This window comes from Kribbella sp. NPDC049584 (assembly GCF_040675555.1).
In the GTDB taxonomy this organism is placed as follows: domain Bacteria; phylum Actinomycetota; class Actinomycetes; order Propionibacteriales; family Kribbellaceae; genus Kribbella.
Genome location: NZ_JBFAPF010000011.1, coordinates 203447 through 259996, shown reverse-complemented (window position 1 = coordinate 259996; position 56550 = coordinate 203447). Strand labels below are relative to the sequence as shown.

Annotated in this window: 51 protein-coding genes and 1 pseudogene (1 of these 52 running past the window's edge); 22 read left to right on the top strand and 30 right to left on the bottom strand. The window is 68.5% G+C overall.

Annotation, left to right across the window (positions count from 1 at the left end; all coding sequences use genetic code 11):
• The 3 genes from AB0J62_RS32150 to AB0J62_RS32140 form a co-directional block, all read right to left on the bottom strand.
• A protein-coding gene (locus tag AB0J62_RS32150) for a S8 family peptidase (RefSeq protein ID WP_363879035.1) crosses the window boundary here: on the bottom strand, window positions 1-2185 show its 5' portion. Its footprint begins 1502 nt before the window's first position; the window shows 2185 of its 3687 coding nt (coding positions 1-2185); the start codon lies at window positions 2183-2185; its stop codon lies beyond the left edge, outside the window.
• A 176-nt stretch (window positions 2186-2361) separates the two neighbouring features.
• Window positions 2362-3324 (bottom strand): LLM class F420-dependent oxidoreductase, encoded by a 963-nt coding sequence (locus AB0J62_RS32145; protein ID WP_363879032.1) that lies wholly within the window; start codon window positions 3322-3324, stop codon window positions 2362-2364.
• A gap of 122 nt (window positions 3325-3446) precedes the next feature.
• Window positions 3447-5288: a hypothetical protein gene (locus tag AB0J62_RS32140; protein ID WP_363879029.1), complete on the bottom strand. Its 1842-nt coding sequence runs from the start codon at window positions 5286-5288 to the stop codon at window positions 3447-3449.
• A 527-nt stretch (window positions 5289-5815) separates the two neighbouring features.
• Here AB0J62_RS32140 and AB0J62_RS32135 point away from each other — a divergent pair.
• A complete protein-coding gene (locus AB0J62_RS32135) occupies window positions 5816-8956 on the top strand; it encodes a glycoside hydrolase family 3 N-terminal domain-containing protein (protein ID WP_363879026.1) in 3141 nt (1046 codons plus the stop codon).
• A gap of 72 nt (window positions 8957-9028) precedes the next feature.
• On the opposite strand, the gene AB0J62_RS32130 is transcribed toward AB0J62_RS32135, so the two are convergent.
• Entirely contained in the window at window positions 9029-9946 is a 918-nt protein-coding gene (locus tag AB0J62_RS32130) for a DJ-1/PfpI family protein (RefSeq protein WP_363879022.1), read from the bottom strand.
• A gap of 4 nt (window positions 9947-9950) precedes the next feature.
• Window positions 9951-10550 (bottom strand): isochorismatase family protein, encoded by a 600-nt coding sequence (locus AB0J62_RS32125; protein ID WP_363879019.1) that lies wholly within the window; start codon window positions 10548-10550, stop codon window positions 9951-9953.
• A 191-nt stretch (window positions 10551-10741) separates the two neighbouring features.
• On the opposite strand from AB0J62_RS32125, the gene AB0J62_RS32120 reads away from it, so the two are divergent.
• Together AB0J62_RS32120 and AB0J62_RS32115 are read left to right on the top strand one after the other, a co-directional pair.
• Window positions 10742-11965, top strand: coding sequence for an aldose epimerase family protein (locus AB0J62_RS32120; RefSeq protein ID WP_363879016.1), 1224 nt, complete (start codon window positions 10742-10744; stop codon window positions 11963-11965).
• A 96-nt stretch (window positions 11966-12061) separates the two neighbouring features.
• Window positions 12062-13255 carry a cytochrome P450 gene (locus AB0J62_RS32115; protein WP_363879013.1) on the top strand — a complete coding sequence of 398 codons (1194 nt, stop codon included), beginning with the start codon at window positions 12062-12064 and terminating at the stop codon, window positions 13253-13255.
• Between the two features lie 18 nt (window positions 13256-13273).
• Here the strand turns inward: AB0J62_RS32115 and AB0J62_RS32110 are convergent, their stop codons facing one another.
• Entirely contained in the window at window positions 13274-14653 is a 1380-nt protein-coding gene (locus tag AB0J62_RS32110) for a hypothetical protein (protein ID WP_363879010.1), read from the bottom strand.
• Between the two features lie 181 nt (window positions 14654-14834).
• Here AB0J62_RS32110 and AB0J62_RS32105 point away from each other — a divergent pair, with 181 nt between their 5' ends.
• Window positions 14835-15476, top strand: coding sequence for a phosphotransferase (locus AB0J62_RS32105; RefSeq protein ID WP_363879007.1), 642 nt, complete (start codon window positions 14835-14837; stop codon window positions 15474-15476).
• Between the two features lie 63 nt (window positions 15477-15539).
• Window positions 15540-16946, top strand: a complete 1407-nt coding sequence (locus tag AB0J62_RS32100; protein ID WP_363879004.1) for a HAMP domain-containing sensor histidine kinase — start codon at window positions 15540-15542, stop codon at window positions 16944-16946.
• Window positions 16947-16968: 22 nt separating this feature from the next.
• Here the strand turns inward: AB0J62_RS32100 and AB0J62_RS32095 are convergent, their stop codons facing one another.
• From AB0J62_RS32095 to AB0J62_RS32080, 4 genes are read right to left on the bottom strand one after another with little or no spacing between them, the layout of a single operon-like run.
• Entirely contained in the window at window positions 16969-18081 is a 1113-nt protein-coding gene (locus AB0J62_RS32095) for a Gfo/Idh/MocA family oxidoreductase (protein WP_363879001.1), read from the bottom strand.
• A 25-nt stretch (window positions 18082-18106) separates the two neighbouring features.
• Complete coding sequence (locus tag AB0J62_RS32090) at window positions 18107-19417, bottom strand: sugar ABC transporter substrate-binding protein (protein WP_363878998.1); 1311 nt, start codon at window positions 19415-19417, stop codon at window positions 18107-18109.
• 19 nt (window positions 19418-19436) lie between these two features.
• Window positions 19437-20321: a carbohydrate ABC transporter permease gene (locus AB0J62_RS32085; RefSeq protein ID WP_134109664.1), complete on the bottom strand. Its 885-nt coding sequence runs from the start codon at window positions 20319-20321 to the stop codon at window positions 19437-19439.
• The gene (locus tag AB0J62_RS32080; RefSeq protein ID WP_363878994.1) at window positions 20311-21234 is read right to left on the bottom strand and encodes a sugar ABC transporter permease; all 924 of its coding nucleotides are present in this window, start codon (window positions 21232-21234) and stop codon (window positions 20311-20313) included. The genes AB0J62_RS32085 and AB0J62_RS32080 overlap by 11 nt, the downstream gene beginning before the upstream one ends.
• 206 nt (window positions 21235-21440) lie before the next feature.
• Here AB0J62_RS32080 and AB0J62_RS32075 point away from each other — a divergent pair, with 206 nt between their 5' ends.
• The 4 genes from AB0J62_RS32075 (at window position 21441) to AB0J62_RS32060 (ending at window position 26466) form a co-directional block, all read left to right on the top strand.
• The gene (locus AB0J62_RS32075; RefSeq protein WP_363878991.1) at window positions 21441-23186 is read left to right on the top strand and encodes a hypothetical protein; all 1746 of its coding nucleotides are present in this window, start codon (window positions 21441-21443) and stop codon (window positions 23184-23186) included.
• A gap of 61 nt (window positions 23187-23247) precedes the next feature.
• Complete coding sequence (locus tag AB0J62_RS32070) at window positions 23248-24336, top strand: LacI family DNA-binding transcriptional regulator (protein WP_363878988.1); 1089 nt, start codon at window positions 23248-23250, stop codon at window positions 24334-24336.
• On the top strand, window positions 24337-25932 hold the full coding sequence (locus AB0J62_RS32065) for an FAD-dependent oxidoreductase (protein WP_363878985.1): 1596 nt from the start codon (window positions 24337-24339) through the stop codon (window positions 25930-25932).
• Window positions 25933-25941: 9 nt separating this feature from the next.
• On the top strand, window positions 25942-26466 hold the full coding sequence (locus tag AB0J62_RS32060; protein WP_363878982.1) for a dihydrofolate reductase family protein: 525 nt from the start codon (window positions 25942-25944) through the stop codon (window positions 26464-26466).
• A gap of 34 nt (window positions 26467-26500) precedes the next feature.
• On the opposite strand, the gene hemB is transcribed toward AB0J62_RS32060, so the two are convergent.
• The 7 genes from hemB to AB0J62_RS32025 form a co-directional block, all read right to left on the bottom strand.
• Window positions 26501-27487, bottom strand: a complete 987-nt coding sequence (gene hemB, locus AB0J62_RS32055) for a porphobilinogen synthase (protein ID WP_363878979.1) — start codon at window positions 27485-27487, stop codon at window positions 26501-26503.
• Between the two features lie 5 nt (window positions 27488-27492).
• Window positions 27493-29220: a uroporphyrinogen-III synthase gene (locus AB0J62_RS32050; protein ID WP_363878976.1), complete on the bottom strand. Its 1728-nt coding sequence runs from the start codon at window positions 29218-29220 to the stop codon at window positions 27493-27495.
• Window positions 29217-30098 (bottom strand): hydroxymethylbilane synthase, encoded by an 882-nt coding sequence (gene hemC, locus AB0J62_RS32045; RefSeq protein ID WP_363878973.1) that lies wholly within the window; start codon window positions 30096-30098, stop codon window positions 29217-29219. The genes AB0J62_RS32050 and hemC overlap by 4 nt, the downstream gene beginning before the upstream one ends.
• A complete protein-coding gene (locus AB0J62_RS32040; RefSeq protein WP_363878970.1) occupies window positions 30095-31417 on the bottom strand; it encodes a glutamyl-tRNA reductase in 1323 nt (440 codons plus the stop codon). Before AB0J62_RS32040 ends, hemC begins: the two co-directional genes overlap by 4 nt.
• The gene (locus AB0J62_RS32035; protein WP_130441960.1) at window positions 31414-32169 is read right to left on the bottom strand and encodes a redox-sensing transcriptional repressor Rex; all 756 of its coding nucleotides are present in this window, start codon (window positions 32167-32169) and stop codon (window positions 31414-31416) included. The genes AB0J62_RS32040 and AB0J62_RS32035 overlap by 4 nt, the downstream gene beginning before the upstream one ends.
• Window positions 32170-32282: 113 nt before the next feature.
• Window positions 32283-32519 (bottom strand): glutaredoxin family protein, encoded by a 237-nt coding sequence (locus tag AB0J62_RS32030; RefSeq protein WP_363878966.1) that lies wholly within the window; start codon window positions 32517-32519, stop codon window positions 32283-32285.
• Window positions 32516-33964 carry an AMP-binding protein gene (locus tag AB0J62_RS32025; protein WP_363878963.1) on the bottom strand — a complete coding sequence of 483 codons (1449 nt, stop codon included), beginning with the start codon at window positions 33962-33964 and terminating at the stop codon, window positions 32516-32518. The genes AB0J62_RS32030 and AB0J62_RS32025 overlap by 4 nt, the downstream gene beginning before the upstream one ends.
• Before the next feature lie 393 nt (window positions 33965-34357).
• Between AB0J62_RS32025 and AB0J62_RS32020 the strand changes: the two genes are divergently transcribed.
• Together AB0J62_RS32020 and AB0J62_RS32015 are read left to right on the top strand one after the other, a co-directional pair.
• Window positions 34358-34900, top strand: a complete 543-nt coding sequence (locus AB0J62_RS32020) for a sigma-70 family RNA polymerase sigma factor (protein WP_130384882.1) — start codon at window positions 34358-34360, stop codon at window positions 34898-34900.
• A 106-nt stretch (window positions 34901-35006) separates the two neighbouring features.
• Window positions 35007-36215 (top strand): DUF5667 domain-containing protein, encoded by a 1209-nt coding sequence (locus tag AB0J62_RS32015; protein ID WP_363878960.1) that lies wholly within the window; start codon window positions 35007-35009, stop codon window positions 36213-36215.
• 71 nt (window positions 36216-36286) lie between these two features.
• On the opposite strand, the gene AB0J62_RS32010 is transcribed toward AB0J62_RS32015, so the two are convergent.
• The 3 genes from AB0J62_RS32010 to AB0J62_RS32000 are packed head-to-tail and all read right to left on the bottom strand — an operon-like array spanning window position 36287 to window position 38612.
• A complete protein-coding gene (locus tag AB0J62_RS32010; RefSeq protein WP_363878957.1) occupies window positions 36287-37465 on the bottom strand; it encodes a lysophospholipid acyltransferase family protein in 1179 nt (392 codons plus the stop codon).
• Window positions 37458-38465 (bottom strand): NAD-dependent epimerase/dehydratase family protein, encoded by a 1008-nt coding sequence (locus AB0J62_RS32005; RefSeq protein WP_363878954.1) that lies wholly within the window; start codon window positions 38463-38465, stop codon window positions 37458-37460. Before AB0J62_RS32005 ends, AB0J62_RS32010 begins: the two co-directional genes overlap by 8 nt.
• Window positions 38466-38510: 45 nt before the next feature.
• A complete protein-coding gene (locus tag AB0J62_RS32000) occupies window positions 38511-38612 on the bottom strand; it encodes an AURKAIP1/COX24 domain-containing protein (RefSeq protein ID WP_008356322.1) in 102 nt (33 codons plus the stop codon).
• 110 nt (window positions 38613-38722) lie between these two features.
• Here AB0J62_RS32000 and AB0J62_RS31995 point away from each other — a divergent pair, with 110 nt between their 5' ends.
• The gene (locus AB0J62_RS31995) at window positions 38723-39385 is read left to right on the top strand and encodes a class I SAM-dependent methyltransferase (protein ID WP_363878951.1); all 663 of its coding nucleotides are present in this window, start codon (window positions 38723-38725) and stop codon (window positions 39383-39385) included.
• Window positions 39386-39449: 64 nt separating this feature from the next.
• Entirely contained in the window at window positions 39450-39665 is a 216-nt protein-coding gene (locus AB0J62_RS31990) for a hypothetical protein (RefSeq protein ID WP_363878948.1), read from the top strand.
• On the opposite strand, the gene AB0J62_RS31985 is transcribed toward AB0J62_RS31990, so the two are convergent.
• The gene (locus tag AB0J62_RS31985) at window positions 39662-41458 is read right to left on the bottom strand and encodes a BTAD domain-containing putative transcriptional regulator (RefSeq protein WP_363878945.1); all 1797 of its coding nucleotides are present in this window, start codon (window positions 41456-41458) and stop codon (window positions 39662-39664) included. The two genes, AB0J62_RS31990 and AB0J62_RS31985, sit on opposite strands and share 4 nt — an antisense overlap.
• 56 nt (window positions 41459-41514) lie before the next feature.
• Between AB0J62_RS31985 and AB0J62_RS31980 the strand changes: the two genes are divergently transcribed.
• Entirely contained in the window at window positions 41515-42366 is an 852-nt protein-coding gene (locus tag AB0J62_RS31980; RefSeq protein WP_363878942.1) for an alpha/beta hydrolase, read from the top strand.
• A 76-nt stretch (window positions 42367-42442) separates the two neighbouring features.
• Here the strand turns inward: AB0J62_RS31980 and AB0J62_RS31975 are convergent, their stop codons facing one another.
• Window positions 42443-42658 (bottom strand): helix-turn-helix domain-containing protein, encoded by a 216-nt coding sequence (locus tag AB0J62_RS31975; protein ID WP_012923942.1) that lies wholly within the window; start codon window positions 42656-42658, stop codon window positions 42443-42445.
• Between the two features lie 118 nt (window positions 42659-42776).
• The gene (locus AB0J62_RS31970; protein WP_363878939.1) at window positions 42777-43952 is read right to left on the bottom strand and encodes an acetoin utilization protein AcuC; all 1176 of its coding nucleotides are present in this window, start codon (window positions 43950-43952) and stop codon (window positions 42777-42779) included.
• Between the two features lie 301 nt (window positions 43953-44253).
• Here AB0J62_RS31970 and AB0J62_RS31965 point away from each other — a divergent pair, with 301 nt between their 5' ends.
• The 3 genes from AB0J62_RS31965 to AB0J62_RS31955 all read left to right on the top strand — a co-directional run bounded on the left by AB0J62_RS31965 (window position 44254) and on the right by AB0J62_RS31955 (window position 46880).
• A complete protein-coding gene (locus AB0J62_RS31965) occupies window positions 44254-45015 on the top strand; it encodes a hypothetical protein (RefSeq protein ID WP_363878936.1) in 762 nt (253 codons plus the stop codon).
• A 156-nt stretch (window positions 45016-45171) separates the two neighbouring features.
• A complete protein-coding gene (gene trpS, locus AB0J62_RS31960) occupies window positions 45172-46137 on the top strand; it encodes a tryptophan--tRNA ligase (protein WP_363878933.1) in 966 nt (321 codons plus the stop codon).
• Window positions 46134-46880 carry an endonuclease/exonuclease/phosphatase family protein gene (locus AB0J62_RS31955; protein WP_363878930.1) on the top strand — a complete coding sequence of 249 codons (747 nt, stop codon included), beginning with the start codon at window positions 46134-46136 and terminating at the stop codon, window positions 46878-46880. Before trpS ends, AB0J62_RS31955 begins: the two co-directional genes overlap by 4 nt.
• Here AB0J62_RS31955 and AB0J62_RS31950 read toward each other — a convergent pair.
• Together AB0J62_RS31950 and AB0J62_RS31945 are read right to left on the bottom strand one after the other, a co-directional pair.
• Window positions 46866-47768: a TIGR03560 family F420-dependent LLM class oxidoreductase gene (locus AB0J62_RS31950; RefSeq protein ID WP_363878927.1), complete on the bottom strand. Its 903-nt coding sequence runs from the start codon at window positions 47766-47768 to the stop codon at window positions 46866-46868. The genes AB0J62_RS31955 and AB0J62_RS31950 overlap by 15 nt on opposite strands.
• Before the next feature lie 4 nt (window positions 47769-47772).
• Window positions 47773-48129 carry a helix-turn-helix domain-containing protein gene (locus AB0J62_RS31945; RefSeq protein WP_363878924.1) on the bottom strand — a complete coding sequence of 119 codons (357 nt, stop codon included), beginning with the start codon at window positions 48127-48129 and terminating at the stop codon, window positions 47773-47775.
• A gap of 51 nt (window positions 48130-48180) precedes the next feature.
• Between AB0J62_RS31945 and AB0J62_RS31940 the strand changes: the two genes are divergently transcribed.
• Window positions 48181-48615, top strand: coding sequence for a TIGR03618 family F420-dependent PPOX class oxidoreductase (locus AB0J62_RS31940; protein ID WP_363878921.1), 435 nt, complete (start codon window positions 48181-48183; stop codon window positions 48613-48615).
• Here AB0J62_RS31940 and AB0J62_RS31935 read toward each other — a convergent pair.
• The 3 genes from AB0J62_RS31935 to AB0J62_RS31925 form a co-directional block, all read right to left on the bottom strand.
• Complete coding sequence (locus AB0J62_RS31935; RefSeq protein WP_363878918.1) at window positions 48608-49195, bottom strand: hypothetical protein; 588 nt, start codon at window positions 49193-49195, stop codon at window positions 48608-48610. The two genes, AB0J62_RS31940 and AB0J62_RS31935, sit on opposite strands and share 8 nt — an antisense overlap.
• Before the next feature lie 91 nt (window positions 49196-49286).
• Window positions 49287-50090: a pyrroline-5-carboxylate reductase gene (gene proC, locus AB0J62_RS31930; RefSeq protein WP_363878915.1), complete on the bottom strand. Its 804-nt coding sequence runs from the start codon at window positions 50088-50090 to the stop codon at window positions 49287-49289.
• 29 nt (window positions 50091-50119) lie between these two features.
• Window positions 50120-51049, bottom strand: coding sequence for a proline dehydrogenase family protein (locus tag AB0J62_RS31925; protein ID WP_363878912.1), 930 nt, complete (start codon window positions 51047-51049; stop codon window positions 50120-50122).
• A 125-nt stretch (window positions 51050-51174) separates the two neighbouring features.
• On the opposite strand from AB0J62_RS31925, the gene AB0J62_RS31920 reads away from it, so the two are divergent.
• Window positions 51175-52209 carry a DUF695 domain-containing protein gene (locus AB0J62_RS31920; RefSeq protein WP_363878909.1) on the top strand — a complete coding sequence of 345 codons (1035 nt, stop codon included), beginning with the start codon at window positions 51175-51177 and terminating at the stop codon, window positions 52207-52209.
• A gap of 5 nt (window positions 52210-52214) precedes the next feature.
• Here the strand turns inward: AB0J62_RS31920 and AB0J62_RS31915 are convergent, their stop codons facing one another.
• On the bottom strand, window positions 52215-52580 hold the full coding sequence (locus AB0J62_RS31915; RefSeq protein ID WP_363878906.1) for a DUF2255 family protein: 366 nt from the start codon (window positions 52578-52580) through the stop codon (window positions 52215-52217).
• 122 nt (window positions 52581-52702) lie between these two features.
• Here AB0J62_RS31915 and AB0J62_RS31910 point away from each other — a divergent pair, with 122 nt between their 5' ends.
• The 3 genes from AB0J62_RS31910 (at window position 52703) to AB0J62_RS31900 (ending at window position 55248) form a co-directional block, all read left to right on the top strand.
• The gene (locus AB0J62_RS31910) at window positions 52703-53209 is read left to right on the top strand and encodes a SigE family RNA polymerase sigma factor (protein WP_363878903.1); all 507 of its coding nucleotides are present in this window, start codon (window positions 52703-52705) and stop codon (window positions 53207-53209) included.
• 11 nt (window positions 53210-53220) lie between these two features.
• Entirely contained in the window at window positions 53221-54240 is a 1020-nt protein-coding gene (locus AB0J62_RS31905; protein ID WP_363878900.1) for a hypothetical protein, read from the top strand.
• A gap of 69 nt (window positions 54241-54309) precedes the next feature.
• Window positions 54310-55248 carry a hypothetical protein gene (locus tag AB0J62_RS31900; RefSeq protein WP_363878897.1) on the top strand — a complete coding sequence of 313 codons (939 nt, stop codon included), beginning with the start codon at window positions 54310-54312 and terminating at the stop codon, window positions 55246-55248.
• Between the two features lie 240 nt (window positions 55249-55488).
• Here the strand turns inward: AB0J62_RS31900 and AB0J62_RS31895 are convergent.
• Window positions 55489-56550: pseudogene (locus AB0J62_RS31895) on the bottom strand (hypothetical protein); the annotation flags it as partial.

Genomic DNA, 56550 nt, shown 5'->3' with positions numbered 1-56550 from the left:
CGATTCCGATGCTGTGCGCGTCGGCCGGCCGCGGCGTCTTGATCGTCACCTTGTGCGCGGTCCGGGCGTCGAACGTGAACGTGCGGTCGCTGCCGATCCACTCGTCCGGATCGCCGAGCAACGTGATCGAGTTCGCCCAGTTCGCCTCGTCGCCGCCCACGGCGTACGCCATCACGCTGTAACGCCCGGTCGGTACGTCGAGGGTGCGGCTGCCGTTCTCGTCGAAGGCGATCGCATTGACGTCACCGGTGTCCTGGTTCCACAACTGCACGCCGCTCGCGCCGGCCTCGGTGGTGGCGGGCTTGCCGTTGCGGCCGATCGCCTTCACGGTCACCTGGTTCAACCGACCGCCGGCGGCAAAGCCGAGCCCGGTCCGGACGACGCTGCTTCCGCTGCGCGCGGTCAGTACGCCGGCGTACTTCGCGGGCTTGGTCTTCGCGAGATCAAGCGTGACGGTCGCGGACGCCGTACCACCGGCGGGGATGGTCAGCCGGGCTGGGCTCACCGTCAGCCCGGCCTTCACCCCCGCCGGAGACTGTGCATCGACCGACAGGGCGAGCGTCACCGGCCGGGTCGAGCTGTTGCGGTAGGCAACCTTCCGTCCGACCGGCGCGGGCGCGACCGGGCCGGTCCAGGAGAGGTCGCCGAAGAACAGGTTGGCGGAGTCCGGGAGGACCTTCGGGTCGAGTGCGTTCGGGATGCCGATCTCGCCGAGGCCTTGCTCGTCGGTGCGGGCGCCGGCGGACGGGACCGCGGTCGAGGCCAGCGCGGCCTTCAGCTGCGGACCGGTCCAGTCGGGGTGGCGCTGGGCCAGGATCGCGGCGGCGCCGGCCACGTGCGGCGTCGCCATCGACGTACCGCTCATCGCGGTGTAGTACTGGCCGAGGATGTGGCCCTGCGCGGTACCGGCGGCCCGTGCCGCGGCGATTTCCACGCCCGGTGCGGTCACCTCGGGCTTCAGCGCACCGTCGCCGAGGCGCGGACCACGGCTGGAGAAGCTCGCGAGGCTGTCATCGCGGTCGACCGCACCGACGGTCAGGGCCTCGGAAGCCGCGCCCGGAGAACCGACGGTTTCCTCGGCGCCGGAGTTGCCGGCCGCGATGACGAACAGGGTCCCGCTGGACTTCGACAGCCGGTCGACGGCCTCGCTCATCGGGTCGGTACCGTCCGACGGTAGGCCGCCGAGGCTCATGCTGACGACCTTCGCGCCCTGCTGGACGGCCCACTCCATACCGGCGATCGCCTCGGAGTCGTAGCCGCCGCCGGTGTTGTCGAGCACCTTGCCGATCAGCAGCTCCGCGCCGGGCGCAACGCCCTTCCGCTTGCCGTCGGACGCAGTACCGAGGCCGGCGACGATCGATGCGGTGTGCGTGCCGTGGCCATGCAGGTCCTGGACCGCCTCGTCCGGGACGAAGCTCTCCGACGCAACGACCTGCTTGGCCAGGTCTGGGTGTCCGGCGTCGTACCCGGTGTCGAGAACGGCCACCTTGACGCCGTGGCCGTCGTACCCCTGTTTCCAGGCGGTCGGCGCGCCGATCTGCTGGTTCGACTGGTCGTCCGTGGCGTGGGTGCGGCCGTCGAGCCAGATCTTGGTAACCTGCCCGGTCTTGAAGGTGGTCGGCCCGCTGATCCCGTCCCAGAACGCCTTGGCGTCGGACTTCCGCACGGTGACCGCGCTGCTTCCGACGCTGGTGAGGGTACGCCGAAGGGTCGCGGCCGTCGGTGTGGTTGGCGGTGTGGTTGGCGCGCTGCGCAGGGCGGCCGGCGCGGTCAGGAGGAGGGGTAGCTGATCGCTGCTCGCGTCGTCGTACCCCTGCGCGGCGAGTTCGGTGAGGTTGAAGAGGCGCTTGTCCAGGCGGCCCGCGGTGAGCAGCGGGTAGGCCTCGGACGGGATCAGGCTGAGCTCACCGTCGAACGTGCCGAAGTAGTACGGCTCGTCGTCGGTCAGCCGGGCCGATACCTGCCCGTTGGCGCTCGTGGTCAGCTCGGCGACATCGCCGGTGACGAGCGTGATCCGCTTGACCGACGCGCCCGGCGTCGGGTTGACGGCGCCGGCCGGCTGGGCGGCACCGGGCGGGGCGGGGTGCGCCGGAGTGGTCGTCAGCAGCAGGGAACTGACGACCACCGCGGCGAGCAGGCCGGACGCGGACCGGAACGATCGGCCGAGTGACATCGAGTACGGCACGGCGGGACACCTCCCGATGCCCCGACCCACGCGAGGCCATCAGCGGGAGCCTCACAGTTGCCCCGGGCCCCAGTCCACCGGTCCCGCTGACGAACACCCGCCATGACCGATTCCAGCCACCTTGAGCACGCACCAACCACACCACCCGCGGACAGGTGGTTGGCGGGTGCCCAAGGTCAGGCGAAGCGCTTGGCGACGTTCTCGACGCGCTCGAGGAGGTCCAGGTCGTAGGCGACGCCGGGGACGTAGAAGATCACGTAGTCGGCGCCGGCCTCGAGGACCGCCTCGACCTTGTTCGCGATCTCGTCCTCGGTGGCGATGAAGTTGTCGTTGTCGAACTTCTCCCGGTTCATCGGGCCGAGCGCCTTGGCGGTCGCCTTGGTCGGGTCGTCGCCCTTGTCGATCGGGAACACGTTGAAGTTCGTCGACTTGATGATCTCGTCGTAGTCCCGGCCGACCTTCTGGCAGTGGCCGCGGAGGATCTCGGCCTTCTCCTTGAAGGCCTCCGGGTTGCCGCCGCCGATGTTCGCGGCGTCGGCGTACTGCGCGACCAGCTTCAGCGTGACCTTCGGGCCGCCGCCGCCGATCCAGAAGCTCGGGTGCGGCTTGCGGACACCCTTCGGCTCGTTGATCGGCGCGTCGATCGAGTAGTACTTGCCGTTGTAGACCGGCTTGTCCTCGGTCCACATCTTGTAGATGATCTCGGTCGCCTCGCGGAACGCGGCCATCCGCTGCGGGATGTCGGTCCACTCGTAGCCGTAGGCCTTCCACTCGTGCTCGTACCAGCCCGCGCCGATACCGGCGTACAGGCGGCCGTGGCTGGCGACGTCGACGGTGGACGCGATCTTCGCGTACAGCGACGGGTTGCGGTACCCGTTGCAGCCGACCATCTGGCCGATGTTCACCCGCTTGGTGTCGCGGGCCAGCGCCGCGGTCGCGCTCCAGCACTCGAACGTGGTGTTGTCACTGGGCTCCGGCACCGTGTGGAAGTGGTCGAAGAGCCAGATCGAGTCCCACGACTGCTCGTCGGCGCGCTTGGCGACGTCCGTCATCGCCTCCCACTGCTCGATCGGATCGGCGATCTCGGCCAGATCCATCTTCCAGCCTTGCGGGACGAATACCCCGAAACGTGTAGTCATGCCGCCATCCTTTCCGGGGATGGCGGCATGGGTCCATCACTATGAGTACTGAATTTGTACTCAATCGGACCACTACAGCTTCTTAATCCACTCTGCGATCGCCGGGGGATTCACCCCGCGACTCACCGGGCGCTCAGGACCCCCGCTCCGACGCCAGGGCCGGAGCGGTGGACCGCCCGTGCGGCGAGGATCGCGTTCAGGGCGATCGGTGCGACTCGTCCGCCGAACTCCTGCCGGGTCAACGCTGCGACACCGGCTGCGGTCGGCGCGGAGGCCGACGTACCGAAGAAGCGGCAGTTGCCGGTGACCGTCGTCGGACAGGTGCCGGAGCCGAAGCCGCCGGCGCCGCTGACCGAGACACCGTCAGCCGCGAGCCAGTACGGCGCCGGGAAGCTGATCGATCCGGGGCCGGCGATGCCGCGGCACGGACCGGGCTTGCCGCCCGGGCAGCGCGTCGTGGTGAGGAGCTGCGTCGGACCGGCTGCGCTGTACGACTCGAGCGGCGCGGTCACCGGGTCGGTGGACACGCTGGCGTTGACGGCGCCCGCGCTGGTGGCGAAGCCGATGTAGTTCGAGTCCGGGTTCATCGAGCCGGCGCGCTCCGGCGGGTCGAGGGTCTGCACGCCGGCCGAGAGGGCACGCCACCGCAGGTCGAGCGTCGGTGCCTTCCGCGCGGACGAGGTGCCCTGTACGTCGACCACGAGCTTGACGGCCTGCGGTGCGTTCGTCAGGTTGTCGTACTCGAACTGCTCGATCGTGTCGCCGACGCCGTTCGCCTGGACGCCGGTGCTCGACGCGAGGCACTTCGTACCCGTGCTGTCCATCAGGTACAGGTTCAGGTCGGTGAAGCCGCCCTGGCCCGCGGTCGGGTAGATCGCCCGCGGCTCGCTCCACTGCAGCGTCGGCAGGACCGCTGCGCCAGGCAGGAGGTTCAGGTCGTACGTCGTGTCGTCGCCGCGCAGCTTCACCACGTTGTCGGGGGCATCCGGGCAGCCGGTGAACGGGCCGGTGACGCCGTCCGGGCCCTTACCCGTGCCGACGGCCGCGACGCGCGGGGCGTGCCGGGCACCGAGGTTGCCGGCCGACGAGCTGACCCAGATCCCGCGCTTGGCGAGCGCCTCCGCGGTGGCAGCGCCGAGGCCCTGCTGGAACGCGGGCTCGTCGTCCAGCGCGATGTCTTCGGCGATCATCGTCACGCCGGCGTTGGCCAGGATGTGGAAGGCCTCGAAGTAGTCGGCGTTGGTCACACCCGTGCTGGCGAACGCGAGCCGCGCGTCCGGCGCCATGTCGTGGATGATCTCCATCATCGCCGTACCCTCGTCGTCCGTGTACTCCGCAGCTTGTCTGAGGACCTGGACGTTCGAGGGCAGCTCACCAGCGGCGACCGCGTCGGCGAGGTGGTCGACGTCGCCGGAGATCACGCCGACCTTCTGGCCTTTGCCGGTGAGACCGCGCGCCTGCGCCGCGTCCGCCTTGTGCAGCTGAACGCCTTCGGCGGTGACCGGGCCGACGTCGACGGCCGGTCGGAGCGCGGGTCGCAGAGCGGTCACCCAGTCGAGCGCGGCGACCGCGTCGAGCTTGTCGTACGGGACCGATGCGGACACGAGGCCGGTGTTCGGGAGGCCGGCGACGGACGTGAAGTCGGCGGAGTTCTTCTCGACCGTGACACCGAGTGCGGTGAGCGCTGCCTCCTGCGCGGCGGTCACGGGCGCGGCGGCGTACACCTGAACGCCGAGGCGACCAGGCCTCTCCACGCTCATTGCCCGCGGCTGGACGCCGGCCGTCTTACCCTTCGCCGCCGCGGCCGCGCTCTTCGCAGCGTCCCGCAGCATGCTCGGCACCTTCGCCGACGCTGCCGACGCTGCCGGGTCCTGCGATGACGCCGCGGACGCGGGTGACACCACCGCAACCACAGCCATCGGAACGATCAGCGCCACGCTGCTCAGCACATAACGGAGCTTCATGGGATCCCCTCCCCCTCGTCGCCGGGACCACAGTCACCCACCCACCAACCAACTGTCCAGACTTCGCGTCCTAACCCGCACCGACTCAAGGGAGAACTCTCATCGACAAGTTCGAGCAGTTGTTCACGACAGCCGCACCACAAATTGCGCAAGGCACCCATCAGCGCGAACAACCACCCAAGGACGGCGGCCGCTGGCCCCTCAGCGTCGTACTGCGCCCTCCACAGGGCTGCGCCCTCGCACACGCCCTGGACGCCCTGACAACCGATGCAGCAGCCCTGGCCGGTCCAGACCACTGGCAAACCGGCCAACTCAACTCGGCCCACCTGGCCGTCGGTGCGACCGCCATTGGTGCGCCGGAGCTTGTTCGGGCCGACTATCAGGGCGGGCCGCGGCCGCATATGCGGCTGGAGGGTGTGAGAGCGCTCTAGTTCCGGAACCGGTGAGGTCTTGACCGGTGGGGTGGGAGGGCTGAGAGTCGGGGCCGAACGCGGGTGTGAGGCCTGCGCTGAGGTGGGGAGTCGCCCATGCGTGGTTTTCGGCGGATTGCTCTGGTTGCGGCGGCGGCTCTGGTTGCTGGGCTGTTGCCGTTGGATGCAGTGGCTGATGATCCGACACCGATCACGCTGGCGGCGTTCGAAGGCGGTGAGCCGTTCGCCTCGCCGCCGAACGCGGGGATCTTCGGCTGGGGCAGCGACGCGGACGACCCGCCCACGATGGAGCTGCAGACCCGGGCCGACGCGCCCGCCGGCGAGAAGGTCCTGCACGGCACCTACAACATCAGCGGGTACGGCGGCTTCAGCCACGACATCACGTACGACGTGAACCCCGCGGACTGGTCGGCGTACAAGGGGATCCGGTTCTGGTGGTACGGGCAGAACACCGCACCGCTCCCACCCGGCTCCGGGAAGCGGATCTTCTTCGAGATCAAGGACGGCGGCGCGAACGCCGAGGCCTCCGAGCTGTGGAACACCAACTTCACCGACGACTGGCAGGGCTGGCACCAGGTCGAGATCCCGTTCAGCCAGCTCGTGTACCGCGGTGACTACCAGCCCGTCGGCGGCATCGACCAGATCCTCAACCTGACCCACATGTGGGGCTATGCGTTCACGATGCCGGTCGGCTCGCCCGGCGAGTTCGCGATCGACCAGGTCGAGGTCTACGGCAAGGCCGACCCGGCGTTGAAGGCGAGTGTCACCACCGACGCCGGCGTGTACCCGGTCAAGGAGGGCGGCACCGCGCAGGTGAAGGTGTCCGTCGCCACCACTGGCGGTACGCCGCTCGAAGAACCGGTCACCGTCGACTACAAGACCGGCACGGGCAGCGCCGACGCCAGCGACTACACCCCCGTCGCAGGCACGCTCACCTTCCCGGCGGGTACTGCGTCAGGCACCAGCCAAACCGTCGCGGTGACAACGAAGAAGGACCACACGGCCGAGGCCGCCGAGACCATCCCGCTCGAGCTCACCGTCACCGGCGCGAAGGCACCCACCAACCCGGTCGTGGTGATCAACGCGCACGACCTGCCGTACCTGAACCCGAAGCTCCCGATCAAGAAGCGCGTCGACGACCTCCTCGCCCGGATGACGACGGCGGAGAAGGTCGGCCAGATGACCCAGGCGGAGCGCAACGCACTGCGGTCCCGCAGCGACATCGCGTCGTACGCGCTCGGCTCACTGCTCTCGGGCGGCGGGTCGGTCCCGACGCCGAACACGCCGGCCGCCTGGGCCGCGATGATCGACAACTTCCAGCTGAACGCGCAGGCGACCCGCCTGCAGATCCCCTTGATCTACGGGGTCGACGCCGTTCACGGACACAACAACGTGGTCGGGGCAACGATCTTGCCGCACAACATCGCGATCGGCGCGACCCGCGATCCGGATCTCGCCCGCCAGGCCGGGGAGGTCACCGCGACCGAGGTCCGAGCGACCGGCATCCCGTGGGACTTCGCGCCGTGCGTCTGCGTGGTCCGCGACGACCGCTGGGGCCGCGCGTACGAAGGATTCGGTGAGGATCCCGCGCTCGTGCAGTCGATGGCGACCGTCATCACCGGCCTGCAGGGCAAGGCGGACGGCAGTCAGCTCAAGCAGAACAACCATGTGCTCGCGACCGCGAAGCACTTCGTCGGCGACGGCGGTACGACGTACGGCAGCTCGACGACCGGCTCGTACAAGATCGACCAGGGCATCACGCAGGTCACCCGGCAGCAGCTGGAGACGTTACATCTGGCACCGTTCAAGACCGCGGTCGATCTCGGTGTCGGCACGGTGATGCCGTCGTACTCGAGTATGTCGATCGACGGTGCGCCGCCGGTGAAGATGCACGGTGACGGCGAGCTGATCAACGGCGTACTCAAGCAGCGCATGGGCTTCGACGGGTTCGTGATCAGCGATTGGCAGGCGATCGACCAGCTGCCGGGCGACTACGCGAGCGACATCCGTACGTCGATCAACGCCGGCCTGGACATGATCATGGTGCCGACGAACTACCAGGGCTTCACCCAGGGCCTGACCGACGAGATCGCGGCCGGCCGGATCCCGATGACGCGGATCGACGACGCCGTACGGCGGATCCTGACCGAGAAGTTCAAGCTCGGCCTCTTCGAGCACCCGTACGCCGATACGTCGAACATCTCGTCGATCGGATCGGCCGCGCATCGTGCGGTCGGGCGTGAGGCGGCGGCGAAGTCCCAGGTCTTGCTGAAGAACGACGGCCATCTGTTGCCGCTGAACGCCGGCCAGAAGGTCTACGTTGCCGGTAGCAACGCCAACGACCTGGGCAACCAGATGGGCGGCTGGAGCATCACCTGGCAGGGCGGTTCGGGTGCGACGACCACCGGTACAACGATCCTCGACGGGATCAAGCAGGTGGTGCCGACGGCAACGTTCAGCGCGGACGCGTCCGCTCCGCTCGAGGGTCATGACGTCGGCGTCGTCGTGGTCGGCGAACGCCCGTACGCCGAGGGAATCGGTGACGTGGGCAACGGTCACGACCTGCAGCTCACCGCCGCGGACAAGGCCGCCGTCGACAAGGTGTGCGGCGCGATGAAGTGTGTCGTCCTGATCGTGTCAGGGCGGCCGCAGGTGATCGCGGACCAGCTCGGCAAGATCAACGCCGTGGTCGCGTCGTGGCTGCCCGGGACCGAGGGCGCGGGCGTTGCTGACGTACTGTTCGGGAAGGTCCCGTTCAGTGGTCGCCTACCGGTCAGCTGGCCGCGGACCGAGGACCAGCAGCCGTTGAACGTTGGCGACGCGTCGTACGACCCGCAGTACCCGTTCGGCTGGGGGCTCAGCACGCAGGCAGCTGCACGACAGGCATTGACCGACGCACGCAACAGCCTGCTGCGTAAGCACGATGCCTACGCGGTGGCGGCCGGGGTCGCGGCGAGCATCGCCCTCGGCGTGAAGGACTGGTCGGGGCCGCAGGCAACTATCGCCCTGGCCGCGGCCGCACAGTCGGCCAAGCTCCTCGAGCGCACCAAGGCCGACACCTTCGCCGAAGACGACGCGGTCGTCGGCGTCGCGCGCTGGATCGCCCAGAACCACATCGGCCAGAACCTCAACGAGCCGGCATCCAAGCTCATCTCGGACGCGGACCACGCCCTCCTCAGCGGGCAGCTCTCCACCGCGACCACCAAACTGATCGCGGCCTCGAAGCTCCCCCAATAGAAGCTCCCCCAGTAAGTGATGGCCGGGGCCGGTGACCCCTCATCCGGCCCCGGCCATCACGCACCCTCCGGTCTAGACAGAAGTTCGGCTGCGGAGGCGGCGGAGCATGCGGGCGTCCTCGAAGCCGACGGTGCGGGCCGCCGTTTCGATCGTGGTGCCGTGGCCGATGAGGTGTTCGGCGCGTTCGAGGCGGAGGAGTTGCTGGTAGCGGAGCGGCGTGAGGCCCGTCGCGGTGGTGAAGATGCGGGTCAGGGTGCGCTCGCTGACGCCGACCTGGCCGGCGAGATCGGAGAGCAGGAGGCGATCGGCGTACCGGGAGTCGATGACGTCCTGGACGCGGTGGGCCAGGTCGCTGAGATGCCCGCGATGCCGGAGCATGGCCGACTCCTGCAGCTCATCACCGTTGCGCCGGGCGTAGACGACCATCTCGCGGGCGACCCGGGCGGCCGCCTCCGCGCCGTGGGCGACCGCGACCAGGTGGAGGGTGAGGTCGATACCGCTGGCGATGCCGGCGGAGGTGATGACGCGGTCGTCCTCGACGTACAGCACATCGCGCACGATGGCCGCCCGCGGGTAGCGGGCGGCCAGTTCGTCCGTCAGGTCGTGGTGGGTCGTGAACCGCCGGCCGTCGAGCAGACCGCTGGCGCCGAGCGCGTCAGCACCCGAGCAGACACTCGCGACCGTGCCGCCTGCCGCGTGGTGGTCGCGCAGCCGCCGGCGGGTCGCCGGACCGATCGGCGGGACCGGCGAGAGCCGTGGAGATCGCCACCCCGGCACGACGATCAGGTCGTCCGGTCCGATCTCCGGCCAGTCCAGTTGTGCCCGTAACGGCACGCCCTGCGCGGTTGTGACCTCTTCGGACTCGGCCACGTAATGCACCTCGTACCCGTACCCGAAGTCGTTCGCGGTCGTGAACACCTGCGCCGGCCCGGCAAGATCCAGCAGGTGCACCTTGGGCACCAGCACGAAGACCACCCGGGTGGGACGCATTCGGTCAGGATGCCACGGGTACGGCGGTGAGCTCGTCGAGTGTCCGGATCGTGGCGAACCGGCCGGCCAGCACGTACTCCGTCCGCTCGGCGACCTGCTCGGCGGTCAGGGTCCGCGGATCGGCGACGATCTCCTCGACGGATGCCTCGTCGCGGATCGACCAGTGCGCCAGCGCCATCGTCGCGGTCGCCTCGGTCACGAACACGACGTCGTACCCGAGGTCGGAGCCGACGCGGGCCGTCGTCTCGCAGCACTGCTCCGTACGGATGCCGCTGACAACGATCTCGGAGATGCCGTGCTGGGTCAGCAGCTGCTGCAGATTCGTTGTGGTGAAGGCGTTGTGGGACGTCTTCGTGATCATCGGCTCGGTTGGCAACGGTTCGAGACCGTCGATGAGCCGGACCTGTCCGTTGGCCGGGTCGAACGCGCCGCCGGTGCCGGGCTCGGTGTGCAGCACCCAGACGACGAGGTCGCCCTTGTCACGGGCGGCCTGCACCAGACGGTTCACCCGCTCGGCGATGTCCGGGTGGTTCACCAGTTGCCAGTTGGGGCGGACCCGGAAGGATTCCTGGACGTCGATCACGATCAGTGCGGTTCGGCTCATGACCCCAGGATCGCCCGCGGACGGCGTACCGGAGAAGGCTCGATCGAGGCCCGGACCGGACCGATCTGGTCATCACGCCCACGACCGTGAAGAGATCGGACGAATTCACACCGATCCGAACTGTTCCAAACACCGGTCTGGCGCGCTTATCGTGCCAAGGGTCTGCTTCTACAACGATTGAGGGGATTGCGATGCCCGATCACCTGCCCCGCCGCCAGGTCCTCCGGACCGCCGGCGCACTGGGCCTCGGTGCCGCCGCCGCGGGCGCACTCACCAGCACCGCGGACGCCACGAGCCACGCCGGTGGGAGGCCGGATAGGTTGGCCGCCATGGGCGAACATCACGGCAAGCTCGACATCCGTAAGGACCCGTTCGGCACCACCCCGGACGGCCAGGCAGTGGACGTGTACACGTTCACCAACGGCCGGGTGACGATCTCGATGCTCACCTGGGGCGCGACGATCCAGCGGGTCGAGACGCCGGACCGCCGCGGCCGGACCACGAACATCAGCCTCGGCTTCGACAACCTGCCGGACTACGCGGCGCTCAGCCCGTACTTCGGCGCGACCATCGGCCGCTACGGCAACCGGATCGCCAAGGGCAGGTTCACGCTCGACGGGACGACGTACCAGATCCCGATCAACAACGGCGAGAACGCGCTGCACGGCGGCACCATCGGCTTCGACAAGAAGCTCTGGAAGGCCAAGGTCGTCAAGTCCGACCAGGCCGTCGGCGTCGCGTTCACCTACGTCAGCCCGGACGGCGAGATGGGCTTCCCTGGTGAGCTCACCAGCACCGTCACGTACACGCTGGACCGGCGCGACAACCTGCGGATCGACTACCACGCGACCGTCGCGGGCAAGGCGACCATCATCAACCTGACCAACCACGTGTACTTCAACCTGCTCGGTGAGGGCAACGGCACCATCTACGACCACGTGCTCGAGCTGAACGCCGCGAAGTACACCCCGGTCGACGTGAACCTGATCCCGACCGGCGAGATCGCACCGGTCGCCGGCACGCCGTTCGACTTCAACCGGCCGACCGCGATCGGCGCCCGCCTGCGCGGCGACCACCAGCAACTGATCTTCGGCCGCGGGTACGACCACAACTTCGTCATCGCCGGCCACCCGGACCACGACGGCATGCGCCTCGCGGGCCGCTTCTGGGAGCCCGAGCACGGCCGCACGATCGAGGTCCGCACCGACCAGCCCGGCGTCCAGTTCTACAGCGGCAACTTCCTCGACGGCACCTTCCTCGGCATCGGCAACAAGGCCTACCGCCAGGGCGACGCCTTCGCCTTCGAGACCCAGCACTTCCCCGACTCCCCCAACCACCCCAACTTCCCGTCCACGGTCCTCCGCCCCGGCGAGACCTACAAATCCACCACCGTCTACAGCTTCGGCACCAAGTAGGCGAGCAAACGACAGGAGGTGGCCCCGGCTACCTCCTGTCGTTTGCGACGCGCGAACCACCGAGCAAGGGTCACCTAACTTGCTTAGGGTTGGGCCATGGTGCTGGAGATCCCGTTCGAGGATGCCTTTCAGTTCGATCCGTCGCCCACGTTCGCAGAGCTGCGGGAGAACCAGCCGGTGGCTCGGGTGCGGACGCTGGCGGGTGCCGAGGTGTGGCTGGTGACGCAGTACGACGATGTGAAGCTCGTGCTGGCGGATCCGCGGTTCTCGCGGGCCGCGGTGGTGAAGCAGGGAGCGCCGCGGGTCGCGCTGGCGAAGCCGATGCCGAACAGCCTGACCACGACCGATCCGCCGGAGCACACCCGGCTGCGAAGGTTGGTGGTGCCAACGTTCGCGCACCGGAAGATCGAGCGGACCCGGCCGTGGGTGGCGGAGCTGTCGGCGCAGCTGGCCGACGATGTCGCGCGTGCCGGTGACGGTGCCGACATCCGGCAGCTGGTCGCGTTGCCGTTGCCGATCCAGGTGATCTGCCAGCTGCTCGGCGTACCGTATGCGGATCGTGCGCAGTTCCGCGAGTGGACCGAGCTCGGGTACAGCATGAAGATGGCCGAGAAGGACCTGGTCGAGGACGCGATGACCAGCCTGACGGCGTACATCGCGGACCTGGTCACGAAGAAGCTGGCGAACACCGACCAGCCGGCCGAGGACCTGCTCGACGAACTCGTGCGGGCACGCGAGGAGGGCGATCGGCTCAGCCAGGAAGAGCTGATCGCGTTCGGCGTGAACCTGCTGGTCGCCGGTCACGAGACGTCGGCGAACCAGATCTCGAGCTGCGTCGCGACGTTGCTGCGCTGGCCTTCGAACTGGGAGCGGCTGGTCGAAGAGCCCGAGCTGGTCCCGACCGCGATCGAGGAGCTGCTGCGTTTCAACCGCTTCAGCGAGGTCGGTCAGCTTCGGGTCGCGGTCGAGGACATCGAGCTGCACGGCGTACAGATCAAGGCCGGCGAGGGCGTGATGGCCGCGCTCAACTCGGCGAACCGGGACCCGCGCGCGTACGACGCACCGGACGAGCTCCGCGTGGATCGGCCGGACAACAAGCACTTGTCGTTCGGCTTCGGGCCGCACTTCTGCCTCGGCGCTCAGCTGGCGCGGATCGAGCTGCAGGAATCGTTGCTTGCGCTCGTACGCCGGTTCCCCCGGATGAGCCTCGCGAAGCCGGCCGAAGAGCTCGAGTGGCGTCGCGTCCTGGTCAGCGGTCTCGCGGAACTGCCGGTGAACCTCAACGTCTGAGGCTCACCGGCAGCTCGATCAGTTCTGCGAGGCGAACACGACTCCGTGCTCGGTCTCGTACTGCTCGATGAAGCGCGCGGCCATCGGCTCGCTCGACGCGATCGCATCGGCCAGCGTCTTCGCCGTACGCTCGTGGCCGGCCGGCCAGTCGGACAGCAGGGCGTACGCGCGCATCCGCTTCTTCTCGAGCGCGGTCGGCTCCGGCTGGTCCTCGACGACCACCGGCTCCGGGTCGGGCAGCACGGGCTCGACCTTCGGCGTGGTGATCAGCGCCGGCGGCTGCGGGTCAGCCGGCCCGGCGAACGGCGATGGCGGCTTCGGCTTCTCCACCGTCGGCTCGGCCTTCGGCTGCGGCGCGAACGGCTTGAGCTTGCCCGAGGCACCGTTGGTGTTGCCGTTGACTACATGCTGCGGTTCGCTCTCGTCCTCGACGACGACCGCCTCGGACACGTTCCCGCTGTCGGTGGGGTCCTGGTCGACGATCGCCATCAACTCACCGGTCCAGGCGTCGTCGTCACGCAGTCCAACCCCGGTGCCGTCCGCCCGCCGCGGCTGACCACCTTCGAGCACCCAGACGGCGGCCGGCACGGCCGGAACCTCCTCGGGCTCTGGCGGCGGCGAGATCGCCTTGGTCAGCTTGTTGGTGATGACCTCGTAGTTGATCCGCTCCTCGAGCATCCCGGCCAGCCGGTCCGGGTCGTACGTCGTCTCGGCGATCTTCGCCAGCCGCTCGTCCTGGTGCTCGGACCGGATGTACTCCGCTACGGTGCCGGCGATTGCCTCGCGACGACTCCGGTTGCGGATCTGGTGCTGGGCCGCACGGAGGCTCTCGTACAACCCGTAGCCGTGCTCGATCGCCAGCGACCGCGCGAGCCAGGTGACCCGCGGTTCGCGGGCCCACTGCACGATGCCGTACACCGGACCGGTCTCACGCATCTGGCCGGCACGGCGCAGTGCGTCACGACGACGGGCCGAGCTGTGGATCAGCCAGAGCACGTACGCGAACGCGGACAGGCCGCCGAAGCCGAAGGCAAGGAACCGCTCCTCCGGCCGCCAGTGGCCGACCACGTTGAACACGACCGCGACGAGCGCCGCGAAGAACGACATCGCGCGGTAGGCATAGGCCTGCTCGCCCTTGCGCCGGCGCAGATCGGCAAGGGCCGCGGTGGCGACGCCACCGAGCTCGAGCACCGCGACCGCCGGCGTCACGAGGATGATCTTGAGCAACGGTGAGAAGCCGTCGCTCGGCCAGGGGATGTGGGTCACGCCGGCCCAGACCTGGCCGACCAGCGCCGCGGCGGCCGCGGTCGCGTAAAAGGCGTAGGCGACTTTGTCCGCACCGGTAAGGGGTACGTTGACCAGTTCGCCAGTACTGGTGCTGCTGGTGTTCTCCTGCAAGACGTGCACTCCTGACCGGTTTGGGCTCTCCGGCAGTTCGTCGGGTGGGTGGAACGGCGGCCCCCATATAGCGCGCTGCACGAGGCTACCGGTTTCCGGCCCCGGAAGGGGAGGCGAATCCGGAAACGTCTCGAACCTCCCCACAACCTCCGTCATTCAAACGACTCATATCCTCGCATCCATGGTCCCGTCCGTGCGTAGCGTCCCCGCTCCCGACGCCCTCGCCGCGCACCTCGCCGGCCGGTACGGCCTCGGTTTCACCGGCGCCGTCCTGCTGCGGTCGCTGGTCAACGACGTGTACGAGCTCGCTGCGGACGACGGCGCGCGGTACGTCCTCAAGCTCTACCGGTACGACGGCCGCCATCCCGACGAGATCCGTTGGGAGACAGGGCTTTCGGCCCATCTGCGGTCGGCCGGCGTACTCGTTCCGTCGGTGGTCCCACTGCTCGACGGTGACACGGTCGGACTGCTCGACACACCGGAAGGGCCCCGCACGTTCACCCTCTCGTCGTACGTCGAGGGCAGCAAGCCGGAGCCGCCATTCACCGACGGGTTGTACGCCGCCTTCGGTGCGCAACTCGCCGCATTCCACAATGCCGCCGGCAACTACACGTCGCCGTACTTCCGGCGGCCGGCCGATGTCGCCCATCGGCTCGACGAACCGCTCGAGCAGATTCTCGCTGTGGACAACTCGGAGGAAAACCTGCTCCGCTCGCTGGCGGATGCTGTACGGAACAACCTCGCGCAGTACTCAAAGGCAGGAACCTGCCACGGCGACGTCACGCTGGACAATATCTTGTTGACCAATCAGGGACTGCTCTGAGTTCACAGCCAGGTGCCAGGGAACGTGGAGCCTGCTTGAGGGCTGGGCGCACAGGCTGGGGGTATGAGGGTTGCGGCGCGGTCGTTGAGTGTGCGGGTCGCGGCGGCGATGGTGGTGCTGGTCGCGGTCGTGTGTTTTGTGATCAGCGCGCTGACGACCGCGGCGATCAGCTCGTACCTGACCAAGCAGCTCGACGGAAAGGTGGCCGCGACCCAGGGCCGTGCGATCAACGCACTGACGCACGGCGACCCGACCGGACCGCCGCGGGACGCTCCGCACGGACAGGACGCGGGCACGGTGACCGTGTACGTGACCTCGACCGGGGCCGCGGGCAACGTGATCACCGCCGACGGCACGCTCACCGAGCTCAGCGACCAGGCGGTCGGCGTACTCGACGATCTGACCGCGGGCCAGAACAGCACGGTCGAACTGCCGGCTCTCGGCGAGTATCGCGTGCACGCGTCCAGCGTCGATTCAGTCACGGTGATCACCGGGCTGCCGACGAAGGACATCCAGAACACCGTCAACAGCCTGATCGGCTGGGAGGTGCTCTTCGGCGGCATCGGCGTACTGACCGCGGGCGGCGTCGGTGTCTTCGTCGTACGGCGTCAACTGCGGCCCCTGCGTCGAGTCGCGCAGACCGCCCGCGAGGTGGCCGGTCTACCGCTCGACACCGGCGAGATCGGGGTGACCGCGCGGGTGCCGGATCAGCTGACCGACGAACATACGGAGGTCGGCCAGGTCGCGGTCGCTCTCAACACGCTGCTCGGTCATATGGAGAACGCCCTCGACGCACGACACCGCAGTGAGCAGCAGGTACGGCAGTTCGTCGCCGATGCGTCCCACGAGCTCCGTACGCCGCTCACCACGATCCACGGTTACGCGCAGCTGAGCCTCCGCCAACGCGATCCCGAGCTCTACGGGCACGCCATGGGAAAGGTCATGGTCGAGACCACCCGCATGGCGTCGTTGGTCGAGGATCTCTTGCTGCTCGCCCGCCTGGACGCCGGCCGGCCGCTCGACCGCCACCCGGTCGACCTGTCCCGCCTCGCCCGTGACTCGGTCACCGATGCCCAGATAGTTGCCCCCAGCCACCATTGGGAGTTGGAGCTGCCACCTGACCCGATCGTGATCATCGGCGACGAGCAGCGCCTCCACCAGGTCGTCACCAACCTGCTCACGAACGCCCGCCGCCACACCCCGGCCGGCACCACGGTCACCGTCGCAGCCAAGCTCGCCGGCAACTCCGCCGTACTCACCATCCACGACGACGGCCCGGGCATCCCCGCGGACCTACTCCCGAACGTCTTCCACCGCTTCACCCGAGCCGACACCGCCCGCACCAGCACCACCGGCGGCACCGGCCTCGGCCTCTCCCTGGCCCGCTCCATCACCGAGGCCCACCACGGCACCTTGACCGTGACCTCAACCCCAGGAGACACAACCTTCGCCGTGACGCTGTCCGCTTGAGTCGGCCTCCCCGAACGATCTCTTATCTGTTCTTCGTCCATGGGGCGCCGAGTTCGCTGAACAGCGCCAGTTCGTTCGAGGCTCGGTCGAGCCAGGTTTCGATGTCGAGGATGATCGGTCGGCGTTCGAGTCCTTCGCCTTCCCAGCGGACGAGGTTGGCGGGGATCTCGCGTGGCGGGGTCGCGAGCCGCACGGCCTCGACGACCTTCGTGAACCCGCCGGTCGCCGAGAGCGGGACGTACAGCGGTACGGACGGATCCGCGCGATGGTCGAGCAGGTTCTCCAGCAGGTCGGCCCGCTCGCGCTTCTGGACGGTCATGCAGCCGTCCTGGTGGAGCTCCAGAGTGTCCGACGCGTAGCGCAGTACGGCACGCCCCGTCGAGCCGTGCACGATGACGGCCGGCTCGAGGTGCTCACCCGCGCACAAGGTGACCGCGATCAGGATCGTCGTACCGCGGGCAGTCACGATCCGGACCGTCGACGTGTCGTCGGACTCGATCGGATTCGCGCGGTACAGCTCGGTCTCGACCGAGAGTAGGTCGTCCACGCCGGTCGACCGGTCCAGCAGCAACGCCGCCGCAGTCGCATGCGCCAACGGATTCGTCACCGCGCCGTCGACGACATCCACGCCGTCGAGCCGACGCTTCCCGGCCCAGCGCGCCCGCTGGAAGTACTTCGCGGTCCGCACCCATTTGCCGACCGCGCTGATCCCGCGGATCTCACCGAGCTGACCCGCGGCCATCAGGTCCGCGAGCTTCAGTGTCGCCTCGGATGCCTGCGCCTGGAACCCGACCTGGCAGGCGCGACCGGTCTCCGCGACCACGGCAGACAGTTCCTCGAACTCGGCCAGCGACGCGGTCGGCGGCTTCTCCAGCAGTACGTCGGCACCGGCTCGCATCGCCAGTTCCGCCAGCGGGAGGTGCGTCTGGATCGGCGTACTGATGATCACGACATCGACGTCGGTTGCCGCGAGCAACGCCTCGAGACTGTCGAAGGCGCGCACACCCTCGGTCGGACGTGGATCGGCGACGCCCACCAGCTCGGCCCGGCCGGCCTCAGCCAGCCGGGCGACGTTGCGAACATGGGAGGCGCCGTGGCCGTGGACTCCCGCCACGGCCACGCGCGGCCCCGTCATCGGCAATCAGTTGCTGTCAGCAACACTATTTGAGCTCCCCGTTGACCTCGTCCAGGAATGCCTTGGCGGCCGCATCCGGAGCCTGCCGGCCGAACAGTACCTCGGTGGTGTACCGCTGGATGATCTTCTCCACCTGACCACCACCGACCGGCGGCGCCGGCGACGGGTCGCCGAGCTCCTTGCCGATGTCCTGGATGAACTTCGCGGACGCCGCGTCGGCCGGCTTCAGCTTCGGCGTCACCGCGGTCCGGATCTCGGTGTTCGGCGGTACGCCGCGCTCGGCCAGCAGCACGTTGCCGGCGGCGGGGCTGTTCGCCAGGTAGTTCACGAAGTCGGCGGCCTCCTTCTGGTGCTTCGACCGCGAGGAGATCGACCAGAACATGGAGCCCTTGTAGTAGGAGCCGTTGTCGGCGGCCTTGCCGTCGGTGCTCGGGATCCGCAGCAGCTTCAACTGCTGGCCGGACGCCTGGCTGAACGCGAGCAGCTGGTTGCTCCAGATGAAGCTCATCGCCAGCTTGCCGGTCGCCATCGCGGACTGGTCGAGCGCCGCGTTCATGTCCTGCGAAGTGAACTCCGCGGACGGGATCGCCTTCATGTCCCGCAGCTTCAGCACGTACTTGAAGAAGTCGGTGGTCTTCTCCGGCGAGACACCGAGCTTGCCGTCCTTGGTCCAGAGCGACTCACCGTTCTGCCGGGCCCACAGGTTCAGGCCGGCCTCGTTGGTGCCGAGCGCGCCGGTCCCCCATCCCTTGCCGTTGAGCTTCGCCGAGATCTCCGCGGAGATCCGGGCGAAGTCGTCCCAGGTCCACGTGGTGTCGTCCGGGATCGCCACACCGGCCGCCTTGAACACGGCCGGGTTCGCGACCACCGCGAACGAGTTGATGCCGGCGTTCAGGCCGTACAGCCCGCCGTCGAACTCACCGGCGCTCAACGTGTCCGGCTCGAACTTTCCGGTGTCCAGGCCCTGCGCCTTCTTCAGGTCGAGCAGCGCGCCGCGGTCGGCGTACTCCCGCAGGTACTTCTCGTCCATCTGGATGATGTCCGGGGCGTCGTTCGCCGCGACGGTCGTCGCGAGCTTGTCCCAGTAGCCGGACCACTCGCCGAACTCACCCTTGATCGTGACGTTCGGGTGGTCCTTCTGGTACGCGTCGATCACCTGCTGGGTGAGCTTGGTCCGGGTGTCCGACCCCCACCAGGTGAACCGGAGCGTGACCTTGCCGCCGGCATCGTCCGACGACCCGCCCGGACCGCCGGAGTCGCCGCCGCAGGCGCTTGCCGCCAGCAACGTGGTGGCCAGGGCCAGGGCCGTTGCCACGCGGGGGATGTGCAGCCTCATGATGTGCACCTTTCAGGGGTTACTTGATGCCGGTGGTCGCGATGCCCTTGATCAGGAACCGCTGGCCGAACAGGAAGGCGAGGAAGACCGGGACGAGGGAGACGACCGACATCGCGAACATCGATCCCCAGGAGCTGCTGGAGGTCGAGTCGACGAAGCCCCGCAACGCGACCGGGACGGTGTACATGTGCGGGTCGGTCAGGTAGATCAGCTGGCTGAAGAAGTCGTTCCAGGTCCAGATGAACGTGAAGATCGTCGTGGTGGCCAGCGCCGGCACCATCAGCGGCAGGATCACCCGCAGGAAGATGCTGCCCCGGCCGCAGCCGTCGATCCGGGCGGCCTCGTCCAGCTCGCGCGGGATGCCGCGGATGAACTGCACCATCAGGAACACGAAGAACGCGTCCGTCGCCAGCAGCTTCGGCACGATCAGCGGCAGGAACGTGTTGATCCAGCCGGCGTGCGAGAACAGGATGTACTGCGGCACGATCACCACGTGGATCGGCAGCATGATGCTCAGCAGCATGATCGCGAACCAGAACTTCTTGCCCACGAACTCGAGCCGGGCGAACGCGTACGCCGCCATCGAGCACGAGACCAGATTGCCGAAGATCGAACCGAGCACCACCACCGCCGAGTTCAGCAGGTAGCGGGTGAACGGCTCGGTCAGCGCGTTCCAGCCGACCCGGTAGTTGTCGATCCGCAGGTCCTTCACCAGGATCCCGGGGTCGCGGAAGATCTCGTTGCCTGGCCGCAGTGAGCTGACCACCATCCAGATCACCGGGTAGAGCATCACCAGCGCGGACGCCGCGAGGACGACGTGGATCACCAGCGGCCGGACCCGCGCCCAGGTGACGACGCCGGTCCGCCGGGCGGCGACGGTGGTGCGGAGCGTTTCAGTCGTCATAGAACACCCAGTACTTCGAGAGGAGGAAGTTCGCCGCGGTGAAGATCCCGATGATCACGAGCAGGAACCAGGCCATCGCGGACGCATAGCCCATGTCGAAGTTCCCGAAGCCCCGGTCGTAGAGGTACAGCGTGAAGAACATCGTCGAGTCCGACGGACCGCCGCTGCCTCCGGAGACCACGAACGCCTGCGTGAACGCCTGGAACGCGTGGATGATCTGCAACACCAGGTTGAAGAAGATGATCGGCGTCAGCAGCGGCAGCGTGATGCTGACGAACCGGCGCAGCGTCCCGGCGCCGTCGACCGACGCGGCCTCGTAGTACATCGACGGGATCTGTCTCAGCCCGGCCAGGAAGATCACCATCGGCGAGCCGAACGTCCAGACGTTCAGTACGACGAGCGTGCCCAGCGCCGTACTCGGGTCGGAGATCCAGCCCTTGCCGTGGATGCCGACGACATCGAGCAACTGGTTGAGCAGGCCGGTCGTGCCGAACACCTGCCGCCAGAGGATCGCGATCGCGACACTCGAGCCGAGCAGCGACGGCAGGTAGAACACGGACCGGTAGAACGCCATCCCGCGGACGCCACGGTCGAGTACGACGGCCAGCAGCAGGGCGATCGCCAGTTGCAGCGGGACCGACACGAACACGTAGGTGAACGTGACCCGGAGTGAGTTGTGCAGCCGCTCGTCGGACAGCATCCGGGTGAAATTGTCCAGGCCGATCCACTTCGGAGCCTGGATCAGGTTGTAGTCCGTGAAGGACAGGTACAGCGAGGCCAGCATCGGCCCGATCGTGATCAGGAAAAGCCCCAACAGCCAGGGCGCAAGAAAGAGGTAGCCGGCCAGGTTGTCCTTCTTCTGACCTGCGGTTTTCTTCCCCCGGAGGCTGCCGAGCTCACCCAGCACACTCATCGTCGTAGCACCTCCGGACAGTGGTGGAAAGCGGTTGGAAAGCGCTTGCCTTGGTCGGTCAAACTAGTACAAGAAACCGGTTCCCGCAAGGGTTCGCCGACCTAGGGGCTGTCCGGATCCGGCCGTCGTGCGAGCTATTGACAGGACAAAGTTCCGGAGCGACAGTTCTGAGCATTTGGCAACCGCTTACCGCCCAGGAGATGCCGATGCTGCGACGTACATTCCTCACCGGTTCGCTGACCACAGTCGCGCTCGGCGCACTGCAACCGACCACCGCGCGTGCTGAGGTAGCTGGTGTGGACGACGACTTCCTGACCCTGCTGACCAGCGCCAACCAGGCCCAGATTCCGCTGGTGCTGGCGAACTATCAGAACGCCGGCGACAGCATCCGCACCGTCGCGCGAAAGGCCAGGCGACTGATCTCCGGGTACGTGTGGGGCAGGTCGTCGTACCACCACGACGCCACGCTGCTCGGGCCGCTCGGCTGGCTGGTCGACCAGCTCGCGGCGCGGCAGCACGACGACGGTCTGTATGACGTCGGGAACCTGCACTCTCCGCCGGACAGTTCGTTCGCGATCCAGGACGTGTGCGTGCTGTACGCGCTGCTCGACGCGGATGACTCGGCGGAGACGGCGTCGCTGCGTACGACGCTTGCTGCCGTGATTCGCAAGGCGGCGCCTGCCCTCGCCGCCGGCGGCGTACACACGCCGAACCATCGGTGGGAGGTGTCGGCGGCGCTCGCACGCGCGCACCACCTGTTCCCGGACCGGCGGTACGCGGCGCGGATCGATGAATGGCTCGACGAAGGCATCGACGCGACCCCGGACGGGATCTACAGCGAACGCAGCTCGACGTACGCCGCCGAGGTGACGAATCCGTGCCTGCTGACCATCGCCTGGCTCCGCGACAGGCCGGCGCTGGTGGAGTACGTACGACGGAACCTCGAGGCGACGCTGTATCTCTTGGAGCCGAACGGCGAGGTCGACACGACGGCCTCGCGGCGCCAGGACCAGAAGGGTCTGCGCGAGGTCTGGTGGTACCTGACGCAGTTCCGCGAGCTCGCGCTGCACACGAACGACGGCCGGTTCACGACCGTTGCCAAGAGCATCGAAACGCGCGGCACGGGTGAGCTCGGCGACTTCCTGGCGGAGGTACTCGAGCGGCCCGAGCTGTCAGCCGTCTTGCCGACTGCGGCGGCGGTGCCGACCGATTTCGTCAAGCACTTCCCGTCGCAGGCGTCGGCACGCGTACGCCGCGGGGCGCGGACCGCCACCGTGTTCGGCGGCACGGACTTTCACGACATCCCGGTGATCTCGTCGGGGCTGTCCACGAACCCGACGTTCTTCAAGCTCCGCAACGGTGCGGCGATCCTCGACTCGGTCCGGTTGTCGCCGCAGTTCTTCAGCACCGGTCACTTCCGCAGCGACGGTCTGCAGGTGTCCGGGAACACGTTCAAGCTGTCCTCCGAGGTGAGCGTCCCGTATCACCTGCCGCTTCCGAAGCGATATCGCCGGGCTGACGGGCGCTATGCGTTGACCCCGGAAGGCCGTTTCTACGCGTCGATGGATTTCGGCCACCGCCCTAAGCAGTACCGCACGTTGCGCACCGACATCGCTGTCACCGACGTTTCGAACGGGTACGACCTGATCTTCGAATTCGACGGCGACGAAACGGCGTACGCGATCGAACTGTGCTTCCGTCCCGGTGGGACGCTGGCGGGCGTCGACGCTTTGGATGCCTCGGGCAACTATCAGCTCGTCTCCGGCACGGGCACCTACACCGTCGGCTCGGACCGGATCGAGTTCGGTCCCGGGAACGGCGCCGCGCGGGTGCCGATGGATCCGGGCGAGCGGTACACGTACCTCGGCGGCAGCCTGACCCCGGACGGTCTGCGCGTCTACCTGACCGGCCGGATTCCCGGGCGCCAGACCCTTCGGCTCCGAGTGTTGTAGTAATTCGAATTATCACTGTCTTTTTCTTGACGATGGACCGTCGTCGGGCTACTGTCGGGCGATGCCACAGAAGGCGACCCGGCTGACCCAGCGCGACATCGCGCGCCTGGCGAACGTCAGCCAGACGACGGTCTCACTGGTGCTGAACAATCGCAGTGACGCGACCGCCCGGATCCCGGCCGAAACCCGGGACCGGGTGCTCAAGGTGATCCGCGAGACCGGGTACCAGGCGGATCCGCTGGCCCGGCGGATGCTCAAGCAACGCAACCAGATCCTCGGCGTGTTCACGTACGAGTCGGTGTTCCCGAGCACCAGCGGTGACTTCTACTACCCGTTCCTTGCCGGCATCGAGGACCGCGCCGAGCGCCTCGGGTGGGACCTGCTGCTGTTCACCAGCGCCCCGGTCACGGACGGCCACCGCCGGATCTTCCACGAGAACAACCGCCTCCGCATCGCCGACGGCTGCCTGCTCCTCGGTCGCGAGGTCCCCTCCGACGAACTCGCCCGCCTGATCGCCGAGGACTACCCCTTCGTCTCGGTCGGCCGCCGTAACGACGCCGGTGCCCCCGTCCCCTCCGTAGGCGCCGACTACACCACCGCCACCCACCTCCTCGCGGACCGAGCCCTCAAACTCGGCCACCGCCACCTCGCCTACATCGGCCCCGCCACAGGCCCCGGCCCCATCCCCGAATCCTCAGCAGACCGCCTCAAAGGGTTCCGCCAGGTCGCCGGCCCCAAGCCCCTCGTCCTCTCAACCACCAGCCCCGACCCGGCCCCCTCCGGCAGTCGTCCCCAACCCACCGCGCCGCAGGCGCGGTGGGTTGGGGAGGTGTTCGACGTATTGCTTGAGCGGCGGATCACCGCCGTGTTTGTGGAGGAGCGGGCGGATGCCGTCGCCCTGTTGAGTGCGGCGGCCGCGCGCGGGATCGACGTACCTGGGGATCTGTCTGTGGTTGCGCTTGGCGACTCGACGCGTCCTGTGGCGAGTGACGTGGACTTCAGCGGGTTTCACGTGCCGCGGCGGGCGATGGGGGTGCGGGCGGTCGAGCTGCTCGAGGCGATCCTGAGCGGCACCGCGACCTCGCAGCAGATCTTGCTCCCGTGCGAGCTGACCGAAGGTACGACTCTCACTCCACCCAAAGGTGTCTGAATGCATACAGAGGTACTTGTGGTCGGCGGCGGGCTGGGCGGCGTTGCGGCCGCCCTGGCTGCGCTGCGTGCCGGTCGATCGGTCGTGCTGACCGAGGAGTTCGACTGGCTCGGCGGGCAGTTGACCAGCCAGGCCGTCCCGCCGGACGAGCACAGCTGGGTCGAGCAGTTCGGCGTGACAGCGTCGTACCGCGCTCTCCGCGACGGCATCCGCGAGTACTACCGCCGGCACTACCCGCTGACCGCCGCCTCCCGCGCGATGCCGCAGTTGAACCCCGGCGCTGGGTACGTATCCAAGCTCTGCCACGAACCGCGGGTCGCACTCGCGGTACTGGAAGCCATGCTCGCGCCGTACCGAGCGAGCCGTCGGCTACAGGTGCTCCAGCCGTACCGTCCCGTCGGCGCGGAGACCGACGGCGATCGCGTCACCGCGGTGACCGTGCAGCATCGTGATTCCGACGAGCAGTTGACCGTCACAGCGCCGTACATCCTCGATGCGACCGAGACCGGGGAGCTCCTGCCGCTCACCGGGACGGAGTACGTGACGGGGTTCGAGGCGCAGAGCGAGACCGGGGAGCCGAGCGCGCCGGCGCAGGCGCAGCCGATGAACATGCAGGCGGTCTCGTACTGCTTCGCGGTCGATCACGTCGACGGCGACCAGGTCGGTGACAAGCCGGCCAACTACGCCTTCTGGCGGAACTACCAGCCGTCGTTCTGGGGCGACCGCCTGCTGTCCTGGACCGCGCCGAACCCGCGGACGCTCGAGACGTCCCGCCGTTCCTTCACGCCGAACCCGGACGACGATCCCCTTGCGGTGGTTGCCGATCAGCGGCTGACCGGCGGCGACACGAACCTCTGGACGTTCCGCCGGATCGCGGCGCGCCGGCACTTCGTCCCGGGCGCGTACGAGAGCGACATCTGCCTGGTGAACTGGCCGATGATCGACTACTTCGAAGGCCCGGTCATCGACGTACCGGACGCCTCGAAGCATCTGGCTGCGGCGCGCGAGCTGTCGCAGTCCGTCTTCTACTGGCTGCAGACCGAGGCGCCTCGCCCCGACGGCGGCAGCGGGTTTCCCGGGCTACGGTTGCGCGGGGATCTGCTCGGTTCCGCAGACGGGCTGGCGCAGGCGCCGTACATCCGGGAATCGCGGCGGATCAAGGCGGAGTACACGATCGTCGAGCAGGACCTCTCGGTCGCGGTCCGCGGAGACCGGGGCGCGGTCGAGTACGACGACACCGTCGGGGTCGGGATGTACCGCATCGACCTGCATCCGTCGACCGGCGGCGACAACTACATCGATGTCGCGAGCAGCCCGTTCCGGATCCCGCTCGGTGCGCTCATCCCCCAGCGGGTCGAGAATCTCCTGCCGGCCAACAAGAATCTCGGCACGACGCACATCACCAACGGCTGCTACCGGCTCCACCCTGTCGAGTGGAACATCGGCGAATCCGCTGGTGCACTGGCGGCGTTCTGCCTGGATCGCGGTGCGACGCCGCGAGCGGTCCGCAGTACGCCGGCCCTGCTCGCGGAGTACCAGTCCCGTCTGGCCGCCGACGGCGTCGAGCTGAGCTGGCCGGAGGTGTCGGGCTACTAAAATGTCGGCGTGAGCTTCCATGCCGCTGCCTTCATCGCCACCAGCCTCGACGGCTACATCGCCCGCCCCGACGGCTCCGTCGACTGGCTCACCAGCCGAGCCGAACAGGCCGGCGAGACCGGGTACGACGAATTCATGTCCTCCATCGACACCGTCGTACTCGGCCGGAACACCTATCAACTGGCGCTGACGTACGACTTCTGGCCGTACGACGGCAAGCAGGTAGAGGTCCTCAGCTCAACCCTCGACCCGAACGCCGACGACCGCATCCTGGTCCACCGCACCCTGGACGCCCTGGTAGAAACCCTCACCGACCGAGGCGCCCAACGCATCTACACCGACGGCGCCCGAACCATCCAAACGTTCCTAGCCGCCGGCCTCCTCAACGAGCTGACCATCACCACAGCCCCCGTCCTCCTAGGCACCGGCATCCCCCTCTTCGGCCCTCTGGACTCCGACATCCCCCTGACCCACAACGCCACCCGAACCCTAAAAGCCGGCTTCACCCAATCCGACTACACAATCCAGCACTGACCACTCGAACGCTGGAGAGCCGCGGGCTCCTGCGTCACCTGTGGTTCAGGAGGTGGACTGCCTCTGCGGCCCAGTAGGTGAGGATGGTGTCGGCGCCGGCTCGGCGGATTGAGGTGAGGGTTTCCAGGATGGCTGCTTCGCGGTTGATCCAGCCGTTGGCGGCGGCGGCTTCCACCATGGCGTATTCGCCGGAGATGTTGTACGCGGCAACGGGGAGGTTCACGTGGTCGCGGACCTGGCGGATGATGTCGAGATACGCGAGGGCCGGTTTGACCATGACGATGTCGGCGCCTTCGGCGATGTCGAGGTCGACCTCGCGGATGGCGTCGCGGGCGTTGGCGTTGTCCTGCTGGTACGTCTTCCGGTCGCCGGTGAGCGACGAGTCGACCGCCTCGCGGAACGGGCCGAAGAATGCCGACGCGTACTTCACGGCGTACGCGAGGATCACGGTGTCGATGAAGCCGGCCGCGTCGAGCGCTTTACGTATGACGCCGACCTGGCCGTCCATCATCCCGGACGGACCGACGACGTGCGCGCCCGCCGAAGCCTGCGCAACGCCCATCTCGGCATAGATCGACAGCGTCGCGTCGTTGTCCACCCGGCCGGAGGAGTCGAGTACGCCGCAATGCCCGTGCGACGTGAACTCGTCCAGGCAGAGGTCCGACATCACCAGCAGCGAGTCACCCGCCTCGGCAACAGCATCGGCGATCGCGACGTTCAAGATGCCGGCCGGATCCAGGGCGCCAGAGCCAACGGGGTCCTTCACCGAAGGTACGCCGAACAGCATCACGCCGCCGAGACCGAGCGACGCCGCCTCGGCGACCGCCTTCCGGGCCGTGTCCCGGGTGTGCTGTACGACGCCCGGCATCGACCTGATCGGGATCGGCTCCCGGGCGTCCTCCCGGACGAACATCGGCAGGATCAGCTGCCTCGGCTCGATGACGGTCTCCGCGACCAGTCGACGTACCGCCGCCGACGACCGAAGCCGCCGCGGCCTGACCTCCGGGAAACCACCAGGCATGGAACTCAGCTCTTCCGACGAGATCCCGAGCGACGCTCGGACGGACGGGTGACCGGCTCACCGGCCTCCACCATGGTGTCACGCCGATCCGCCCCGAACCGGGCCAGGGCGTCGGCCAGCTCCTCGACCGACGGCGACTCGGCCATCGCGTCGACGCGCAGGCCGTGCTCCTCGGCGGTCTTCAGCGTGGCCGGGCCGATCACCGCGATCACCGTCGACGCGTGCGGCTTGCCGGCGATGCCGACCAGGTTCCGCACGGTCGAGGACGAGGTGAACACGACCGCGTCGAACTTGCCCGACTTGATCGCCTCACGGGTCGGCGCGGGCGGCGGCGCGGCGCGCACGGTCCGGTACGCCGTGACGTCGTCGACCTCCCAGCCGAGATCGGTGAGCCCGGCAACGAGTGTCTCGGTGGCGATGTCCGCGCGCGGCAGGAAGACCCGGTTGATCGGGTCGAGCACCTCGTCGAACGGCGGCCAGTCCTCGACCAGCCCGGCCGCGGACTGCTCACCGCTCGGGACCAGGTCGGGACGGATGCCCCAGGCACCGATCGCCTCGGCGGTCTTGTCGCCGACCGCCGCGATCTTCAGCCCGGAGAACGCCCGCGCGTCCAGCCCGTACTCGTCGAACTTCTCCCGGACCGCCTTCACCGCGTTGACCGAGGTGAACGCGACCCACTCGTAGCGTCCCTCGACCAGACCGCGGATCGCCTTGTCCATCTGCTGCGGGTTGCGCGGCGGCTCGACCGAGATGGTCGGAACCTCTTCCGGCATCGCGCCGTAGCGCCGGAGCCGGTCCATCAGCGGGCCGGCCTGGTCCTTGGTCCGCGGAACCAGGATCCGCCAGCCGAACAGCGGCTTGGTCTCGAACCAGGACAGCGCCTCGCGCTGCTCGACCACGCTGCCGACGACGATGACGGCCTCGCCGGTCACCTTCGCGGCGCGCAGGTCGGTGACGATCGTCTCCAGCGTGCCGACGACGCTCATCTGCGCGGTCGTCGTACCACCGACCGTCGCCGCGACCGGGGTCGAAGCGTCGAAGCCGGCCTCGATGAGGGCGGCAACGGTCTCCTTCAACGTCTCCGTGGCGTTCAGCAACACCAGCGTCTGCTTCGGCTGCAGCCGGGTCAGGTCGAGCTTGTTCTCGGCCAGGTCGACGACGGTGACCTCGCGGTCGCCCTTCACCGTCAGCGGGATCCCGGCGTACGTCGGGACCGCGCTCACCTCGCTCACACCTGGGACGACGTTGAACCCGATACCGGCCTTCTTACAGGCGGCGGCCTCCTCGGCGCCGCTGGAGAAGGTGAACGGGTCGCCGCTCAGCAGGCGTACGACGTTCGCGGCGGTCTTGGCGGTCTTCACCACGAGTCGCGCCCGGGCCGCGATCCGCAGTGCCCGGCTGCCCTCGGCGCCGGAGCCGTCGACGACTTCCACACCTGCCTTGCAGTAGGTGAGGAACGCGTCGTGTTCGGGGCCCTCGACAACGACCGCGTCGGCGTTGGCGAGCACGTCACGGCCGGCCAGCGTCAGCAGTGCGGGGTCACCGGGGCCGACGCCGACGAATGTCACGTGGCCGAGTGGTCTGGTCTGCTTGACGGTACTGGTCGCAGCCTTCTGAGGTGCCGCGGTGGCCGCTGTCTTCGCGCTCACGTCTGCCTTCGCCCTCGTCGTTTTCCTGCTCGTCTTGTGGGCCGTCTTGTGGGCCGCCGTCGTAGTGCCCTGTGCCGGTGTCATGTTCGCTCCAGCAGTTCGTTCGCCAGCGCCTTGCCGAGAGACACCGGGTCGTCCACCGGCCCGTTCGCGGAGAGCCGTCGTACGCCGTCGTCCTGGCCGAGCGCGCCCCGCAGCCACAGCTCGGGGCCGTCCTCACCCTCGACCACCTCGGCGAGCGCGCCGACCGGAGCCGTGCACCCTGCCTCGAGCGTGGCCAGCAGTTGCCGTTCCGCCGTCACCGCAGCGCGAGTGGCCGGGTCCTCGAGGTGCGCCAGGGCGGCTAGCACCTCGGTGTTGTCCGACCGGCACTCGATCGCCAGCGCGCCCTGCCCGGGCGCGGGCAGCATCTGGATCGGGTCCAGCGTCTCGGTGACCTCGGAGAGCCGTCCCAGCCGGGACACCCCGGCGCGCGCGACGATCACCGCGTCGACCTTGCCGTCGGTGACCAGCGAGATCCGGGTGTCCACGTTGCCGCGGACTCCGGTGCACTCGACGCCCAGGCCGAGCGCGTCGATCTGCGCGACGCGACGGGCGGCTCCGGTGCCGATGACCGAGCCGCGCGGCAGCTCGCCGAGCGTCAGCCCGTCCCGGGCAATGAGTACGTCGCGCGGGTCCTCGCGGAGCGGGATGGCACCGAGCACCAGCCCGTCGACCGGAGCGGTCGGCAGGTCCTTCAGCGAGTGCACAGCGATGTCGATCTCGTCCGCCAGCAGGGCGTCGCGCAGTGCGCTGACGAAGATCCCGGTGCCGCCGATCTGCTCGACCGGGGCACGGTTCACGTCGCCGGTGGTCGTGATCAGCACGAGCTCGACCTCGTGGCCGAGCGCCCGCAACTCGTTGGCGACGAGGGTCGACTGCGCGGTCGCGAGGGCGGAGCGACGGGTGCCGAGCCGGATCATGCCTGCTCACCTCCAGCGTGCCGCGCGTCCGCGGGCGTCTTGCTGGTGTCCTCGGGAGACTTGACCGCCGTCACCGCGTCCACCGTTGCCTGGTCGAGGGCGAACAGCTCGCGCAGCGCATCGGCGTACGTCGGTCCGCCCGGGTCTCCCCCGAGCTCCTTCACCCGGACTGTCGGGTTGTGCAGCAACTTGTCGACGACGCGGCGGATGGTCCACGCGACCTCGTGCCGCTGCTGCTCGTCGAGGCCGGGTAGCCGGCGATCCAGCCGGGCCAGCTCGGAGTCGACCAGCTCGGTCGCCATCGTCCGCAGCGCGACCACGGTCGGCGCGACCGATGCGGCCCGCCGGGTCGCCTCGAACGCACCGGTCTCCTCGCCGACGATCCGCCGTACCTCGTCGATGTCGGCTTCGCTGCCGCCCGCCGTACCGGCGAGGTCGGCGAGCGTGACCAGCGTGACGCCGGGGATCCGCGCCGCCTCGGGCGCGACGTCGCGCGGCAGGGCCACGTCGAGTACGCCGAGCGGCCGTCCGTCCGACGCGTTCCGGATCATCTCTTCGCTCAGTACGACGCCACGCGCGCCGGTGCACGACACGATCAGGTCGGCGTCGCGCAACGCATCCGGCACGTCGGCGAGATGGATCGGCGTACCGCCGATGCGATCGGTCAGCGCGACCGCGCGGTCATAGTTGCGGTTGGCAATGGTCACGCTCTTGGCGCCACCGTTGATCAAGGTCTGTGCGGCCAGCGAAGCCATCGAACCGGCGCCGACGATCAGTGCGCGGCGGCCTTCGAAGCCACCGACCGCCTCCAGGCCGGCCGAGACGACCGAACGGCCGGCGGAGTCGATGCCGGTCTCGGTCCGGGCCCGCTTGCCGACCCGCAAGGCGTGCTGGAACAGGGCATTCAGCTCGGTGCCGATGGTCTCCAGGTCCTGGCCGACGCGCAGCGTCTCCTTCACCTGGCCGAGGATCTGGCTCTCGCCGACGACCATCGAGTCCAGTCCGACCGCGACCTGGAACAGGTGCGCGACCGAGCCCTCCTCGAAGTGCACGTAGAGGTGCTCGGCCAGATCCAGCAGCGGCACGCCGGTGACGTCGGACAGGATCGCGGTGACCTCGTCCATCCCTGCGTGGAACCGGTCGACGGTCGCGTAGACCTCGGTCCGGTTGCACGTGGCAATGACTGCCGACTCGGCGACGGCCGGGGTGTGCTTGACGGCCAGGGCCAGCTTGGTCGCCGCGTCCGCGTCGAGCGCCACCCGCTCGAGGACGTTGATGTCGGCGGAACGGTGACTGATGCCGACGACCAGGTAACTCATGCGCCGACACCTCCTCCGACACTCGGAAGATCACTCAGACCGTTCATCGCTGGTAGTTCGGGCACCTGGGGGAGCGCCGCCTCTCCGGACTTTCGTTGTTCGTGGTACGCCAGGATCTGCAACTCGATCGAGAGGTCCACCTTGCGGATGTCGACGCCGTCGGGCACGGACAGCACCACGGGCGCGAAGTTCAGGATGCTGGTCACGCCGGCGGCGACCAGCCGGTCGCAGACCTCCTGGGCCGGACCGGCGGGCGTGGTGATCACGCCGATCGAGACCCGGTCGCGCTCGACGATGTCCTCGAGCTCGGCGAAGTCGCGGACCTCCATGTCGCCGATCCGCTCGCCGACCAGCTTCGGGTCGGCGTCGAGCAGGGCCACGATCCGGAAGCCGCGGGTGCCGAAGCCGGAGTAGTTCGCCAGCGCGTGGCCCAGGTTTCCGATCCCGACGATGACCACGGCCCAGTCCTGGGTGACGCCGATCTCGCGGGCGATCTGGTAGCGCAGGTACTCGACGTCGTACCCGACGCCGCGGGTGCCGTAGGAGCCCAGGTAGGACAGGTCCTTGCGGAGCTTGGCGGAGTTCACCCCGGCCGCGGTCGCCAGGTCCTCGCTCGACGCGGTGGCGATGCCGTTGTCCGAGAGCGCGGTCAGGGCCCGCAGGTAGACCGGCAAGCGCGCGACAGTCGCCTCGGGGATGCCGCGTTCGGTTCTCGTCGGCGGGCCGGGGCGACGGCTGCTGGCACGCGTCACAATTCTCCTGGGAGCGGTTGGTTCACCGCGGTCTGACGGCCGGCGGCGGTTCTTACTCTAGGAGCTTGTGAACGTGAGAACAAAATCGGCGAGGGTGACCTGCAAGACACGCCCTACTTTGTCAAGGCCTTCCTGAGCCTCGCGGAGTCCACCCGCCAGAAGTCGTGCTGCTTCCCGTCGACGAACGTGACCGGGATCTGTTCGCCGTACTGCGTGAACAGCTGGTCATCCTGGGTGATGTCGACCTCGGTCCACTCCACCCCCAGCTCGCCGCAGACCGAGCGGATGATCTCCCGGGCGTCGTCGCACAGGTGACAGCCCGGCTTCCCGTACATCACGACCCGGCTCATCGGCTGCCCTGCCGGAGCCGGCCCTTGGCGACCTTGCCCGTGACCGAGTGCGGGAGTTGATCCACCACCTCGATCTCCACCGGGGACTTGAACCGCGCGAGCCGGCCCTCGGCGTACTCGCGGATCGCCGCGACATCCACCGTGGCGTCTGCCTGCGGTACGACGAACGCCTTCACCGCCTCGCCGGTCTCCTCGGACGGCATCCCGATGACCGCGGCCTCGCTCACGCCGGGAGCAGCGACCAGCACGTCCTCGACCTCGCTCGGGAACACGTTGAAGCCGGACACGATGATCAGCTCACGCAGCCGGTCGACCAGGAACAGGTCGCCGTCCGCGTCCAGGAAGCCGACGTCGCCGGTCCGGTACCAGCCCTCCGCATCCGGACCGTCCACGCCGTCCGGCCAGTACCCGGAGAACAGGTTGTTGCCGCGGATCAGGATCTCGCCCGGGTCGTCGCCCTCGACGTCCTCGCCCTGCTCGTCGGCGATCCGGAGCTCGACGTTCGGCAGCGGGCGGCCGACGGAGCCGGGCTTCGGCTCGGACTCGCCCAGAGTCGTGGTGACCCCCGGGGACGCCTCTGTCAGGCCGTACCCCTGGTGCACGAAGTGGCCACTGACCTGCTCGAAGCGGTCCGCGAGCGTGCGATCGAGCGTGGACGCGCCGGTCAGCACGACCTTGACCGACCGCAGTGCCTCGCGCAGATCGGCTCGACCCAGGAGAGTGTGCAGCGCCGGTGGGGCGAGCGGCAGCCGCGTCACGCCGTACTTGCCGACCAGGCCGAGGGTCTCCTCGGGGTCGAATCGCTGCTCGATGATCAGCGCCGCGCCGGTCGCGACGGTCCAGCCCAGCACGGCGTTCAAGCCGAACGCGTGGAACATCGGCAGGACCCCGAGAACCACGTCCTCGGGTCCCATCCGGTCCTCTCCGAGCTCGGTGAGGTTCTGCACATTGGCGGAAAGTGCCCGATGGGTGAGCATCGCGGCACGCGGATCTCCACTGGTTCCGGACGTGTAGAGCAGGAGCGCCAGCGCCTCGGGATCGATCGTCGACGGTAACGGAGCGTCACCTTCGAGCTGGCCCGGCGCCACCGTCCGGACGCCCTCGATCCGGTCCGCCAGGCCCGGTCCGGCGATCGCCAGCCGGGCTCCGGAGTGCGCCGTGACGGTTGCGACCTCGGACTTGGTGAGCCCGGTGTTCAGCGGTACCGCGACCAGTCCGGCGCGGAGAATGCCCAGGTAGGACGTGACGAACTCGATGCTGTTGGCAACCAGGAGCAAGACCCGGGCCCCGGGCACCAGGCCGGCCGCGGCAAGCCCCTGAGCGGTCCGGTCGACGGCCTCGTCGACCTGGCTCCAGGTCAGCCGGCGGTCCCCGTCGACCAGTGCGGGACGCTCGCCGTGTCGTTGCGCTGTGTCACGAAGAATGTCCGCGAAATTCACGTTCACCAGGCGAGTCTGTCACGGCCACGGGGGCCACGGACTTTCAACCGGCTTGCCCAGAACGGTTGCAGCAGAGCGTGACCACCGATATACAGGTGACTTCGCGGGCGCGCTTCTGTCGAACCTCACACTGCAGAAACCCGGCCGCGCGGGGAACCTCATGCGCGATGCTTCACCCTCCCCGACAGCAGGCTGCTCCGATTTACGGACGCAGTCCGCTGGCGCATTCGTGACGACCAGACCGGACGGAAGGCGGCACGCCTCAGGCTGTTGACAGTATGTGTCCGAGCGGCGACGCTCGGTGCGGTTCAGCCACTGTGGCCATTCGCGGATGTGTCAGAAGACGTGTCAGTTGAACGGGGAGAAAACTTGACCACGCCGGAGCCAAGCCCGGACGGGATGAGACGTGCAGAGCTCGTCGATCGCGCCCAGGCCGGGGACGTCGGTGCCTTCGGTGAGCTGTACGACGAGTACTCGCTCACCGTCTATCGCTACATCTACGCGCGGGTGTCCTCGTCGGCACTCGCAGAGGACCTGACCAGCGAGACCTTCGTCCGGGCGCTGCGCGCGCTGGACTCGTTCCGCTGGCAGGGCCGGGACTTCGGCGCCTGGCTGGTGACGATCGCCCGGAACCTGATCACCGACCACTACAAGTCCGGCCGGGTCCGGCTGGAAGTGGTCACCGACGAGATCGAGACCCACGACCGGCAGACCGAGGGTCCGGAGATCGATGTGCTCGCCGCCGCGACCGCCGAGGTACTGCGGGACGCGGTCGCGGGTCTGCCGGACGAGCAGCGCGACTGCCTGACGATGCGGTTCTTCGCCGGCCTGTCGATCGCGGAAACGGCCAAGGCGCTCGAGAAGTCGGAGGGCGCCGTCAAGCAACTGCAACTGAGGGCCGTGAGGCACTTGGCGAAGGTTATCCCCAAGGACTTGAGGTGAGGCGGATGACAACGAATGTCTTTCGTAACCCGTCAGCGAGTTTCCTCGTTCCTCTTCATGAGGACCTGTCGGTGACCCCGACTGGCCATTGAGGAGAACGAACATCATGAGTGACCTACACAGGGCTCGAGCGCGCGCGGAGTCATTCGCGCATGCCGTCGATCACGGGCCCCGTCACTCCGCGCGACTGAGCGAAGACCCCGAGTTGCTGGAAGCTGTGGAGCTGGTCGGACGGCTGAGGACCGCCGGCGCAGTTGCACCGCGACCGGAGTTCAGCGCCGAGTTGCGGCACCGTCTGCTGGAGCAGGCGGCGGCGCGCGCGGCGACCACTGCGACTCCGATGATGGTGCGCAGCGCACCGGACAGCTCGGACGACCCGCCGGGTCGCGAGGACGTTGGCGCGTCCGTGACAGCTATTCGCCGCCGACAGGGCCGGAGGATCCGGCTCGTGGCCAGTACCGCCGCGCTCGTCCTGCTCGGAGGTGGCATCGGTTCTGCCGCCGCCGCTCAGCAGGCCATGCCCGGCGACACGTTGTACGGGATGAAGCGCAGCATCGAGAACGTGTCGACCAATGTGAGCGTCGGGGACGACTCACGCGGCCGGCGCGACCTCGAGCACGCGATGACCCGACTGTCCGAAGTCCGCCAGCTCGCCGACAACGGCGGATCGGTGGGCACGATCAACGCGACCCTGGACGACTTCTCGGCGCAGTCCCGCAAGGGCGTGTCCCGTTTGGTCGCGTCGTACCAGCAGGACGGCGACGAGAGTTCGATCAGCGCGATCACGGCCTTCATCACCAGCGCCCGCCAGGCTCTTGTGGGGCTCGCGCCCAAACTCCCGCCGGAGTCGCTGAAGTCCGGAGTGGAGGCGCTGGCAACGATCGAGCAGCTGGCGCAGCACACGAGCGCGGCCTGCCCGAAGTGCGCAGCGCCGAAGTCGGCCACCACCGGCGGCACCACCAGCAAGCCGAACCGGACGACACCCGGCAACGGCGAGCCGAGTGATCCGGCCAAGCCGGGGACGAGCACCAAGGCGTCCTCGACCATCCCGACACCCGGTGCGTCGACCACGCTCCAGCCGAGCACGTCGCCCACCAAGATTCCGAACACCACGATCGTCGAGGAGTCCACGGAACCGCCTCCGACGGCCCTGAAGACGCCACCGAAGCCGTCGTCGTCGAACTCGCCGATTGCGACGCCTACCGTGCTGCCTTCGCTGACCCCGACCACGCCGGCCTGGCCGTGGCCGTTCCCGACCACACCGCTGATCGATCTCCCAGGGATCATCAACACGCTGTTCCCGCCCTGGAAGTAGAGCACGACGCAGAGAAGCCCGGCACACCGATGGTGTGCCGGGCTTCTTCGTTGCCCGGGGCGTTGCTCGGGTCAGAAGAAGATGCTGCGGCGCTGCATCAGCAGGGTGTAGAGGGTCTGCTGGATGGTCTCGCGGACCTGGTCGGTGACGTTGAAGACCAGCATGGGGTCGTCGGGTGCGCCGTCGGCGAACTCGTCGGTGCGGATCGGCTCGCCGAACTCGATCAGCCACTTGGACGGCAGCGGGATCAGCCCGAGCGGTCCGAGCAGCGGGAAGAACGGTGTGATCGGGATGTACGGGACGCCGAGCAGGCGGGCCAGCGAGGCGATGTTGCCGACCAGCGGATAGATCTCCTCGGCGCCGACGATCGAGCACGGGACGATCGGTACGCCGGTCCGCATCGCGGCGCTGACGAATCCGCCGCGCCCGAAGCGCTGCAGCTTGTACCGCTCGGCGAACGGCTTGCCGAGACCCTTGAATCCTTCCGGCCAGACGCCGACCAGGTTGCCCTGGCGGAGCAGCCGTTCGGCGTCGTCGTTGTTCGCCAGGGTCGCGCCGCCCTTGCGGGACAGCTCGCCGACGAACGGTGTCTGGAACACCAGGTCCGCCGCCAGTGTGCGTAGCGGCCGGCCGGTGTGGTCTGCGACGACGACCTGGGTCACCAGTCCGTCGATCGGCATCGTGCCGGAGTGGTTCGCGACGATCAGCGCGCTGCCGTCGGTCGGAATGTTCTCGATACCGCGCACCTCGACGCGGAACCATTTCTCCACCATCGGGCGCAGCATCGGCAGCAGCACCTGGTCGGTCAGGTCGGAGTCGTACCCGAACTCGTCGAGTTCGTAGTCACCGCTCAGCCGCCGGCGCAGGAACGCCAGCCACTCCGCGACCCGGCGCTCGCCGTCCTCGCCGAACAACTCCCGCACCACCCGCTCCAGCCGGCCGAAGTCCAGCCCGCCGAGATCCAACCCACCGAGATCCAACCCGGACATGTCAGGCCCGTCGACGTCAGGCACGGCTCCTGCCGTCTCGCCCACCCGGGGCTCCTGCGCAGCAGGTCCGCTCACCGGACCGCCCGCAGCAGCGTCCGAGTCGGGGCGCTTGCCGTCGGGGCCGGATCGGGCGCGGCTGTTCTTCTTCTGACCGCCTGGTCCGGCGAGTGCGCGCGCGGCGGCGGACGGCGTCGTACGGCGTCCACTCCCGCGGCCGGGCCTGCCGCCGGAGCCGATCGGGATCACATCCGCGTCAGCCACGCAACGCTCCCAACCCCGCGCCGAGCAGGCCTGCGACCCGCGTCATCGCGCCGACCCCGAGCGAGGACCGGAAGTCGTCGAACGCCTCCGCAGTCGTGTACTTCGGCTCGAACCCGAACTCGGTCCGCATCCGGGTCGTGTCCACGCCACGTCCGAACGTCAGGAACGTGATCTGGTCCGGCGAGAAGTCCGCGAGCCGGGCCCGCCGGACGGCAGCGGCCGTGCTTGACGCGGTGAACGACGGCAGCCGCAGCGTCGGCCGGCCGAGCCGGCGGATCGCCTGGGACAGCGAGAGGATGCCGTCGCCGGCCACGTTGAAGGTCCCAGGAAGGTCGTTGACTGTCGCGCGCTGGATCGCCTCGACGCCGTCGTCCTCGTGCAGGAACTGCAGGCGGGCGTCGTACCCGAAGACGGTCGGCACGACCGGGAGAGCGAAGTACCGCGTCATCGGCGAATCGGTCTTGGGGCCGATCCAGTTCGCCATCCGCAGCGTGGTGACGCAGACGTCGGGGCGGCGCCGGGCGAAGCCGCGCACGTAGCCCTCGACCTCGACCGCGTCCTTGCTCAGCCCGTGGTGATGGATCGCCCGCGGCGCCATCTCCTCGGTGAACATGGCCGGATCGCGCGGGCCGGCGCCGTACACCGTCGTGGAGGACTTGACCACCAGCTTGGCCACGCCGGATGCCTTCTGGCAGGCGGCGAGCAGCTGCATGGTGCCGATGACGTTGATCTCCTTCATCGACGAACGGCCGCCAGCACTCCCGGGGGTCGCCACGACGCCGGTGTGGACGACCGTATCCACGCCTTCGGCCGCGATCACCTTGGCGATCACGGGATTGCGGATATCGGCCCGGACGAACCGGACCCGGCCGAGCTCGGCCCGCGGCGGGACCACGTCGACCCCGAGCACGGTACCGATCGCCGGGTCGTCGGCCAGCCTTCGGGCACAGCGAGCACCGGCGTCCCGCGAGACGCCGGTCACCATCACTACCTGTGCCACGAGCTACCCCCAGCCGGACCGGGCGCGGCGAACAGTACCTGCCGGCTACTTGCCGAGCTTGCGGCGCTGCACCCGCGTCTTCTTCAGCAGCTTGCGGTGCTTCTTCTTCGCCATACGCTTGCGGCGCTTCTTGATTACGGAACCCACGTCTGACCATCCAAACTCAAAGAGAACGTCGGCAAAGCTTACCTGTAGGTCACTCCCGCAACCTAAAGCAGCCTCCTCCACTAAACTTGACGTGACCTGGGGAGGTTGTTGTGAGGGCTCGGTACGACGGTCTGGCGGAGTGGTACGACGAGCGGTTCGTGGTCGACGCGGAGACGCATCAGCCCGGGATCCTGGAGCTGCTCGGGACCGGTTCAGGCCCCTGTCTGGACATCGGCTGCGGCACCGGGCGGAACTTCGAGACGATCCGCGCCAGCGGCCGCACGCCGGTCGGCATCGACTACTCGACGGACCAACTGCAGCGCGCCCGAACCCGCACCGACGGTCCGCTCGTGCACGGAGACGCCGCCGCGCTTCCGTTCGCCGACGCGTCGTTCGACACCGCGATCTCCATGTGGATCTCCACGGACGTGGACGACTTCAGCGCGGTTCTGCTCGAGGCGGCGCGGGTGCTGCGCCCGGGCGGGGTGCTGGTCGCGTACGGCGTGCACCCCTGCTTCAACGGACCGCATGTGCTCTACGAGGAGGACGGCCGGCGGACGGCCTACCCGACGTACCGGCAGTCCGGCTGGCACCACGAGTCCCCGTGGTGGAGCGCGGAAGGCATCCGTCGCCGGATCGGGATGCGCCACGTGCCACTGGCCGAGTATCTGAACGCGATCATCAGATCCGGCCTGACGGTCGAGCACTTCGAGGAACCAGTCGGCCCCGACATCCCGCACGCGCTGGCCTTCCGCGCCCGCCGCCCGGCGTGATGACCTCTAATCAGCCTGGAAGGAAGCTGCGAGCCCGCTGGCAATGGCGCAGTACGGTGGTCGGATGGCGTACGTCGTCTTTATCGCTGGGCTCGTGGTGGTGCTCGCGGGGCTGACCTGGTTCGCCTCCTGGGCGAAGCGGCGCGGGCACGGGTCCGGGGTGGCAGGCGCGCTCGCGGCGTACGACGAGGCGTACCGGACGACCGCGCATCAGTCGCACCACGAGCTGCGGCAGCAGGCTGACCGGAAGTCCGAGAGCGGATCGCCGGACGATCTCTAGCGCAGGAAGTCCGCTATCGGGCCGAGGGTGAGCAGACCGCTGCCGGCCGCGTGCTCGTCTGCGGCTGGCGCCAAGGCTGCCTGCGCTTTCTCCAGCAGCTGACCGTCGCCTGACTGCCGGGCCGCATATGCGGTCAGCGCCCAGTAGGTCTCGAGTAGGAGCCCAGGCGGTGGGTTCAGCGATCCCTTCACCCACGGGGTGTGCGGGCCATAGTCCGCGTCGGGGATCGGCTGGCCGTGACGGATGGCATGCGCGGCCAGCGCCAGTGGGAGCAGACCGTCGCTCAGACCGGGCATGCCGGCGCCGTCCAACAGGGCACCGGCGGCGCGGTAGGACTCGGGGTTGTCGTCGCGGAGGGCGGCGTACCAGCGGGTGAAGACGCCGACGAGTGGGAGTTCGTGACGGGCAGCCAACGCGTCGGCGGCGTCGGCGTGTTCGCCGGCTGCTGTGTGGTCGGCCCGCGCGCAGGCGGACTGGAGCCGGATCAGATGGCCGAGAACCTCATAGGTAAAGAGGTTGTGGCGTTGCGAGAGGCTGACGAGCTCAGCTCCGATGGCGTCGCGTTCCGGAGCGAGACCGGCTCGATAGCAGGTCTGCATGAAGACGCCGTTCAGCGTGAACGCGAGCAGCGCGGGATCGTCCAGCCCGCGCGCGAGCTCCTCGGCCTCGAGTGCTGCCTCGCGAGCACGAGATGATCGCGAACCGCGCGATTCGAGTGCGATCGTGGCGAGGAGCCGAGCGCGGATGCTCGGGTGCTCCTGTGTCGGCAGGACCCGTTCGGCCGCAGCGACGATCGCCGCGGCCTGCGTCTCGTCGTCGGAGCGCGTCCAGATCGCCGGTACGTCGTACGCGCCGATGACACGCGCTGTCAGATCAGCGTCGGCCAGCTCCTCGGCGGCTGTGATGGCAGCAAGGCGGTGTCGACGAGCAGTCTCCAGCCCGCCGCCTCCGGTGACCGCGAGGTTGCGCAGTAGGCCGACCGTCGACTCGATCCGGGCGCGCGTCCCGCCGACCACGCGGTCGTACGCCGAGGCCGTCTCCGCCCACACGCTTCCGGCCGGCGTGAGATGAGCGGCCTGGTTGAGGATGTCGGTCTCCAACTGCCTGAGCGCCGGACCAGGATCGACACCGAGCTGACCGACCAGAGTCTCGCGAGCGCGACGCAGTACGGCGAGAGCGTCGCCTTGCCGCTCGCTGCGATACAGGGCCAACGCCAGCAACCGCCACGCATCCTCACGCCACGGGTGCTCGGACACGTGCGCATCAAGGTCCGGCACAGCCTCCCCCGCCAGCCCCAACGCCAGTCGCGCCTCGCCGACCCGCTCCACTGCTCGCAGCCGCAACTCGTTCAACCGCGAACGCTCGGCCAGCGCCCATCCCTCATCCGCAAACTCCGCGTACGCCGGACCGCGCCACAAGCCCAACCCTGCAAGCAGTTCCGGCAACAACTCCCCCGGCGGCAACGACGCCTGCACAGCCGCCTCGAACCGCCACGCATCCACTGCGTCGGTCCGCAGCGCATAGCCAGGACCTTCAGTCACCAGCAACCTGGCAGGTGTCCGCGGTTGCCGATCCGGCTCGATCGCCCGCCGGAGTGCAGCCACGAACGTCCGCAACGCGCTCAACGCCCCCGCCGGCGGATCCGCCCACAAGTCGTTCACCAGCACCGCCGCTGGTACGACGCGCCCTCGCGCCACGATCAATCGAGCCAATACGGCCCGATGCCGGGGGCCCTTCAGATCAACCGGCTCCCCGTCCCAGGCCACGACAGGCCCAAGCACCCCGAACTCCACCCGGCCACCGTAGCGTGCTCATCGAACGCTGATCCGCATCCAGCAGGCTGACCGGCGTGAACGAATTCGACTATCACCAGGTCCACGCGAACGGCGTGACCTTGAACGTCGCTGTCGCAGGCTCCGGTACGCCGGTCGTGTTACTCCATGGGTTTCCGCAGACGCATCTGATGTGGCGGCACGTGGCCGGGCGGTTGTCCGCCGACCACACCGTGATCTGCCCGGATCTGCGTGGGTACGGCGAGAGCGACAAGCCGTCGGGCGACTACTCGAAGCGGACGATGTCGGCTGACGTTGTCGCCATGGCTCGGGAGTTGGGGCATTCGCGGTTCGGGTTGGTGGGGCATGACCGGGGTGCGTTGGTGGCGTTCCGGGCCGGACTAGATTCCCCGGACGCGGTCTCGCACCTGATGTGTTTGGACGTGTTGCCGACGCTCGACATGTGGGAGGTGATGCACGGAACGAGCGCCGCGGTGGGGTTCCATCTGTACCTGATGGCGCAGCCGGCCGGGCTGCCGGAACGGATGATCGCCGCGAGCTCCGACGAGTTCTTCGGGTACTTCCTGGACCTGTGGGCGAACGATCCGGCCGCGATCCCGGCCGACGTACGCGCCGTCTATCTCGCAGCCTGCAGGCGCGCGGTGCCGTCGATTGTCGCGGACTACCGGGCCTCGGCGACGATCGACGTGAGCCACGACGAGGAAGACCTTGCTCAGGGCAACAAGCTGCGGATGCCGGTGACGGTGATCCAGCAGGACTGGGGCGCCGCACTTGGCTTCGACGCGGCCGCCCGCTGGAAGGCCTGGGCGACCGACCTCCACCACCAGACCACGACCGCCGGCCACTTCATGGCCGAGGAGGCACCGGACGAGATCAGTACTGCGATCCGCGCGCTCCTCCAGCGCTGAAAGATGCGCTGTTCCGGCCGCAGGCATGACGAAGGGGCCGGTCCACGGCGGGATCCGGCCCCTTCGTCTCTCGTTGTTATCCGGCTTGGAAGAAGGCGCCTTTGAGGTAGTCGTGCACGGCGTCCTCCGACACCCGGAACGAACGACCTACCCGCACCGCGGGGAGCTCTCCGGAGTGCACCAACCGGTACACCGTCATCTTGGACACGCGCATGGCCGTGGCGACTTCCGCCACGGTCAGGAACTTCACCTCGGCGAGCGGCTGCTCACCACCGGACTTCTTTGATGCCATTGCGCACCGCACTTCCAGCACGGATCGTGCGCCGGCTTCCCCTCCGGCACCTCCGTCCGTGCATGCAACGAGCGTAGTGGCTGTTGGTACGAATGGGAAAGAGGGGGACTCCTGTGACTCAATATGTTGAATCAAGACCTAACAAAGGGAAGCTCGCGTCGCGTGTCGCCTTGATTGACCGGTCCAGCCAGGTGTTCGGGTTGTAGCCGGACGACCAGTCGACGTACTTCGCGTCCTGCCCGTCGGTCATCCGCATCGGGGCGACCCGGCCGAACCGGATCTGGATCTCCTCGCGCCACCCCTCCGGCACCGCCGTCAGCGGGTCGATCGGATTGCCCGCGACGATCGCCAGCAGATGCGTCCAGGCCCGCGGTACGACGTCGATGATCGCGTAGCCGCCACCGCCGGTAGCGACCCACTTCCCGTCCGCCACCTCATGCGCAAGGTCGTGCAGAGCCGCGTACGCCGCCCGCTGCCCGTCGATCGTCTTCGTCAGGTGCGCCAGCGGATCCTCGACATGCGAGTCACACCCGTGCTGCGTGACGAGCACCTGAGGCCGGAAAGCCTTCACCACGTCCGGCACGACAGCGTGGAACGCCCGCAACCAGCCCGCATCCCCGGTGCCGGGCGGCAGCGCGACATTGACCGCCGACCCCTCGGCACCTGGCCCGCCCGTCTCACCAGCGCTCCCAGTGCCCGGGAACAGCGTGGTCGGCGACTCGTGCAAGCTCACGGTCAGCACCCGCGGATCGTTGTAGAACACGGTCTGCACGCCGTCCCCGTGGTGCACGTCCACGTCGACGTAGGCAACCCGCTCGGCGCCGTGGTCGAGCAGCCACTGGATCGCGATCGCCGGGTCGTTGTACACGCAGAAACCGCTGGCTTGGTTGGGCATCGCGTGGTGCAGGCCGCCGGCGATGTTCGCGGCGTGCAGTACGTCGCCCTCCCAGACCGCGCGCGCCGCCTCGACCGAAGCACCGACGATCTGGGCCGAGACCTCGTGCATCCCTGGGAAGCAGTACGTGTCGGAGGTGCCGAGGCCGTGCACCGGATCGGCCTCGTCGGGGTGCTCCCCCGCACTCTTCACCGCGGCGACGTACTCCGGGGTGTGCACGGTCTCGAGCAGCCCATCGTCGGCCGTCGGCGCGGGCACGACCTTCAAGTCGTCGAGTACGCCGAGCGCCCGCGCGAGCTTGATCGTCAGCTCCACGCGGATCGGACTCATCGGGTGCCCACGGCCGAAGTCATACGCCGTCAATCCGTCGTCGAAGACCAGCAACGCCTCACCGCTCATGCACCTGACCTTAACCTTCACGCCGCAGGGGGCGGGTGCCTGAGACGAGAAAAGACGGGTCGGCGCAACACCCCTCCCAGGTTGCGCCGGCCCGTCTGTGGTCCAACAGTCGATTCATCGGCGGCGGACTGCAAAGCGTTACAGAATTTGCAGGTTCCTGCAGACCTACGCCTGAGCAGGCGCTCGAACGGGTCGTTTTCGTACGGTTTCTGCGCCGTTTCGGGGTGATCCGACTGCGGACAGTGAGATTCGGACTTGCGGGCGCCACGGAGCAGGCCGCACAGTACCTCCCGTGAGGCAAATGAAACCCAACCGGCGGCAGATCTTCACAGTCGGAGCGGCAGCCGCCGTCGCTGTGGCCGTCCCGACCGAAACCGCATCCGCCACGACGGCGTCGACCTCTGCCACCTCTGCCACCGCGGCCACGTCAACGGGCCCGTACGGCTCGGGCGTGCTCGGCTCCTGGGCGAACGGCACCCGGGCCATCTCGACCACCACGCAGATCCACCGCGTCCTCGAGACCGACGGCGTGTACATGTTCGGCGACAGCATCTCCGTCCAGGACGGCAAGTCGCTCGCGACCCGGCTGCTCGGCCGCGACGGCAGCCAGATGGCCGTGAACAACTGGTCCAGCCGGCCCACCTCCGGCGCCGTCGACGCGCTGCAGCAGTGGGCGTCGGCGTACGGTCTGCCGCGCCGGATCCTGATGGCGAGCGGCTCGAACGACATCTTCGACCCGCCGAAGTTCGCTGCCCAGCTCGATCGCGCGATGGGCATCGCCGGCCGCAACCGGATCGTGTACTGGGTCAACATCCAGGCCGTCCGCAAGAGCGTCGACGCGACCATGCAACTCGCGGACCAGCGCAACAGCTCGTGGCTCAACATGCAGATGTACGACGCGCAGGAGAAGTACTCCAACCTGCGGATCATCCGCTGGGCCGAATGGCTCTGGGTCAAGCCGCACCGGCTGCTGAACTACCTGCGCGACGGCGTCCACCCGTCGGTTCCGTTGGGTCAGGACGCCCGCAACGAGTTGATCGTCCAGTCGCTGACGGCTCGATGAGGTACGCTCGTTACGTGAACACGAACTTGCAGCTGTGGTGGACCGCCTAGGGCGGTCCACCCGGCGTGTTCGCACGCAGCCACCAAGGCCGCCTCTCCGAGGCGGCCTTTTTCTCTGCCCTTCTCGGTGAGGCCCACACACCGAAAGGGCACGATCATGACTTCGCTTTCCGGCATCACCCCGTCCGGCCGGCTGACGCTCGGCAACCACCTCGGCGCGCTGCGCCGGTTCACCGACCCGGACGGCTTCTACTTCGTCGCGAACCTGCACGCGATGACGACCAAGCACGACCCCCGAAGACTCGCCGCGCTCACCCGCGAGTTCGCGACGCTGATGCTCGCGGCGGGCGTACCCGAGGGCACGGTCTTCGTGCAGTCCGACGTACCCACGCATGCCCAGCTCGCCTACCTGCTCGAGTGCACGTCGTACGTCGGGGAGCTGTCGCGGATGATCCAGTACAAGGAGAAGGGCAACCGCCCGATGACGCGGGCGTCGTTGTTCACCTATCCGTGCCTGATGGCCGCGGACATCCTGCTGTACGGCGCGGAGCGGGTCCCGGTCGGAGGTGACCAGGACCAGCATGTCGAGCTCGCGCGGGACATCGCGATCCGCTTCAACCGCGAGTACGGCGAGACGTTCGTCGTACCGCAGCTGAACAAGGCGGCGCTGGCGACGCGGGTCAAGGACCTGGCCAATCCGACCGCGAAGATGAGCAAGTCGGCCGCGGACGACGCGATCGGCACGATCCGGCTGCTCGACCCGCCGGACGTGATCCGCCGGCAGATCATGCGCGCGGTGACGGACTCCGAGAACGAAGTCCGGCACGACGAGGCGAACAAGCCGGGCGTCAGCAACCTGCTGGACATCCTGGCTGCGTGCACCGACAGCGATCCGGTCGAGCTGGCCAAGTCCTACGCGTCGTACGGCGCCCTCAAGCAGGATGTCGCCGACGCTGTGCTCGCGGTGATCGACCCACTGCAGAAGGAGTACGCTCGCCTCGCGACCGACCCCGGCGCGGTCGAGCACCTGCTCGTCCAGGGCCGGGATCGGGCGCTCGAGGCAAGCACTCCCCGACTCCAGGCAGCGACGCGGGCCATGGGTTTGGCAGGATCGGCTCCATGAAGCTTCGTGCCGCCACGTTCAACATCCGCAACTCCTCCGCACCCGACGGCGACAACGCCTGGCCGGTACGGCGGAAGGCGGCGGTGGCGGCGATCGAGCAGCTGGACGCGGACGTGGTCGGGCTGCAGGAAGTGCTGCCCGACCAGCTCGAGTACCTGGCCTGGCGGTTCCCGAAGTACGAGATCGTCGGCGCCGGCCGGGACGACGGGATGAGTGCGGGTGAGCACTCCGTCGTCCTGGTCCGGCCCGGCGACTGGCGGATCGACAAGCACGAGACCCGCTGGCTGTCCGATGACCCGGGTACGCCGGGATCCGTCGGCTGGGACGCCGACCTGACCCGGATCGCCACCCTGGTGTGGCTGCGGCATCGCAACGGTACGACGGTCGGCGTCGTGAACACGCACTACGACCACGCCGGCGAGGTCGCGCAGCTGCAGTCGTCGCGGCTGATCGCCCGCTGGATCAGCGGATCGCTGCCGTGGATCGTGATGGGTGACCTCAACGCCACCCCTGATTCACCGCCGGTCAAGTCCCTCGTCGACGCCGGCCTGTCCCTCGCCGTACCGCTGTCCGAAGGCGGCAGCTGGCACAACTTCACCGGCGCAGTGGACGACGACCGCATCGACCACATCCTCGTCACCTCGACGTGGACGGTGACCGACGCAGCCGTCTCGCACTACCGCCCGGACGGACGTCTGCCCAGCGACCACTGGCCCGTGGTCGCGACGCTAGATCTTCGCTAGCACCTCTTCGCGCAGCAGCTCGAGCGCATCGAAGCGCCGGTTGCCGTCACCGAGCTGCGAATCCGGCACCAGCAGCTCGTCGATCCCGGCCGCCGGGTACTGCGCGACCACGTCGAGCACCTCCTGCGCCGATCCCATGATCACGTGCGCACCGTTCCCCTCCAGCCGAGCCTTCCGCTCCGCGGCCTCGGTGTCGCCCGGCCGGATCACCTCGAGGAACGTCTGCGCCGACCGCCGTACCGTCTTCGGATCGCGGCCGATTCGCTCGCAGTGCTTGGCGAAAACCTCACCCTTGTGGGTTGCGAGGTCCGGCCGGCCCCAGTGGTTCCACTCGTCCGCGTACCGCGCAACGATGCCCAGGGCAACCTTCTCGCCGGAGGCGCCGATCAGGATCGGAAGGTGCGCCGGCTTCGGTTCGCACGGTGCGTCCTGGAGTTGGTAGTAGGTGCCGTCGAACGTCGTCCGCTCCTGCGTCAGCAGGCCCTTGATCACCTGACAGGCTTCCTCGAACCGCTTGAGCCGCGGCCCGATCGCCGGCAGCTCGATCCCGTACACCTCGTGCTCGTTGACCTGCCATCCCGCGCCGATCCCGAGCACGAACCGCCCGTTCGCCATCTGGTCGATCGTCGCGGCGGCGTTCGCAACCACCGCCGGGTGCCGGTACGTGTTGCCGAGCACCATCGACCCGACCCGCACCCGCGAGGTCCGGGCAGCGATGCCGGCGAGCAGCGCGAGACACTCGTTCACCGGGACGGTCAGGTCGTTGCTGTTCTGCATGAAGTGATCAGCTATCCAAACGCCGTGCCACCCGGTGCGTTCGGCGTACTCCGCTCCTTCAAGTACGTCATTCCAGGTCCGGGAGGCCGCAGGCCACAGAGAGAAGTCCATGCGGTCATCCTGCCTCTTGAGCCGCGAGGACCGCTTCTCCGTTCTGTTCTGCCCATTCCGTGAGCAGCCGGATCGGCCCCATCAGCGTGCGGCCGAGGTCGGTCAGGTCGTACTCGACGCGTGGCGGCACCCCGCCGTAATCGGTCCGGGTGACCAGGCCGTTGGTCTGCAGACGCCGCAGGGTCTGGGTCAGCACCTTCTTCGAGATGCCGCCGATCAGCTCGACCAGCTCGGAGTGCCGTCGCGGGTGGTCGTTGAGTCCCCACAGGACGACCACCGCCCACTTGTCCGCGATCACCTCGACCGCCAACCGCGCCGGACAGTCGGCCAGGAAGATGTCGCCGGGTTCCACACCGTACACAGCTGTCAGGGTACCCAGCGGTTCCCACGGCGATGTCTAGCGTTCCGTGCCATGAACGCTCTTCCCGAAAGCACCCACCGACTGTTCACCGAGCCGAAGGACGTCACGATCATCACCATCGACCCGGACGGGTCGCCACAGGCCTCGCTGGTCTGGGTCGAACGCGACGGCGACGAGCTGCTGATCGGTCTCCAGGCACCCCACCGCAAGACCCGCAACCTGTTCCGCGATCCGCGCGTGACCCTGCTGATCCAGGACGACCAGGTGAGCGCCCGAGGTATCACCCAATACCTGGTTATCCGGGGCACCGCGAAGCTCCACGGTCCCGGCGTCGCGGGGGACTACAAGGCGCTGATGGATCGGGAGACCCAGCGGTACCTCGGCCTGCCGGAGTTCCCGTTCGGCGAGGGCATCTGGGATACCGGCGTGGTGGCGCGGGTGACCGTCGAGCGGATCAGCGGCGAAGGACCGTGGACGGTCAGATGACGATGTGCCAGCGCAGCAGGAAGGCGCCGATCGACAGCACGAGGTACAGCAGGACGAGCGCGGCGCCGATGCCGGGGCGCGGGCGGTGGCGGCGTACGGGCGTGTCCGCGGCCTGCGCCCGGATCGCCTCCATCACCGCGCCGACCTCCGCGGTGCGGTCCTTGGGGATGCCGTTGATCTCGTTCTCGTCCGGGCCGCGGGTGAGGACGACGTAGTCGTCGCCGATCTCGATCGAGTCGACGTCCTGCCAGGCCAGGCTGCGGATCAGCATGCTGGTGCGCGCCTTCAGCGCGGTCTCGGTCAGCTCGACCCGGTACAGCACGACGCCGCCGGCGACGCGGACGACCGAGGCGCCGATGATCGTCAGCAGGCCGACCGCGAGCATGTCGCGGGCGCCCATCCAGAGCCACGAATTCAGCCCCGGCACGACGATGAACGGCAGGATGAACAGCGCCCAGGCCCACCACGGCGCCGGATCCAGCGGCACGCGCCACGGCAACTGGGGCACGTCGGCTCGCTGCGCGACCTCGTGGTGCTGCTGCGCAGGCGCGGTGTCCGGCTTGACCGAACCATTACCCATGGGCGGGACCATAGCGACTCAACCCTTGCACAAGGAAGGAACTGCGGCGCCCAACCATAACGCCAGCAGTGCGAGAGGTGTTATTCGGCGGCTATTCGGCGGCGAGGTCGCGGGAACGGTTGCGGGCGGCCTCGATCGCCGAGAGGAACGCGGCGCGGACCTTGTGGTCCTCCAGCTCGCGGACGGCGGCGGCCGTCGTACCGCCCGGGGACGTCACGCGCTCCCGCAGTACCGTCGGGTGTTCGCCGGTCTCCCGGAGCAGCTTCGCCGAACCGACGACGGTCTGGACGACGAGGTCGGTCGCCGTCGCGCGCGGGAGGCCCATGTGGACGCCGGCCTCGATCATCGACTCGACCACGAAGAAGATGTACGCCGGGCCCGAGCCGGAGATCGCGGTCACCGCGTCCTGCTGCTTCTCCGGCACCCGGACGACGCGACCGGTCGCGGCCAGCAGGCTCTCGGCCAGCTCGAGGTGGCTCTCGTCGCAGTGCGCGCCCCGGGAGATCGCGGCCATACCCTCGTCGACCAGCGCCGGCGTGTTCGGCATCACGCGGACGACGGCGACACCCTCGGGCAGGCGGGACTCGATGAACTTCGTGGTTATGCCGGCGGCCAGGGAGACGACGGTCTGGCTCGGCTGGATCGCGGGGGCGATCTCGGCGAGCAGATCCGGCATGTCCTGCGGCTTCACCACCAGCACCAGCGTCTCCGCCTGCTTCGCGGCGTCCAGGTTGGAGACGACGTCAACGCCGTACCGCTCGCGCAGCTCGGTGGCGCGCTCCTCCCGGCGCTCGGTGATCAGGAGCTCCTCCGGTCGCCGCCCGGCCCGAATCAGCCCGGACAGCAACGTCTCCCCCATCACCCCGGCCCCGAGAACGGCCACCTTTGCACTCATGGTGCACAGGTTACTGCTGAGCGCTCCGGCTACTTCTTGCTGATCAAGGAGCGGGCGAAGAACTGCAGGTTGGCGGGGCGCTCGGCGAGGCGGCGGACCAGGTAGCCGTACCAGTCCTCGCCGTACGGGATGTAGATGCGCATGGTGTGGCCGAGGCCGGCCAGGCGGAGCTGCTCCTCGGGGCGGATGCCGTAGAGCATCTGGTACTCGTAGCTGCCCGGCCGGCGGTTCGCGCGGTCGGCGAGCGCGCCGGCGATCGAGATCAGCCGCGGGTCGTGCGACGCGATCATCGGGTAGCCGTCGCCGTTCATCAGGACCTTCATCGCCCGGACGTACGCCTTGTCGACCTGACGCTTCTCCTGGAACGCGACCGACTCGGGCTCCTTGTACGCACCCTTGCAGAGGCGGACGCGGGAGCCGGCGTGTGCCAGGTCGCGGCAGTCGGCCTCGGTACGCCGGAGGTACGCCTGCAGCACCGCCCCGGTCTCGGGGAAGTCCTGGCGCAGCTCGCGCAGGATGCCCAGCGTGGAGTCGGTCGTGGTGTGGTCCTCCATGTCGAGGGTCACCGTCGTACCGGCGTTGCGGGCGGCGAGGCAGATGGTCCGGGCGTTCTCCAGCGCGATCTTCTCGCCGTCGCCGGGCAGCGCCTGGCCGACCGCGGACAGTTTGACCGAGACCTCGGCGTTCTTGGTCAGGCCGGCGGCGGCGAGCTGCTTGAGCAGGTCGAGGTACGCGTCGGCGGTGGCCTGCGCGGCGGCGAGGTCGGTGACGTCCTCGCCGAGGTGGTCGAGGGTGACGTTCAGCCCGTTGCTGACCAGCTTCTCGGTGGCCAGCACGGCCTCCGGAGTGGTCTCGCCGGCGACGAACCGCGACACGATGCCACTGGACACCGGGAGCGACGACACCGCTTTCTTGATCTGGGGGCTGCGGGACATGCCCAGCAGGACTCGCCGAAGCACTACGTGTTCCTCCTCATCAACCCACCCATTTGCCAGTGGTGTCAGCAGGTTACGCGCCTGAACCTGGCTTTGCGGAATCCTGTGGCCCGGGCCACACGCACCCCACGTTGGTAGAAGATGCGCTCATGCCCATCTTCAAGCGTCGCCGCCGCAACGCCGTGGACGCCGATCCGATCGGCGCGTTCTGGTCCTGGTGGTCGGGCTCCGGCGCTGCTGCCGTCGCCGGCGCGATCGCCCGCCAGGAGCCGACCGACGTGAACGTGGAGCTGAACGAACGGATCGCCCGGATCAGCCCCGACCTGGAGTGGGAGCTCGGCCCCGGACTGCACGCCGCGCATGTCCTGATCGTCACCGCGGCCGGCAACCCGCCCCAGCGCGCGGTCGCCCGCCGCTGGCTGCGCGCCGCCCCGCCCTCCGACCAGACCTGGGAGTACGCCGACCTGCGCCGGCCCGGGCCCGCGGTGACTATCCAGTTCGACGGACTGCCGCCGGTCGCGACGGACGAGTCCGTGGTGTCGATCGAACCGGACACCGCGTCGGTGCACGTCGGCGTACATCATCCTGTGTTCGCGTCGCTGTCGGTGGATGCGCAGCGGCGGGTGACGTTCCTGATCCTGGACCTGGTGCTCGGCGAGGAGATGGTGGAGACGTGGGTCGGCGCCATCGACACACTGCCCGCGCCGCCGGATGACGCCGTACCGATCGATTCGCTGCTGCCCGCGGTGGCTGGGTTCGCTGCCGAGCACACGCTGGAGGACGGCAGCCCGGCGTGGAAGATGCTGGAGGGTACGCGCGACGGACAGCGGGTCATCGCGACCGCGGAGTACCCACTGCGCTCGATCCGGCGACCGCACCTGGACACGCATGTTGCCGTCTCGATCCAGTATCCGGTCGTCCGGGAGGACGGGCTGCCGGAGTCGGAGATGCTCGACGAACTACGGGCGTTCGAGGACCACCTGACCGACCGTTTGGGTGGCTCCGGCAACCTCTTGGCGCACGAGACGTCGGCCGGCGTCCGCATCCTGCACTACTACACCGACGGCACCACGCCCGCCGACGCCCAACTCCAAGCCGCCACCACCGGCTGGCCCCACGGCAAAGTAACCCTGACCGCAGAACCCGACCCCGCCTGGCACAACGTCGCCCACCTGTCCGGGTAGCCGTATTACCTGGGTTCGACGCGGAGGGTGGTGGGTCGGGCCGTGGAGTTGACGATTGCGACCGTGTCCGGGCCGTCGCCGTACTTCTTGTAGTAGGCCGCGTCGAGTTGGTCGTCGACGGTGGAGTCGGGGATGTAGGTGACTTCGCGGGTGTTTCCGTCCCAGGAGATCGCGCCTTCGTGGTGACGGCTGACGCCCTTGTACCAGCTGCCTTCGGCGCCGCGGACCGATCGCACGTAGAGGCTCCCGTCGACGACGACGTGCCACACGATGGTGAGCGTACGCAGCGATCCGTCCTGGCGGCGCCCGGCGACGCGGATCTCCTCGATCCGGTCCAGGACCTGCAGCTCTTCCGCACTCCAACTACTCATCAGCTTCTACTCCTTTTCCGAACTGTGCCAGGGTGATGCTTTCAGGTTCCGGTCGCGCCCCGGGTGCAACCTGGGGGTTCTGGGGTTCCGTCTTGAGGGGGAGATGGAGAGTGGAGGACCGGATGGCGGAGCGGGACCGGGAGTTTGTGGCGTTCGTGGAGGGGGCGGGCGCTTCCTTGCGCCGGACGGCGTTTCTGGTGGTGGGAGATCGGCATCGGGCTGATGACGTCGTCCAGGACGCGCTCTACAAGCTGTACCTTGCCTGGCCGAAAGTGCGGCGGGTGGGGAATCCGCTCGCGTATGCCCGCCGGATGGTGGTCAATGCCGCGCATGACGGCGGACGGCGGCCGTGGCGGCGGGAGGTCGCGATCGGCGACGTACCGGATCGGGTCGATCACGAGGATTTCGCGACCGGGCATGCCGACCGGGACGAAGTACTCGAGGCCCTGCGGTCGCTCGGGCCTCGGCAGCGGGCCTGCGTCGTCCTGCGGTACTACGAGGACCTGTCCGTCGAGCAGACCGCGGAGATCCTCGGCTGTACGACGGGCACCGTGAAGAGCCAGGCGGCACGTGGTCTCGACACTCTCCGACGAGCCATCGACCAGCGGCGAACGAGCCGGGCGCTGTGAAGGAGAACGAGATGGAAGACGTACGTGAGGTCAGCGCCGAGCTCCACCGGCTCGCCGACTCCGAACCACTGGACCCCTTCGACACCGATGCGCTGCTAGCCCGCGGGCACCGCGGCCGACGCCGGCGCAAGACCCTCGCGATCAGCGGAGCGGTGGCCGGCGTCGCAGTCATCGCACTGGCCGCGGCCCTGCTGCCCGGGCTCACCCAGCCCGGCAAGAAACCGCCGGTGGCCGGTGACCAGAGCCAGACCGCGCTGTTCGAATCCGTGCAGGGTGTTCCGCGCGGGGAAGCGGCCGTCGGGCAGCGGCTGACGATGGCCGAGGCCCAGCGGCGGTGCGCCCTGCGGTTCCCGGACGAGAAGCGCGGTTTCGAGAGGCCGTACGACGGACCGTTCGTCGGGCAACGGCTGTCGTACAAGGTCACGATCGGTGCCCGGATGCGGATGTGCACGGTGCCCGGCGGTGACAAGCCGACGGCAGCCTTGCTGGCCCAGGTCGCCAAGGATCCGTTGCCCACCACAACCGCCGGCCAGTTGCGGCACTGCTCCGTGCAGACCTGGGTGGACGTCACCGGGTGGCGCGTGACGGCGACGGCCCGGTCGAAGGAGACCGGGGCCTCGTTGCTTACCGCGGTCTCACCGAGCGGCAAGACCGCGATCGCCTGCGAGATCGACAAGAGCACGCTGGACGGCGGAATGATCACCCAAGGTACGTCGCTGCTCTCACTCGACCACCTGCGCTACGACAGCAACCAATACACGCATGCGACGCCGACCCAGCCCGCGCAGCTGTGGACAGGGAACAACATCGGCGGCAACCGCAACGGGTACACGACGCTGGCCTGGGGCAAGCTCAACGGCAACCCGACCAGAATCCATCTGCAGATGGACGCGAAGACCCAGACCGACGTACCGGTCACCGACGGCTGGTTCGCCTACTACTGGACGACTCCGCCGACGAAAGCGAAGATCGGGGACCTGCGCATCACGGCGTTCGACAAGAACGGAAAGGTCGTCAAGGTCCTCAAGTGACCTGAATCGTTATCAACCAAAGGGATTCGTGGATGGTCTCACCCTTCGCAAACCGATGAAGGGGGAGATATGAGGAAACTGCACACGATCCTGACAATGGTGGCGGCGGCGGCCGGGATGGTCGCCGCCGGTACGACGACGGCGACTGCGGCAACGACAGCGACGACGGCGACGGCCAGCCCGGCCGCGGCGACGGCCGGGTGCGCGCTGAACCTCGGTTCGGTGACGGCAGGCGGGGACCAGACGATGCAGCGGCTGACCGGGGTCACGCCGCCGACCGCCGGCGCGCGAAGCGTCGTACCCAATCTGTACGCCGATGGCGCGGTGCGGATGAGCGCGTCGTTCGTCAACGAACCGACCGCGGCCGGCAGCTCGCGGTACGGGCGCGTCGTGCTCGGGGACGCGATGTACCAGCACTGGATCGAGCTCGACAAGAGCGGCAAGGTGAAGTCGTCGCAGCTGGCCCGGATCGGCGGCGGGTGGAGCAAGTTCGTCGACCACGAGACGTCGACGTTCAACGACGACCCGACCCACCCGCGGACCTACGAGTACGGACTGCGGTCGGACGGCACGCTGTTCCGGTGGGTCGTGGGCGACACCGGCGTCTGGAAGGCGTACGGGTCGGCGCCTGGCTTCGCGTCGGTGAAGTCGATGACACTGATCAGCAAGGCCGCGGCGTACGACACGTTCCTCGCGAACACCCGGGGCGGCGCGCTGTACACCATCCACATCCCGGTCAACTCCGCGATGAAGCCGGTCGTGACCAAGGTCCGCGCCGCCACCTGGCAGGGGTTCGAGACGCTCGTCGCCGGCCAGTGCGGCAACTACGGAACCGTTGTCGCCGGCATCGACAAGGACAGCAAGTCCGCGTACCTGTACACCTTCGGCCACGCGAACGGCGCGAAGACGTCGATCACCGGCCACGGCAAGGTCCCCGGCACCTTCGCCGACCCCAGCTACTTCCGCTTCGCCCCACCGGTGAAGTCGGACTGGCTCTTCGGCGAGTAAAGCGAAGAAGAGATGTGGAGCCGCGGCCGACTTCGACGATCGGCCGCACGGTCGCCCGAGAAAGACCAAAGAACAGAAGAGAGATGTGGAGTGGTGGCTGGCTTCAGTGGTCAGCCGAAGGTCTCCCGTCACGCTCGACCGCGACAAGATCATCGAGTTGCGCTGTCGGATCTTCCAGCGGCGAGCGGGGTGCGCTGTCGGATGCCGCCACGAACCAGGAGGCCCCGCAGGTGGCTGGGGTCAGCTGTCGGTTGTGGACTTAGGCTGGCGGTGTGTTCCGGTGGGGTCGACCTGGAACGTGAACCCGTGGGGTGTGGTCCATTCCAGGGTCTTCACGTCGACGCGGTGGACGTTCCAGCCGCGGGCGTGGGTCTTCACCCGGTGAGCGAACCGGCTGAGGGGTGCGAGGTTGCGGGTGCTGGTCTGGCCGGCGGGGCCGTTCGGGTCGTAGGGCTGGAGGTGGTCGAGGTCGATGGTGCGATGGGTTTCGCGGGTGCCGTAGGGGAACAGTTCGACGGGGTAGGTGAGGCGGACACGTTCGCGGATGCGGGCGGGGATCTCGTACGCGTCGGCGCTGACGGCGTCGTTGAGGTCGATGACGGGTTTGACGGTGTACGGCGCGTGGCCCACGAGCTCGGTGAGCTGGTCGGCGAGCAGCGGCCCGATCCCTTCGGCACGGAGTACCCCGGTGCCGGTGGCCAGGGTGAGGTCGGTGAGGTGCACAAACACCTCGGTCTGCCCAGGACGCACCTGTCCGCCGGGACCCGCGGGGTTGGCGTAGGCGTCTTGCTTGATCTGCGCCAGCCGTGCGTCGAGCGCCCGTTGCGCGGCACCATCCATCGGCGCCCCGTCGTCGGGCTCGCTGCGCGGCCCGGGGATGTACTCGATCGGCCGGCTGTCGAACGGGTCACTCGGCGGATCAGGATCGTACGGCCCGACGCCGTCGTCCAACGGCGGCTCCCGCAGCTCGACAGGGTCAGCGACGGGCTCAGCCAGGTGGGCGTCACCGCCATCCGGGCGTGCGTGCGACAGGCTCGCCGAGCCCACCGGGTTGGCACCACGCCCCGCAGCGCCAGCGCGAGCCGGGTCTGCCGACGCACACGGTGCGTCGTTCGAGCGGACAAGCGAACCGAACACGCCATGGCCCGCACCCGCCGACCGCGTGCCGACGCCCGACATCGAGCCCGATTCTGCGGACTGCGTGCCGACGCTCGCCGGTGGGTCTGCCGCGCATCGCGCGGCCACACCTGCGTGTGGGTCTGCTGCGGCGGATCGCGTGCTGGCACCTGACATCGAGCCCGC

What these genes read in the sequence shown, in the direction of transcription:
- AB0J62_RS32145 (WP_363879032.1), bottom strand. Translation starts at nt 3,324, where the DNA reads ATGACTACACGTTTCGGGGTATTCGTCCCGCAAGGCTGGAAGATGGAT.
- AB0J62_RS32140 (WP_363879029.1), bottom strand. Translation starts at nt 5,288, where the DNA reads ATGAAGCTCCGTTATGTGCTGAGCAGCGTGGCGCTGATCGTTCCGATG.
- AB0J62_RS32135 (WP_363879026.1), top strand. Translation starts at nt 5,816, where the DNA reads ATGCGTGGTTTTCGGCGGATTGCTCTGGTTGCGGCGGCGGCTCTGGTT.
- AB0J62_RS32130 (WP_363879022.1), bottom strand. Translation starts at nt 9,946, where the DNA reads ATGCGTCCCACCCGGGTGGTCTTCGTGCTGGTGCCCAAGGTGCACCTG.
- AB0J62_RS32125 (WP_363879019.1), bottom strand. Translation starts at nt 10,550, where the DNA reads ATGAGCCGAACCGCACTGATCGTGATCGACGTCCAGGAATCCTTCCGG.
- AB0J62_RS32120 (WP_363879016.1), top strand. Translation starts at nt 10,742, where the DNA reads ATGCCCGATCACCTGCCCCGCCGCCAGGTCCTCCGGACCGCCGGCGCA.
- AB0J62_RS32115 (WP_363879013.1), top strand. Translation starts at nt 12,062, where the DNA reads ATGGTGCTGGAGATCCCGTTCGAGGATGCCTTTCAGTTCGATCCGTCG.
- AB0J62_RS32105 (WP_363879007.1), top strand. Translation starts at nt 14,835, where the DNA reads ATGGTCCCGTCCGTGCGTAGCGTCCCCGCTCCCGACGCCCTCGCCGCG.
- AB0J62_RS32100 (WP_363879004.1), top strand. Translation starts at nt 15,540, where the DNA reads ATGAGGGTTGCGGCGCGGTCGTTGAGTGTGCGGGTCGCGGCGGCGATG.
- AB0J62_RS32095 (WP_363879001.1), bottom strand. Translation starts at nt 18,081, where the DNA reads ATGACGGGGCCGCGCGTGGCCGTGGCGGGAGTCCACGGCCACGGCGCC.
- AB0J62_RS32090 (WP_363878998.1), bottom strand. Translation starts at nt 19,417, where the DNA reads ATGAGGCTGCACATCCCCCGCGTGGCAACGGCCCTGGCCCTGGCCACC.
- AB0J62_RS32085 (WP_134109664.1), bottom strand. Translation starts at nt 20,321, where the DNA reads ATGACGACTGAAACGCTCCGCACCACCGTCGCCGCCCGGCGGACCGGC.
- AB0J62_RS32080 (WP_363878994.1), bottom strand. Translation starts at nt 21,234, where the DNA reads ATGAGTGTGCTGGGTGAGCTCGGCAGCCTCCGGGGGAAGAAAACCGCA.
- AB0J62_RS32075 (WP_363878991.1), top strand. Translation starts at nt 21,441, where the DNA reads ATGCTGCGACGTACATTCCTCACCGGTTCGCTGACCACAGTCGCGCTC.
- AB0J62_RS32070 (WP_363878988.1), top strand. Translation starts at nt 23,248, where the DNA reads ATGCCACAGAAGGCGACCCGGCTGACCCAGCGCGACATCGCGCGCCTG.
- AB0J62_RS32065 (WP_363878985.1), top strand. Translation starts at nt 24,337, where the DNA reads ATGCATACAGAGGTACTTGTGGTCGGCGGCGGGCTGGGCGGCGTTGCG.
- hemB (WP_363878979.1), bottom strand. Translation starts at nt 27,487, where the DNA reads ATGCCTGGTGGTTTCCCGGAGGTCAGGCCGCGGCGGCTTCGGTCGTCG.
- AB0J62_RS32050 (WP_363878976.1), bottom strand. Translation starts at nt 29,220, where the DNA reads ATGACACCGGCACAGGGCACTACGACGGCGGCCCACAAGACGGCCCAC.
- hemC (WP_363878973.1), bottom strand. Translation starts at nt 30,098, where the DNA reads ATGATCCGGCTCGGCACCCGTCGCTCCGCCCTCGCGACCGCGCAGTCG.
- AB0J62_RS32040 (WP_363878970.1), bottom strand. Translation starts at nt 31,417, where the DNA reads ATGAGTTACCTGGTCGTCGGCATCAGTCACCGTTCCGCCGACATCAAC.
- AB0J62_RS32030 (WP_363878966.1), bottom strand. Translation starts at nt 32,519, where the DNA reads ATGAGCCGGGTCGTGATGTACGGGAAGCCGGGCTGTCACCTGTGCGAC.
- AB0J62_RS32020 (WP_130384882.1), top strand. Translation starts at nt 34,358, where the DNA reads ATGAGACGTGCAGAGCTCGTCGATCGCGCCCAGGCCGGGGACGTCGGT.
- AB0J62_RS32015 (WP_363878960.1), top strand. Translation starts at nt 35,007, where the DNA reads ATGAGTGACCTACACAGGGCTCGAGCGCGCGCGGAGTCATTCGCGCAT.
- AB0J62_RS31990 (WP_363878948.1), top strand. Translation starts at nt 39,450, where the DNA reads ATGGCGTACGTCGTCTTTATCGCTGGGCTCGTGGTGGTGCTCGCGGGG.
- AB0J62_RS31975 (WP_012923942.1), bottom strand. Translation starts at nt 42,658, where the DNA reads ATGGCATCAAAGAAGTCCGGTGGTGAGCAGCCGCTCGCCGAGGTGAAG.
- AB0J62_RS31970 (WP_363878939.1), bottom strand. Translation starts at nt 43,952, where the DNA reads ATGAGCGGTGAGGCGTTGCTGGTCTTCGACGACGGATTGACGGCGTAT.
- AB0J62_RS31965 (WP_363878936.1), top strand. Translation starts at nt 44,254, where the DNA reads ATGAAACCCAACCGGCGGCAGATCTTCACAGTCGGAGCGGCAGCCGCC.
- trpS (WP_363878933.1), top strand. Translation starts at nt 45,172, where the DNA reads ATGACTTCGCTTTCCGGCATCACCCCGTCCGGCCGGCTGACGCTCGGC.
- AB0J62_RS31955 (WP_363878930.1), top strand. Translation starts at nt 46,134, where the DNA reads ATGAAGCTTCGTGCCGCCACGTTCAACATCCGCAACTCCTCCGCACCC.
- AB0J62_RS31950 (WP_363878927.1), bottom strand. Translation starts at nt 47,768, where the DNA reads ATGGACTTCTCTCTGTGGCCTGCGGCCTCCCGGACCTGGAATGACGTA.
- AB0J62_RS31940 (WP_363878921.1), top strand. Translation starts at nt 48,181, where the DNA reads ATGAACGCTCTTCCCGAAAGCACCCACCGACTGTTCACCGAGCCGAAG.
- AB0J62_RS31935 (WP_363878918.1), bottom strand. Translation starts at nt 49,195, where the DNA reads ATGGGTAATGGTTCGGTCAAGCCGGACACCGCGCCTGCGCAGCAGCAC.
- proC (WP_363878915.1), bottom strand. Translation starts at nt 50,090, where the DNA reads ATGAGTGCAAAGGTGGCCGTTCTCGGGGCCGGGGTGATGGGGGAGACG.
- AB0J62_RS31920 (WP_363878909.1), top strand. Translation starts at nt 51,175, where the DNA reads ATGCCCATCTTCAAGCGTCGCCGCCGCAACGCCGTGGACGCCGATCCG.
- AB0J62_RS31915 (WP_363878906.1), bottom strand. Translation starts at nt 52,580, where the DNA reads ATGAGTAGTTGGAGTGCGGAAGAGCTGCAGGTCCTGGACCGGATCGAG.
- AB0J62_RS31910 (WP_363878903.1), top strand. Translation starts at nt 52,703, where the DNA reads ATGGCGGAGCGGGACCGGGAGTTTGTGGCGTTCGTGGAGGGGGCGGGC.
- AB0J62_RS31905 (WP_363878900.1), top strand. Translation starts at nt 53,221, where the DNA reads ATGGAAGACGTACGTGAGGTCAGCGCCGAGCTCCACCGGCTCGCCGAC.
- AB0J62_RS31900 (WP_363878897.1), top strand. Translation starts at nt 54,310, where the DNA reads ATGAGGAAACTGCACACGATCCTGACAATGGTGGCGGCGGCGGCCGGG.